Source organism: Melioribacter sulfuriphilus, from assembly GCF_051488685.1.
GTDB lineage: Bacteria > Bacteroidota > Ignavibacteria > Ignavibacteriales > Melioribacteraceae > Melioribacter.
On sequence record NZ_JBPSEH010000003.1, the window covers coordinates 1 to 57,671 of the forward strand.

The window sequence follows — 57,671 nt, forward strand, 5'->3', positions numbered from 1 at the left end:
TCCTCTTTTTTGTTTATTCTCTTACAACGCTTTTCATTAAAAAGTTTTTAAATTCTGGATAATTTTTCAGAGGTTTCCATTAATTATGCTATCCTTCACTACACACGTTGTTATATAACTCTTGTCTTCAGGAGCATAATACTGCCAAACATTTCCAACCTGCAACGGATTGTAATTACGTTTTTGGCTATAATACTTTTCTTTGAATTCTGCCGGTACATCATTTAAATATTCAATATTGATCTGAGCAATGCAGATTTTACTTAGAAAAAGTAATAGCATAATACTTATCGTTTTCATAATAACTCCACTAAAAATTCCTGACGGACATGTAACTTCATTTTGCTCTCACTTTAAGTCAAGTGGAATATACATTTAAGTTACGGTATACGGTTTACCAGCCGCAATTAAACATTCATAAACCATCCTCCTTATTTGATTAATAACATGGATTTTATTATTAAACTAAAGTAAAAGGTTAATGAGCAAAAACAGACCTCACACCTGTAATAATTTATTCGTTCAAACTTATTAATTAATGGATGTCTTCTGATTTTCAAGCCCTCGAGAAAAGTCATTTTGGCCCTCTAATATTAAAATATTAAAATAACCTTTCCTTTGATATAAAAATATTAAATGGGGGGGGGTATGTCAAGAAAAAAATTTTCTACTTTAAATTTTTTTTACGATAACTGACGAGTCCCTCTTTAACGGCGCAATTCATCATTTTTTACTTAAAGATTCTTCCGTCGTCCAGATTAAATCAGGATTCCCCCGGAACTATGCTATGCCGGATTATATAACACGCCCGCTCAATAACGCCGAATCCCGCAGAATGCCGGTTATGATTTATAACATGCGCCTTTTTAATAACTTTTATTCATAATAACTCATCAACTCGTGTCCCAAAAATTTTAACACGGCTGTTATTACTCCTAAGTCGTCGAGATAGCCGATCAACGGTGCCAGGTCGGGAACCGTATCGATGGGCGAGATGAAATAGATCAACGCTCCCACCACGATCGACTTCCTGTGCCACGAAACGTTCGGATCGGTTATGTATTTGTACAGCGCTTTAATGTCTTTTGCAAAACTAATTTTCCTGCCGACGCGCTCCAGTTTTTCCCACAATTTTTCTTCAACAACTTTTTCGCCTTCCGTTACTTTTTCCGGCGTATCGAATTCCTTTGTTATATCGTCAATTTCATAACTCATTTTATTCCCTCCTTATTTTTTATATTCGTCGAGCCATTCAAAGATTGTTTTCCACCATAATAATGCATTTTGCGGTTTTGTGACAAAATGATATTCATCCGGGAAATAGAGAAATTTGCTCGGTACGCCTTTCCTTTGCAGAGTTGTAAATAGTTCGAACGCCTGTCCTTCCGGCACGCGGAAATCGTTTGCTCCGTGGATTACGAGCGTGGGAGTTTTAAAATTATCGGCATATCTGTGCGGCGACCAGAGTTCGTATAACGGTCTGTTCGTCCACGGCGTTCCTTTGAATTCCCATTCGGGGAACCACAGCTCTTCGGTCGTCCCGTACATGCTTTCCAGGTTGAAAACTCCGGCGTGACAAACAAGCGCGTTGAATCTGTCCGTATGCCCGAGAATCCAGTTAATCATATAACCGCCGTACGAAGCTCCCGCCGCGAATGTATTTTTATAGTCGATGAATTTATAATTATCGAGCGCATAATCATAAGCGTTCATCAAATCGATATAAACTTTGCCGCCCCAGTCGCCTGAAATTTCATCGACGAATTTTTGTCCGTATCCCGTGCTGCCTCTCGGATTCGGCGCTACAACCACATAACCTCCGGCGGCGAACATCTGTAGATTCCAGCGATAATGAAAATCGTCCGACCAATGCCCCTGCGGTCCGCCGTGTATTAAAAACAACATAGGATATTTTTTATTCGGGTCGAAGAAAGGCGGCTTTATTAAAATCGATTGTACTTTAGCGCCTTCGGCTCCCTCGCTCCGGAAAGTCTCCGGCTCGTTGAACTCGATGCCGGCGAGCAATTCGCCGTTGATATCGGTTATTTTTCTTATGCCGCCGCCGTTGGTTTTAAGCGCGAATATTTCGTAGGGCATTGTGGTTTTCTGGCGTTTGAAGAAAATTTCTTCTCCGTCTTTCGAAATTATCATCGAATTGTTAACGCCGTCTTTTACGAACATCAAAAGATTTCCGTTCGAAACGTTAACACGATAAATAGAATTGTAAATTTCGTTGGCGGCGTCGAAATAGATATATTTTCCGTCGGGCGACCAGACAATCTGCCCCGCTGAAAGATCGATCTTTTCGGTAATATTGGTCAACGAACCCGAGGCTCTGTTATAAATCATTATGTTTTGTTTGTCGGCTTCGAAACCGGCGCGTTTCATCGATCTGAAAGCGATAAATTTTCCGTCCGGCGAATAGACCGGTTGATTATCGTTTCCCTGACTGACGGATATTTTTTTATACGGCGCCGGAGTTCCTTTTTTCACGTCTTCGACATTGATTACAAAAACGTCGTTGTTCGTGCTGATTGCCGGCATTTTATCCGTATTCATTACAAATGCGACTTCTTTGCCGTCTGGCGAAAACGTATAATCCTGAACGCTTCCAAGATCGACGGGGGGCACGTCGGATTTGCTGCCCTGTATCAAGTCATAATATTCGTTTTTGTCGAGGTCATATAAAAAGAGATGACTCCTTTTTTCATCACGCCATCGATTCCACGAACGGAACATTAATTCGGTTATTATTCGTGCTTTTACTTTGCTTGCCTCCTTTTCCTTATCTCTTTGTTCGTTACAGTTCTGGTCAGGGCAATCAGGATTAACTTCCGAAACAAATAAAATTTTCCTGCCGTCTTTTGACCAGATCATACCGGAAGCACCAGTATAAATATCCGTCAGTTGCCTTTCGTTTGCTCCGTTTAAATCGCATATCCATATCTGTCCTTTATATTCGTAAGCAATGGAATTTCCGTCGGGCGAAAATTTCGGGTTGCTCTCGTTATCTGATGTGACCTTAAGAGGACGCAAGTTGGTGCCGTCAGAATTTATCAAGTATATATCAGTATTTCCTTTGTTTTGATCAATATCATAAGTAGTTACATCGAACGCAATAGTTGAGCCATCGGGCGAAAGGTCAAAACTGCCAATTCGTTTCATCGACCATAAATCTTCAACTGTCATAGCCCGTTTCTGCGCAGAAACGGATACAGCCACAATAGTCAAGATTAATATTACTTTTGTTACAATTTTCATGACCACCCCACTTTTGCTTTTTCACTTCATTAAATTATAAAAAGCCGCAAGGAAATGGAACAATAAATTTCTCAAACTATTCTTTTATTTCATCTTTATCCTGTGTATAAATTTTGGCATAGAAGCTTGAAACTATTTAAGATATATTTAATTCAGTAATTAAAAACATTTTTCGGAAATAGCTGATTGAAATTAATTGTATGTAACAATTCAGGCTGTCGTAGAATCTTTTCTACTGAATCGATTGAAGAAGCCAACACGCTCGGATTTATGTGTCCCGATTGCAACAGTAAAACCACCACTCACCATATAATCCAGTGCAGACATTGTTATTCGATCGTTAATCTTATCCCGGTTTACGATGGCGAAGTACCAACAATTTTTTACATAAACAGGTGCTGTTCCTGTGGCGGCACAAAAGAAGAACGAAATATTTATCCTTCAATTTCGAAGGACATCTTTATATAGGTACAGACCGTTTAGTTAATAATAGCCCTTAACATAAATAGGATTATTACCCTTCATTCCTGTCTCTAATTTCACCTCAAAATATCAGTCTAAATTGCAGATTAAATTCATGTATATCGATTTTAGATTCATGGAAAAAATCGACCGATAATTGATCCATATCAGGTACAATTTAACATCAGTAATAATTTCATATTTAAATTTGGTTTACTCATTTTGCTCGTTTACAAAATCAGGTGCAGATCAGACTTTATTTTTACATGCTTAGCTTATGTAAACATATTTATTTTGCTTTAAGTAAAACTTTCCTCTGGACCATCAGACATAAGCTTCTTAACTTTTAATTGTTACTTAGCTTTTCCCGTTTCCAGTTCATTAATCAGTCTTTTAGTTTTAAATACATATTTGAGAGATTCCATTAAACCGAGGGCATCAGTTGCCACAGCTCTGTTGTTTGTTTCGAGGAAAATGAAATCACCAGCAAGACTTTCGAGATTACCGTCGTGTACAAGACCTACTACTTCTTTGTTAATGTTGATAACCGAACTACCTGAGTTTCCACCTACGATATCATTTGTAGATGCAAATCCCACAGGGACAGCCAGGTTCAGACTGTCTGGAATTGTGCGCCACCTTTCGTGCAGGCCCCAGGGATAATCTTTTCTGCCGAACGAATTCCATCTGTCGTAAATGCCATAGAATGTGGTTTTAGGAGGAGCAATCGTTCCGTTGTATTCATATCCTTTTATTCTTCCGTCTGTAATTCTAATAGTTAGAGTTGCATCCGGCGGAATACGGTCGCCATAAATTTCGTATGCTACCCTGCCTAATTGACCAAGTAATATTTCCAGAGAATTGTCGATTTCATTTACTTTCTTTCTTAATGAGTTAAGTTTTTCACGTGTATCAATCAAGAATGAGATAAATGGATCGTTCGAGGAAAGAATTGCATCTGGTGTTAATGAAACAAGTTTCTCGAATGTAGATTTATTTTTGAAATAAGTTGACGACATAACGATTTCAAGAGCTTCGTCGCCTGATTTACCTTGATAAATTTTTTGTGTTAATTGATGGTCGTCTCCGAGAATGCCGACTACGTAATTGATATGCGCCCTCACTAACTTCTTCTGGAAAATCGTATCGATATTCTGGGGAAAAATATTTTCAATGGTTTGTTTCAATTTATCTTTTCTATATTCAGGCAATCTTTCTTTTTCCGGTAACCTCATTTGTTCTGTATAAAAAATAACTTTCTCTGCAATGTCAAAATAAACTGGCTTCAAGAAAGAATAAATGGTAAAAGCTGCAAGTTCATCGGCATATTTCGCTTGCTCGTTTGTAAGTTTTTCGATTGCTTCCCAGAGATGACCGAAATTTTTATTGAGTGCTGGATTATTCAAAACGGTATTTCTGAATTTCTTTTCGAAGTCTTCTTTCTTTTTCATAATTAAAGGATCTTTGAGAGCCATGAGTCTGCCAGCGTATGATTTACGAGCGTTACCCCAGCTCATAACCGCATTCAACAGATACGAGCGTTCTTCTTTTCTCGTTTCAAATAGTTCGTAATAAACTTTGTAAACTTCATTAAACATCAGCAGATAGTACGGATAAACTTTATCCCTCAGAAATCTGAGTCGCGACACAGGTAATAAACGCCTTGTACTGCCTGGTCTTCCTATTATAAAAACGGGTTCGTTTTCTTCGGCACCTTTTTTACTAAACCTAAAAAAGTTGTCCGTTTTGACAGGTTTGTTATTTTCATATGCTCTCAAAAACATAAAATCGAGTTCGTAACGCGGATATGTGAAATTATCCCAGTCCCAGCCAGTCGAAGCGATCTGGAAATCGGGAGACATTACAAGACGAATGTCTTTATATCTTTTGTAAGCATAGAGAGAATATTTCCCGCCGTGATAAAGTTCTACAACTTTACAGATAAGACCAGTTTTATCTGAGTATTGTTTTTCGAGTTCGGCAATTTTATTTTTTTTAAGTTCGATTTTGAGGCTGTCGTTTTTGCCTTCTTTCATTGCATCAATAATTTCCTCCGTAACATTATAAATCGCAATCAACTGGTCTACGAACAATCCTTCCATTTTCAATTCGTCCTGGAGATTTTCGGCGTAATATCCATCGCGTAAATAATCCTTCCCTTCGGGTGAAAGCCCCGTCAAATATTCCCGCGCACAGTGATGATTTGTCATTATAAGTCCTTCAGATGATACAAAGGCACCCGAGCAGCCGTTGCCAAATTGTAGCGCTGACTTCATTACATCTTCTATCCATTCTTTGGTGGGTTTAAATCCGTATTCCGATTCAAAATAATCTAACGGTATAGCGTCGAATGTCCACATCTTGCCCATTTCCTCAAGCGAGGATTCAATTTTATTCAAATCAACGGGTTCATATATTGACTGCGGTTTTAGTGTAGTTGCTAAAACAAAAAATAAAATAATACTAATTTTTGTTTTCATGACATACCTTGAAAGAGTTTTAAAATAAAACTGCCCGAAGTTTTTACCCCGGGCAGTGGACGGATAAATATATTTAATTAGTCTATTATTTTACCGGCTTTCAATTCATCTGCAATTCTTTTGGCTTTATAAACTTTTTCAATTGAATGAACAATGGCTCTTACGTCAACTGCAACACATCTGTTATTGTGCGGCATATAAATGAAGTTTCCTACAATACTATCCATATTACCATCGAAAGCTAGACCGACAACTTCTTTGTTTTTGTTGATAATGGCGCTGCCTGAATTTCCGCCTACAATATCATTTGTGGAAATGAAATTAAATGGAGTCGATAAATTGAAGTCATCGGGTAGATGCGTCCAAATTTCATGCAAGTTCCACGGATATTCTTTGTTGAAAGAATACCATCTGTCGTACAATCCATAGAATGTTGTAAAGACGGGTGCCTTTGTGCCATTGTAATCGAAACTTGCAAGTTTGCCGTCGCTAATTCTGAGTGTAAAGTTTGCATCCGGCGGAATCGAAGTGCTATAAATTTTGAAGATAACCTGCCCGAGCATGTCATCGTATATTTCGGTTGTGTGCGAAATTTCCTCTGCTTTTTCTCTCAATTCTTTCAATTGTTCCTGACTTTCCTTAATAAACGCGATGAGCGGATCACTCGAATTAAGTATTGCATCGGCGCCTTCTTCAGCAAGTTTTAAAACTTTATCCCTTTCATCAATAATCGAATTCTTCAATAAATATTCTGCGGCATCTTTGCCTTTGTTGTTTCCGAAAAGACTGCGGACATAATTATCCTCATCCCCCAAATGCATTCTCATAAAATCAGCCCATACTGAAAGTTTTGTATCCTCGATCAATTTATCCAATTCTTCAGGATATATACTTTGTATAGTCGAATCGAGCTTGTCACTTTTATAATCAGGCAGTCTTTCTTCTTCTGGTTTCTGAAGTTCTTTGGCGAAATCAATCAGCTTTTGTGCTATTGAAAAATACTGTGGAGTAAAACGACGGTTAATTGTGAAAGCCATAATTTTGGGTCCATACTGACGCATTTCTGTTTGTGTTTTTTCGATGTTCTCCCAGATAGTTCCATATTTTTCTTTCAGTTCGGGATTATTCCATACAGCTTCTTGAAGCTTTCTCTGGAAATCCTTTTTGCGCGCCATTAAATACGGGTCACATAGCCCTTTATAGATTGTAGTGATAACTTTCTGAGAGTTGCCAATGTTAACTCGTATGTCTTCAAATTCGTCAGCTCTTTCTGGAGCAATTGTTTTCAATTTTTCGAGTTCGTTGTAGTATGTATCATAAATGAACGCATAACCTTTATAGACAACATCGCGAATGTATTCGAGTTGAGCCACAGTTTTGAGTCGCTGTGTCGAGCCAGGATTACCAACCGTAAAAATCGGTTCGTTCGGTTCTATACCGTTAAGTGTGAATTTGAAAAAATGCTCTGGTTGAACTGGTTTGCCGTTTTCGTATGCCCGATAGAGTGTAAAATCGAGATTATAACGAGGATATGTAAAATTGTCGAAGTCGCCTCCGAAATATGCAATTTGCATTTCGGGAGCAAATACAAGACGGACATCGTCATAACGTTTATAACCATAAAGGGAATATTTTGCGCCGTTAAATAACGATACTACCTGAGCTCTCAAACCAGTTTCTTTTTCGAGGTTTTCTGTCAATTCTTTGATTTTATCCTCTTTGCTCTTTGCTTTTTCGTCGGGAGTAGTACCTGTTTCTGCTGCTGTTTGAACTTCTTCCGTTACATCTTTAATAAATACCAACTGGTCCGCATAATAATTTGGAATTTTAATTTCGTCTTCGAGCTTCTCGGCAAAAAAGCCGTCGGCTATTAAATCATTTTCTTTTGTAGATAATTCTTCGAGCACACTGCGCGCACAATGATGATTTGTCATTATTAAACCGTCAGCCGATACAAATGATGCCGTACAACCCGGCAATCTCAACGCAGAAAGTCTAACGTCTTCAAACCATTCTTCATCTGTTTCGAGTCCGTATGCTTCTTTGAAATATTCAACAGGAGGATAGTCGAACGACCACATCTTTCCTGTGTCGAATTTCTGAGATTTTACGGTATCCGGGTCAATCTGCGCCTGCAGATTAAATATAAATGCTAAGAAGAAAATAAGTATAAACATACTATAAAAATGTTTTTTCATCATAACACCCAATTTTATGTTTAACGTTATCAAAAAATAAAACACTTTAGAGTTATAACCAAAGATGAAATTACGAAGTTATAATCCTCTTTACCTTTCTCGCATATTCAACCTGGAGTTGAGGATAAAGACTCGTTATCCTCTGGTATTTCTTCAGAAGCTTATGAAAATAGAGATGATTGTTTCACTTCGTAATCGTGATTATAGAAACTTTAGTATTTTTTTTGATAATCAGGGCTGGTTTGTAAGACAGGAAATCACAAATGATAAATTCGTGTAAATGAAAGAATACAACAGATTGTTAACATAAATACGCTCTCGGAGGTTTGACATTACCTGAATAATTAATTCTAATAATTGATATAGAATTAAACAAAATGTGAAAGCAAGTTAAATCTACATCAAAGATTTTTCGACAAAAAGTTTTCAATAATTTTTTCAAGTTGACCAAATTCAATAAGAAAGGAATCGTGACCATGTATTGAATCGATTTCTGCATATTCAGAATGTGGAATTAACTCAGCAATTTTCTTTTGCTCTTCTGGCGGATAAAGAACGTCCGTGTTGATTCCCACACAAAGTACTGGAATATCGACAGATGAAAGCGCTTTTTTAATTCCGCCTCTATCTTCACCGACGTCGTGAGCATCCATTGCCCAGGTAATGTACAAATATGTATTTGCATCGAAACGCCTGACGAGCTTATCGCCCTGGTGATCGAGGTAGCTCAGTATTTGAAATTTTTCATCTGTGGACTCAACTTTTTCGCGTCCGAATTTATTTTCAAACGAAACCATTGAACGGTAACTTATCATTGCAATCTTACGCGCGTTTGAAAGTCCAGCATAAGGTTGTTCATCATAATTACCATTATTCCACGAGGGATCAATTGTAATTGAATTGCGCGCAACTTCGTTAAATGCAATTGCCCATGCAGAATGCCCTGCTGAAGTGGCTATCGGAATTATGCTTTTTACAAAACCAGGATACATTAGTGGCAATTCCAGAGTTTGCATACCGCCGAGTGAACCGCCTGTAGCTACTTTTATTTTTTTTATTCCAAGATGATCGGCAAGTTTTTTTTGAACCTTTACCATATCCCTTACTGTCACTCTCGGAAAATTCAGTCCATATTTTTTCTTTGTTTCAGGATTAATATCCGCTGGTCCAGTTGTGCCGTAACAGCTGCCCAGAAAATTACTGCATACAACAAAATAACGATTTGTATCGAACAACTTGCCAGGTCCAATTAATGGGTCCCACCAGCCGGCTTTACCGAGAAACATTTTATTATATTTATAAAGGAATTGATGAGACTTAGAATTTTCGACTTCCTCTTCAGTAATAATTCCTGCTGCGTGAGAATTTCCCGTCAGTGCATGATAAATCCAGATTACATTATCGCCCGACTTATTGAGCTTGCCATAAGTTTGATAAGCGATGTTGATATTCTTTAGCTGTTTGCCGGACTGAAGAATAAGCTGCTCGTTTTCGTAAAGTTTTATGTATTTAGTAAATGCAATCATATAGACAGATTCCGTTTTAAATTCGAGGCTGCCGTCGCTTGGACGGCAACCTTCCAGTCTAATTTATCTTACGGCTTTTGATAGCGCCTGATCGAAGTCTTCTATGATGTCGTCAATGTGTTCGAGTCCAACTGATACGCGAATCATGTCGTTAGTTACGCCTGCGGTTTTTTGTTCTTCTTCTGAAAGCTGCTGATGAGTAGTAGACGCCGGATGGATGACCAGTGTTTTTGCGTCGCCCACATTTGCAAGCAGACTCGAAAGTTCAACGCTATCAATGAATTTTTTTCCTGCCTCTAATCCACCCTTAATTCCAAAGACGACCATTGAACCAAACAAATTATGGTTGAGATATTTTTTTGCATTTTCGTGATATGGACTATCTTCGAATCCAGGATACCAGACCCACGATACTCTTGAATCGTTCCTGAGCCAATGTGCAAGTTTAAATGCGTTCTGAGAATGACGTTCGATTCTGAGCGACAGAGTTTCCAGACCCTGCAGCAACAAAAATGAATTGAACGGACTGAGGCATGGACCGAAATCTCTCAATCCTTCCACACGTGCTCTAATAATAAATGCAATATTTCCGAATGGTGAGTCTTTTCCAAATACTTCCCAGAATTTTAATCCGTGATAACCGGGACTCGGTTCTGTAAAGACGGAGAATTTTCCGTTGCCCCAATTAAATTTACCTGAGTCGACAATTACACCGCCAATCGAAGTGCCGTGTCCACCGATCCACTTTGTAGCCGAAGCAACGACTATATCTGCACCGTGATTAATTGGGGTGGAAAGATATCCAGCGGCTCCGAATGTATTGTCAACTATCAATGGAATATTATATGAATGAGCCAGGTCAGCAAGTGCTTTGATATCGGGTACATTTAACCGGGGATTACCGATGGTTTCAATATAGAGCGCTTTCGTTTTATCGTCGATTGCCTTTTCGAATTCAGCCGGTTCGTCGGAATTCACGAATTTAAAATTTATGCCGAGACGGGGTAACGTAACTTTGAACAGATTGTAAGTACCACCGTATAAAAAGCTTGTCGTAACAATATTGTCGCCTGCTTGCGCTATATTCGTAATCGCAAGTGTTTCCGCAGCCTGGCCGGAAGAGGTTGCAAGCGCTGCCACTCCCCCTTCGAGGGCGGCTATCCTTTGTTCGAATACATCCGTAGTGGGATTCATAATTCGAGTATAAATATTGCCAAACTCTTTCAACGCAAAGAGATTAGCTGCATGTTCAGCACTATTGAACAGGTAGGAAGTGGTTTGATATATAGGAACTGCACGCGCATTTGTAGCTTTATCGGGCGACTGACCGGCATGCAGCTGTAAAGTTTCATAACGATATTTCTTGCTCATATTTTCTCCTGCTGATTTTAGATAAAAAAAAACCTCTTCGGGAAGATTCCGGAAGAGGTTCGATTAAAAACTCTTTCTTATCTTCCCCGCAACTTTAAAGTTGGGGCAGGAATTAGCACCTTTCCCTCGTAAAGACGGGATGGTTGCCAAGGCGTCATCGGGCCTGTTCCCTCGACCTTTCTTGATAAGACAATAAATGTTAAGAACAATTAATTGGGTGCAAAGATATATTATTATTCAATAGCAGTCAAGAAAAAAATTATTTAATACTGTATCTTGAAATTTTCAAAACATCCGAAAGAATTCCCGCTGCCGCTGCCTCTGGTCCTCCGCCATGACCTTTAATTATTAACGGACGCTCGTAATGAAACCTCGTTCTGAAAGCTACAATCTTTTCTTTTGAACTCAATCCATAAAAAGGATGATTCTTATCGATTAGCTCAAGTCCTACCCTGGCTTTGCTTGTGTCGTACCTGGCAAGATAGATTATTTCCTTACCCGACTTTAATGCTTCTTCCCTCAATTTTTCAAAATGAGCATTGTACTTTTTAATGTTATCGAATGTCAAAGAAAATTTTTCTCTCGACGAAATATTTAAGAGCGGTTCAACTTCTATATCCTTCAGTTCATACTCTTTACCCATTTCTCTTATTAATATCAATAACTTTCGTGCAACGTCTTCACCTGAAAAGTCTACTTGAGGATTCGGTTCTGTAAATCCGTGTTTGATAGCATTCATAATTATTTCGCTCATCTTTTTCCCTGAATTCATAAATTCTTTCAAAATGAAATTCATAGTACTTGAAAACAATCCTTCAATAGAAAGAATCTCATCCCCACTCTCTATTAAATTTCTTATTACTTCGATAGTAGGCAAACCGACGCCTACAGTTGTCGAATATCTGAATTCTGAATTGAATTTGTGTGCGGTGTTAATCAAATTTTTATATTCCTCATAAGGAGCTGAGTTCGCCGTTTTATTAGGTGTTACAATCGAAATTGAAGACGATAATATTTCTTTATAGAATGGAACAAATTGATTGCCAGAAGTTGTGTCTACAAAAATTGAATTAGAAAGATTGAGTTCTTTCATCCTGTCGATAAATTTTCTGATGCTCGATTTTTGTCCCGATTTTTTTAATATCGTTTTCCAGTTCGATAGATCAATTCCTTCCTCCTCAAAAAGCATTTTTTTACTGTCGGCTATTCCAGCAAAAAGTAAATTGACCGACATATTCTTCTTAATATTCTCATGTTGCTCTGCAACCAGATCAATAAATTTTGAACCTACCTTTCCCGGTCCAACAAGAAAGAGGTTAATATTCTTCTGCTCCGAAAGGAACAGAGAATCGTGAAGAACATTTAGCGCTTTATTTAGTTGTTCTTTCCGTATAACCATCGTGAGATTTAACTGCGAAGAACCCTGCGCAATCGCAATCGTATTGATTCCATTTTTACCGAGTGCAAAGAGAACTTTACCCGAAACACCGGGGGTATTCAGCAGGTCTTCTCCGACTACTGCAATCATCGAAAGATTTTCAATAACTTCCACCTTCTTCAATTGCTTTTCATAAATCTCGAGTCTAAGTTCGTTTTCGATTGCTTTTTTTGCCTGTTTACTGACTGACGGCATAACTGCAATACAAATTGTGTGGCCGGATGAGCCTTGAGTGATCATCAAGACATTAATCCTGGATGCGGCCAGAGCTCCGAAGATACGCGAAGATATCCCCTCGATTCCGATCATGCCACTGCCTTCGACCTGTAAGAGATGAATATCGTCAATTGAAGAAATTCCTTTCATATTGAATTGAATATGCGGTTCACGCGGCAATATCAGTGTGCCCCTGAAAGCTGGATTGAATGTATTCTTAATGCGTATTTTAATTTGTTTTTGTAATGCAGGCAACATCGTCGGCGAATAGATAACTTTTGCCCCGAAGTGCGACATTTCCATAGCTTCTTCGTACGTAACTGCTCTCAGAGGAAATGCATTCCGAACTCTTCGTGGATCCGCTGTCATTATTCCATTTACATCTGTCCAGATTTCTATTTCATCCGCATCAACCGCTGCTCCTATAATCGAAGCCGTATAATCCGAACCGCCTCTTCCGAGTGTGGTTGTAATTCCTTCTAAGGTAGAAGCAATGAATCCCGTTACAATCGGCACTCCTTTTAACTTCCTGAAGTATTCATTAATCAGACCGTTTGTTATTTCAAAATTTACTTTTGCATTGCCGAACTGCTCGTCGGTTTTGATTAATTCTCTGGCATCTACATATCGTGCATCAATTTTTCTTGCTTTTAAAGTTTCTGTAATGATAAAACAGGAAAGTCTTTCTCCGTAACTCATAATTTCGTCGAGAGTTTTGGGAGTCAATTCGCCAATGGTATAAAGGCTTTTGAAAATTTCGTTGAGCTCAATAAATCTTTGTTTAAGATAATCGTTCGTTATCGTTCTTTTGTCGGCCGGAATTAATCTGCTTACAGTAGTAAGATGTTTGCCTTTAATATTAATGAAGATTTGTCTGTACGACTCGTCCTTTTTGCTTGCCTTTATTGCCGTATCGATAAGTGCGTCCGTAATGCCTGACATTGCCGAGCATACCACAATTATTTTTTCTTTTCCCTTAATATAAGATTCGATTATATCAGCGACGCTTTTAATATTTCTGTGATTGCCTACGGATGTACCTCCGAACTTCAGAACTTTCATTTTCATTACCTTTTTTGATTAACTTCTGCAACTATAATACAGGTAAGTTTTATTTACAAGTTCATAACAGAAATTTTTGCGATGTGGAACTTTTATTTATTTAATAGCATTTTTAATTCCATGAAGAAAAAGAAGATAGACTCGCCCTGCAATAATATTTGCAGAATGGACGACGAGAATAAATATTGTGTAGGTTGCTACAGAACACTTGACGAAATTGCGCAGTGGCAATCGATGACAGAGAGTCAAAAGAAAAGAGTATATGAATTAATTGAATTAAGGAAAGAATTATTCAAACCGGGGCCTCATTCCCCTTAGGTCTGTGTTTCCGCATGTAAGCAAAATCGACTATCATCTTAAGAGTGAGGCTGTATGAATAACCGGCAGCTTTTGCAGAGCGCATAAAACCGGCGTCTTCCTGCAGGTCAGGATTAGGATTAACTTCCAGTACATACAATTTTTTGTCACTGGACAATCGCATATCAACCCTTGCATAGTCCCTGCATCCAACAGCCTTAACGGCTTTCAGTGCGATTTCTTCGGCTTCCTTTTGAATTTTCTTGCTCAAAGGGGCAGGACATTTAGGTATCGTTTTATGATAGGCAACGTGATAAGGATCCCATTTTGCCTGGAAACTTACAATGGGATGGAAATTTTCGGGCAATCGTGAAAAATCGATTTCGCTTATTGGCAGCACTTCAAGTTCAGTGTCTCCAAATACTGCTACATTCAATTCTCGCCCAACAATAAACTCCTCTACAAGTGCTGGCTGAGCAAAATATTCTAATACATATTTAACTCTTTTTTTCAAAGCTTCGAGATTATAAACGACAGATTCTTCTTCAATGCCAGCGCTTGCATCTTCTAATGCAGGTTTGACAATAAGAGGATATTTCAAATTAAGTCTGAACGGTTTATTTAGTGATTTAATGAAGCTGTACCTGGGCGTTCTAATCCCCATTGAGCTTAAGATTTTTTTTGTAAGAATTTTACTCTGACATATTCCAAGTGCAAGTGGCGGCGCACCAGTATACGGTATGCCGAGCAACTCGAGCATTCCAGCAAAATTCATTTCCTGTTTTGCAACATCTTTATATAATTCCATTAGATTGAAAACCACGTCCGGCTTGTTTTTATCAATATCGTCGAAAAAAAGTTGAATGTTGTCCATTATGTTGAGAGTGTATGCATCGTACCCTTCCTTCCTTAAAGCTTTTGCAATAGTTTCGTATTCATTTATTGGATTTGATTTTTCAAGGTCGAAATATGGTTTGAAATTAAGGTCGTTTTCGGAGATTTTTGGTGTCTGTTCGTATACTTTGGGATTTGACTCGTTATAAACAATTAGAACTTTCATAAAACAGATTTTTTTATTCATAAAGTATAAAAAAATTATAATGCATACTAAACTTTTTATTATTTTTGAATCCAACTATAGTGGTCTCTAATGAGCTTTTATCCCCAACCTAATAAATATCAATGCGGTCCTTTTGCCCTGAAATATGCATTAGTGATGCTCGGTATTTTCAAGGACGAGGACCAAATCGGAATAATTGCAGGAAGCACGTGGTGGGCTGGTACTGACGAATTTGGACTTGCAAGAGCGGCTCGCCGATTTAATTGTCGGATGAAACATTTTCAATCGAGCAATCCCGACGACGCACGTAAAATGCTGATAAAAAATCTTCAAAAAGGATACCCTTGCATTTTAAGCGTTAACAATTGGGAACACTGGAATACAGTCGTCAGTTATTCAAAAGGTAAATTTGTTGTAATCGATAGCGAGCTCGATAAAGTAGTAAACGTAGTCAGCGCACCGCAACTTATGCGCAACTGGAAATATTCCGATAAAAAAGCAGGCATAGTAAGTTACGATGGATACGCAATAGCGCCGAAATTCAAAGTTCATACACGCGCCAAATTTACACCACGAAAAGCAATTCAATTGATGTATGAAAAAAACGAAGACCTCGCACGCAAATGGGATCAATACACCAACGATTTGATAAACATTTGTAGGCCCCGAACAAAACTAAGTTACAACATTATTACATTTAACGAATTCCTAAGAAGGAATCAGAATCATCTCGTAAAACGTGTGGCAATGTGGCACGGCGAACCGACGTATTCTGAACTCAAAAAGATTTTAACTAACATGAAATTCGTTGCCGAAGTTTACGACCTTGTAATTCCAATGGACGAGGAAAAACGAGCCGTCACCGACATTACTTCGATTCTAATGATGTATGCATGCGGCAAATACGGAATGACCCCAATTTACTAAAAGTATTTTTTGGGATATTCAAACAAAAATGTATTTCCTTTACCCCTTTCTACATTCTTCCATGAATTAATATCAAATTCAATTCCCACGATAGAGCAGGTTGGCATATTATCGAGATATTCCGACCCCACCAAATTAGCAAAATTTGTTAATCCGGGATTATGCCCAAAAAGGAAGACAGAGTCGTAGTCATCGTCAATATTTTCAACCACCAAACTCAGTTCACGCATTCCCGCCTCATAAATTTGATCTTCAATAATAATATCATTTTTATCTTTTCCGTATGTTTTAGCAAATATGATTGCGGTATCAAAAGATCTTTTTGCTGGACTGGACAACATTAAGTCCGGTACGACGCCTTTCTCTTTAATTAACCGAGCCATAAATGGAGCGTCTCTTTCGCCTCTTTTATTAAGTGGTCTGTCAATGTCAGAAATGTCGGGATTGCTCCAGCTCGATTTAGCATGTCTCACCAGAAAAAGTCTTTTCATTTTGTGCTCGTATCGTTATCCAGTAATTTTAGTTGCATTTTCATTCGTTCAATATTTTTTTCTTTTTGAGCGCCGTATTTTCGATTCGAATATTCTGTAAAGAAACGGTGTTGCGAAAAGAAATCGATACTTTTTTCGAGCCACTCTTTTTCGGAAAGTTCTTTGCCAAAATAAATTTCGTATTCCTGACGAAAGAGGTTATTTCGAATCTCAAAATTGTCGCTTCCTATATGAGCCAGATCGGCGTCACATATTACCTTTTCGAGTTGAGTGGTTGGATTTTGGGGAACGCGCGTTGCCATTATACATTTAACCACTTCGTTTATCTTTTCGGGGGGATAATTTTCGACATTTAAAAATCCACGTGCATAATTTGCGCTGACCTCCTCGTGTCCTACCGATTTAATACAATAACCCGTGTCGTGAAACCAAGCAGCCAGTATAACAATTTCGAGTTCTTCATCGCTCAAACCTTCGCCAGCACCAATCTCCTTTACTTTCTCGACCACTTCGATCGTATGGTCGATGTTGTGATAAAGGTTATCCGTATTTCGAAACGCCTCGAAAAGTCCTTCAACATAAATATGTGCTTTATTTAAGATCTGATTATCCATACCGTTCTAATGAATAGCGTAAAGATAACAAAAAAAAGAAATCAGTGATGCATTTCAACGTGAACTACATTTTTTATTTTCGGACTCAAAAATGGAATGCCGAGGTTCATACCTCTCAGAATAAAAAGAAGAGCGAGCAGAAAAGCCATTGCTGGAATTAATTTTTTTCTCAATTTAATATGGATGAAATTTCCAAGGGTTGCGGTAATAAACATTACAGGAAAAGTTCCCAGTCCGAAAAGAGCCATATAGATTGCGCCTTCAAGAGGCGTCGACATTGTAAGTGCACCGGCTATTCCTACGTAAACAAATCCGCATGGCAATAAACCGTTTAATATCCCTATAAGATAAAGCGAAATAATTGTTTTACGCGATATTAATTTCCCGAAATAAATTTTAAGTCGATCATAAAACATTATAGATAATCTGGTGTGTGCAACTTTGTTTTTCATTGAAGAAGGCAGAAACAAGTAAATCAAAATAACCCCGCCAGAGATTAATGAAATATATTGTTGAAGCCCTATTAACTGCAATTGTTTACCGAACAAGCCGAATAGCAAACCCATCAAAGTGTAAGTCGTTATTCTACCCGCATTGTAAAGAAGACGACCAGAAAAGATCTTTATCCACGTTTCGCCAACAATCGGAATTGCCATTACAATTGGTCCGCACATTCCGACGCAGTGAAGACTCCCGAAAAGTCCGATCAATAAACCAGTCCAGATTTCCATTAGCTTATCATTAAATTTCTTTCAAGATAATATTCTTTAATCCCGTCCGACCAATCGATTATAATTTTCCAGTAACCCGGTTTAAGATTATCCAAAGGGATTTTTAAAGTATACGTAGAATCAAGTTGAATATCGGCGGTAAAATCGCTCGTTTCATCAGAAGGTCTATAGAATTTTATTTTACCTTTTATTTTTTCAGGCAGCGTCAATTCTGGAAATACGATATCAACTGAACCATCGTTCAATAAAACGGCGATGTTTTTTTCGAGAGAAGCGCTGTTCTTCTTTTTATCGATTTGATTTTGATACTTGATTTCTTCGGCATAATAATTTTCGGAAACAAGACTCACGTCCTGGTTCATGAAAATATAAACCATCGTCAGTGTTCCAATAACGAATAGAGTATAAGTTATGACAATTATAGTACCCCACGATAATTTCATTTTTTCTCCGGCCGTGCTAAAAAGGAAGTAGTGATCTTCTTAATAATTTTATCATTAGAATAAACATTCACAGTTAAAGGAGTTTTAATTGCTTTGATTTCCGACTTAGGTAAAATTACAAAAAACTTTGTTTCGGCAATGCTTTGTGGTTTTACTATTAAGTTATCACCGATAATTTTAATTTCCGCTTCTTTATTTTCTACTTCGATTTTGGGAGTAATTTCTTTCGAGGTTTTGTTCACAATTTTAATGTCGTACAGGTTGCTGATTTTATTTCCCGGCTGTTCCTGGGAAAGTAATCCGGGCGTTCTGAGAATATTAACGTCGAGTTCAGCTCTGTTAATCAAAAGGAAAAAAATCAGGAACAGCAAGAACAAGAGTACGACTGTATAACCAATTGCTTTAGGTGTTAAGATCGGTCTTCGTCCGGTTTCAATTTCATTTTTAGAAGCATAAAGAATAAGTCCTTTTGGTTTGCCAATCCGTTTCATAACATAATCGCAGGCATCGATGCAGGCTGTACAGTTGACACACTCGAGTTGGGTTCCATCTCTTATGTCGATACCGGTGGGACATACTTCCACGCACTGTTTACAATCGATACAATCTCCTGCTATTCTCTCTTCACCGCGTCGCAGTTTTCCCCGCGGTTCTCCTCTTTTGAAGTCATAATGAATTACAATCGAATTTTCATCCAGCATTACCCCCTGAAGTCTGCCATATGGACAAACAAACACGCATGCTTGCTCTCTGAAATATGAGAAGATGAAATAAAAAACCCCCGAGAAAATTAAAACTGCTATAAAAGTTCCTGTATGAAGTGTGGGTGAATGTGTAATATATTTTAGTAAATTATCTGAACCGATTATATAAGCCAGGAAGATATTCGATATTCCGAAAGAGATTGCAAAAAAGATAATATGCTTTGCAGCTTTTATTCTGAACTTGTGCAAATTCATCTTCATTTGATCAAGCCTGCGCTGTTCTTTGGCGTCGCCTTCCAGCCAGTACTCAATTTTTCTAAACACCATTTCCATAAAAACAGTTTGAGGACAAACCCATCCGCAAAACAGTCGACCGTAAACCACAGTAAAAAGAAAAATTGAGACAATAAATGCTATCATAGCAAGAGCAAAAAAGTAGATATCCTGAGGACCGAAATAAATGCCGAATACTACAAATTTACGTTCAAGCACATTAAACAAAATGAACGGGTGCCCTGCAATCTTAATGAACGGAGCCGACACAAGAAACAAAAGGAGAAAGATGCTTACTATCGTTCTTGCTCGATAAAATTTACCTGAAGGTTTTTTAGGATAGATCCAGCGTCTTTTACCTTCTTTTGTTACGGTAGCTATCGAATCCCTGAAAGTTTCTCGGTTAACATTTTCAAAAGTTTTATTCATATACCTTTGCTTCCTTCAACACTATTTTCCTTCCACAATTCTCCTTCCGGTGCTTTGGAATTAGGAGGATTTGTTCCGTGCAATGTAATAATATAACTTGCTACAGCCTGCATCTTCTTTGGTTCGAGCTGGGATTCCCAGCTTATCATTCCTTTTTGCGGAACTCCGTATTTAATGGTCCTGAAAATATTTTTAATTCCACCGCCGTGAATCCAGTAATCGTCGGTTAAATTCGGTCCTATAAGTCCTTCGCCGTTTTGACCGTGACAGCTTGCACAATTTTTAAGGAATATATCTTTCCCTTCGGAAAGTGCTGCCTGATCGTCTACGAAAGAAACGGTTTCCTCGTTAATAAATGCACCCGATTTGATTAAAATTTCCCGCTGTAATTTTGCCTGTTCAATTTCGTATTTGTATTCATCCAATTGCACCTGACCATTGCCAATTACGTGATAACTTATTAAATAACCCGCAGCCCAGATTATTGTTCCATAGAAAAGAATTTGAAACCACGGCGGAACACGATTGTCCAGTTCCCTTATGCCGTCGTAGTTGTGTCCCAGCAGAATTTCCTGTTCCCTGTCAATTGGAGTAGATTTACTTAGAAAAGCAAACACATAACGGATTGGTTCGAGGAAAATTTTCCCTTCAGAATCGTTCTTTTCCGAATAAACAAATGCAAGCCAGAGGACAAAAGCAATCACAAGTAGAGTAATTATTATCATTGTTTTCATTACGCTATCAAGAATTTCCTCGTTGCCTGCCGCCATTACAGAACTCAAAGGCGAAAGCAATATAAACGTTAATATCGATTTTATCTTACTCATTGTTAATCTCTGAATTGTTTTTCATTTGTGAATTATTTAACGGAAGATTTTTCATTTTTTCGATGAAGTTCTTGTCCAGCTTCCATGTTCTTATTATCGTAATTATAAAGACGCTAAAAAAGATGATCAAACTGATAATTGGATAGACAGATACTCCATCAATCGAGCTCAAATAATTAGAAATCATTATTCACCTTTCCTTTCTACTTTTATATCTGTGCCAAGTCTTTGCAAGTACGCAATCAAAGCGATTATATCGTTGTCAGGGTCAATTGGAATTCCGTTATTCAAAAGATCATCGGCAATTGCATTGGCCTGTTTCATTAAATCTTCGTTGGCAAATTTTTCGTAACCTTCCGGGTAAGGCACACCTATAGAGCGCATAGCGCGTATTTTGGCCGCTGTTTTCGCAGTATCAATTCGTTGAGTAATCAACCATTTATAGGAAGGCATTATTGATCCTGGCGACATTTGAGCTGGATCTTCCAGATGGAGATAATGCCACAGATTGGAATATTTGCCTCCCACTCTGTGTAAATCCGGTCCAGTTCTTTTCGAACCCCATAAGAACGGATGGTCGTAAACAAATTCACCGGCTTTTGAATACTCGCCGTATCTTTCGGTTTCAGATCTGAAAGGACGCACCATTTGTGAATGGCACGCATTGCAGCCTTCGCGGATGTAAATATCTCGCCCATGCAGCTCCAGTGGCGAATACGGTTTAACACTCGAAATGGTCGGTATATTCGATTTTACGATAAATGTCGGAATAGTTTCGACAAGTCCCCCTATCAAAATTACAACTGTCGATAGAAAAGCAAATTTGACCGGACGTTTTTCGAGATAGCGGTGTATCATTCCTCTTTTAAGTTTATCTGTTGACTTAACGAGAGGATAAGCTTCGGCAGCTTCGTCCTTAATGAATTTACCCTGCTTTGCAGTCATGGCAAGATTATAAACCATCATAACCACACCGCTCAGATAAAGCAGACCGCCAATTGATCTGATTACGTGCATTGGAATAATCTGGAGCGTTGTTTCGAGAAAGTTTGGGTACTGAAGCAAACCGAGTTCTGTAAATTGTTTCCACATTAACGATTGAGTTATACCCGACCAATACATTGGCACGACGTAGAAAACAATTCCAAGCGTAGCAATCCAGAAATGCGAATTGGCAAGTTTTCTTGAGTAAAGCTTTGTATTCCACATTCTGGGTATTAGCCAGTAAAGGATTCCAAAGGTTAAAAGGCCATTCCAGCCAAGTGCTCCGACGTGTACGTGTGCTATTGTCCAATCAGTGTAGTGTGAAATAGCGTTGACATTTTTAAGTGAAAGCATTGGTCCTTCGAATGTAGCCATACCGTATGCAGTAACAGCAACGACCATAAATTTAAGAACGGGATCTTCTCGAACTTTGTCCCATGCACCTCGAAGTGTGAGAAGTCCGTTTAACATGCCACCCCACGAAGGGGCAATCAACATAACTGAAAAAACAGTGCCAAGCGATTGAGCCCAGTCGGGCAATGCTGTATATAAAAGGTGATGAGGCCCAGCCCAGATGTAAATAAATATTAACGCCCAGAAATGGAGAATTGAAAGACGATACGAATAGACGGGACGTTCAGCAGCTTTCGGTAGAAAATAATACATCAGACCCAGATACGGAGTGGTCAGAAAAAATGCAACTGCATTGTGTCCGTACCACCATTGAACCAGAGCATCCTGAACTCCAGCATAAACGGGATAACTTTTAAAAAACGTTACCGGAATTTCTATCGAGTTAACGATATGCAAAACAGTTACAGTTACAAATGTGGCTATATAAAACCAGATTGCCACATACATGTGTTCTTCTCGTCTTTTAATTATTGTACCAAACAGATTTATACCGAATGCCACCCACACTACAGCTATCATAATATCGATGGGCCATTCGAGTTCAGCATACTCCTTGCTGGTTGTCAGACCCAGCGGAAGAGTTATTGCCGCTGCAAGAATAATCAGCTGCCAGCCCCAGAAATGGAACTTGCTCAAAAAGTCACTGTACATTCGAGCTTTACAAAGTCGTTGTAACGAATAATAAACACCTGCAAAGATCATATTGCCAACAAAAGCAAATATTACCGCATTTGTATGAAGAGGGCGTATTCTACCGAATGTAGTATACTGAATGCCGAGATTTGCTGTCGGAAAGTAAAGTTGAATAGCAATAATCAATCCTACAAGCATTCCCACAAAGCCCCATAGAATTGTGGCAATTGAAAATTGCCTGACTATATGATTATCGTAACTGAATTTTTCTACCTGCATCTATTGCTCCTGTTTATTTGATTCAGCACTGTTGATTTTTTTGTCGTCGAATAAAATTCTAATCGACGGTGTATAAGTATCGTCGTACTGCCCCGACCTTACCGCCCAGAGGTAAGCTATCAAGAATCCACCTGCAACCAGCAAACTGGCAAATACGAGTATAACAATTACTGACATTACAGTAAGCCTTTTATTTTTGCAAAAATTGTTGTTGAAGCAGTAGTAAACAAAACTATTGTAATAGAACTCAACGGCATCAGTATTGCCGCAATTACTGGTTGAAGTTTACCCGTAGTTGCAAAATATAAACCTACAGCATTATAGACAAAAGAGACCAAAAAGCTCGCATAAACAATGAATCTGCTTGTAATCGAATATTCGAGAAATTTATGGAGTAAACTGAAAGAATCTGCATCGAGAATGGCGTCGCATGCTGGCGTAAAATTATTGATGCTGTCTGAAATCGAAATGCCTGCGTCGCTTTTTTGAAGCGCTCCGGCGTCGTTTAAGCCATCACCAATCATCATTACAATATCGCCTTTAGCTTTAAGCTTCTGGATAAATTCGAGTTTGTCAAATGGACTCTGTCTGAAAAGTATACTTCCACTAATAAAATATTTTTCCAGCTTCGGTTTTTCCCTTTCCGTATCACCAGTCAAAAGAAAAAGTTTATATCTCGAATTGAGATGCGATATTACTTCATCGAGTTTATTTCTGTATTTCGTTTTTATTTTGAAATAGCCGAGTGCTTCTCCATTGGCAGTAACTGTTACGTTGATTGAAGAATCGTTCGTCAATGAGGCGTCGAATCCGGTATATTCAGGCGTACCTACTTTATATAATTTACCATTTAATTTTGCTTCCAGACCTTTTCCGGGATATTCTTTGAATTCTGAAAAATCGATCGTACTAAATCCCTTCAAGTATTCCACAATTGTTCTGCTCAAAGGGTGAGAAGAATTTATCACAAGAGATTTTATCGCTGGCATTAATTCTTTTGGGTCAACTTGCTTAACCAGGATAAATTCAACATGCGGAAATTTATTGTCCGTAATTGTGCCAGTTTTGTCGAACACCACAGTAGTAATTTTTGACAATGTCTCCACTACCGAAATGCTTTTCAAATAGAATTTGTTCCTACCGAAAATTCTGAGAGCATTTCCAAAAGTAAACGGAATTGAAAGAGCCAGAGCGCAAGGGCATGCAACAATCAACACCGCAGTGAAAGCATTAAAAGCGATCAGGTAGTTTTCAGTTGACCAATAGAAAAAAGTGATTATAGCAATTGAAATTACTATCGCAGTAAAATATTTACTTACAAAATCGACAAGGGATTCGGTGCGACTCTCATTGTTCTTACGGAAGGTTGCATCGTTCCACAATCGAGTTAAATAGCTTTGAGAAACTTCTTTAATCGATTCTGCTTCGATTGTACCACCTTGCTGCCTTCCTCCAGCATAAATAATATCACCGTTTTTAAGTTTAACGGGCTCCGATTCGCCGGTTACAAAGCTGTAATCGATATAAGCTTCTCCTTTAATCAGAATGGAATCGGCAGGCACAATCTCGCCGTTGCGAATAATCATTCTATCGCCCACTTTTAGTTTTTCGAGTGGTACTGCAGTTTCGTTATGATTTTTTCTTATAGTAACAGAAATCGGGAAATACGATTTATAATTTCTCTCAAAGCTGAGCGAGTGATAAATTTTATTCTGAAATACTTTTCCGATCAGAAGAAAGAAGACCAGACCGGCCAGTGAATCGAGATAACCTGCTCCTGTTGACGTTATTATCTCATAAAGACTTCTTAAAAAAAGAACAATAATTCCGAGTGCAATCGGTACGTCGATGTTGACAATTTTATTTTTGAGTCCTTTGAAAGCCGAAGTAAAATAGTCTGAAGAGCTGTAGAACACAACAGGCGAGGCAAGCAACAGGTTAAGATAAGAAAATATGGTTTTAAGTTCGGTGTCGGAGTTTGTGCCGAGCGAAAGATACTCCGGAAAACTAAGCATCATTATATTTCCAAAACTGAAACCTGCTATCCCTACTTTGAAATAGAGTTTTTTGTTTATTTCCTTTAGTTTGTCTTCTTCTTTGCCTTCATGAGTAAGTAGCGGCTCGTAGTTAATGGAATCGAGAAGTTCGACAATTTTCCTGAGCGACGTTTTACCTTCTGAATATTTGACGAACAATTTTTTCTTTGGAAAATTCACACGAGAAGTAATTACACCTTCGTCGAGCTTATTCAAGTTCTCCAGTACCCAGATACACGAACTGCAGTGGATTTGTGGTATGTGAAAGGTAACTGTGGTAATCCTGCCGTCGCTGAAATCAATTAACTTATCTTTCAGATCGGGATCGTCTAAAAATTCAAAATTTCTATACGACTTGTTTTGTTTTTTGATTCCGGCTCCCGGCTCGATATTATAATAATTACACAGATTAGCCGAATTAAGAATTTCATAGACGGTTTTACACCCGTTGCAACAGAAATATTTATCTCCAATAGCAATCGAATCATCGCTGCAATCATCGCCGCAATGATAACAAATTAGCTTTTCCGACAACTGTTCTCTTTCGGTTTCCCTTTCATTCATTTTACTAATAGCCAGGAATTTACGACCTAAAAATAATAAAATCAGGATATACTATCTTTATTATTTATTTCTGCTTGCAAAAATTATATTTATTAATTTTGTAAAAATTTTAATGCAATTTAACGAGGTATATATGTCACTAAAGAACAAAATAGTTTTCATCACAGGCGCAACATCTGGAATCGGGAAATCGTGCGCTTATGCATTTGCACGCGAAGGTTCCAATTTGATCATATCGGCGCGCAGAGTGGAATTAATCGATGAAATAGCTGAGGACATAAAACAAAAATTCGGCGTTAAAGTCTATACCGGTAAACTCGATGTACGTAATCGCAATGAAGTAAAAAAATTTGTTGAAGAGCTACCCGTAGAATGGCAAAAAATTGATATTCTAATTAACAATGCCGGACTTGCTAAAGGATTGAATAAATTTTATGAGGACAATCCCGACAACTGGGATATTATGATCGACACAAACGTTAAAGGACTGCTCTACGTTACTCATGAAGTATTGAAAGGAATGGTCGAAAGGCAGAGTGGACATATAATAAACATTGGTTCAATTGCCGGACACGAAGCATATCCAAAAGGAGCAGTCTATTGCGCCACAAAACACGCTGTCGACGCAATTACAAAGTCATTGAGAATGGACACAATAGACAAAAATATCCGTGTAAGCACAATCGACCCTGGACTGGTAGAAACGAATTTCAGCCGCGTCCGCTTCGACGGCGACGAAGAAAAAGCGAAGAATGTTTACAAAGGCATAGTGCCATTGACGGGCGATGATGTGGCCAACGCTGTAATATTCTGTGCTTCGCGCCCACCGCATGTTAACATTGCACAGATCACACTCCTGGCTGCACGACAGGCAAGCGCTACAATTGTACATAGAGAATGATCTTTGATTATTGATAGAGGTTTACTTTGATTATATCAAACGACTAAAAAGAAGATGTAAAAAAAGCCGGAGACGAAATATATCCCCGGCTTTTCATTTATTATTTTTTTCCATAAAACTATTTATTCTTCTCAGCAATTAGATTTAATGCACTGCCAGCTTTAAACCATTCAATCTGTCCTTCACTAAATGAATGATTTAGCATGATCTCTTCCTGTGTACCATCTTTGTGTTTAACTATCATTTTAACTGGTTTTTCGGGTGCAAGTTCTTTTAGTCCTACAATACTGATTTTATCATCTTCCTGGATTTTATCGTAGTCGGAGGGTTCGGCAAAAGTAAGGGGTAGCATTCCCTGTTTTTTCAAATTAGTTTCGTGGATACGTGCAAAACTTTTAGCAATAATAGCTTTGCCTCCGAGGTAGCGCGGTTCCATTGCTGCATGTTCACGTGAAGAACCTTCGCCGTAATTCTCGTCGCCCACGACTACCCAGCCAAGTCCCCTGGCTTTGTATTCACGTGCTACTTCGTGAACTGGTTTATATTCACCTGTAAAAAGATTTTTAGCTTCACCAGTTTTACCAGTAAAGGCGTTGACTGCGCCGAGGAACAAATTCTTCGAAATATTGTCGAGATGCCCACGGTATTTCAACCATTGACCGGCAGGCGAAATGTGGTCGGTTGTACATTTACCTTTTGCTTTCAGCAGCAAGGGCATATCGATGAAATCGTTACCATCCCAGGCTTCGAACCTTTCGAGAAGCTGCAATCGTTCGCTCTTCGGGTCGATTTTTACTTCGGTTTTGTAGCCGTCGGGTGTTGGCGCAAGATAACCTTTATTATCTTTAACAAATCCTTTCAAAGGCAATTCATCACCGTAAGGAGGATCGAGTTTTACTTCCTCTCCTTTTTCGTTTTTAAGTGTGTCGGTTTCAGGATTGAATGATAAACTTCCAGCAATTGCCAGAGCTGTCACAATTTCTGGACTTGCAACAAACGAAAATGTCTCGGGATTATTGTCGTTTCTTTTAGCAAAATTACGATTGAACGAATTAACAATTGTATTTCTCTCGCCAGTTTTAATATCCATTCTCTTCCACATTCCGATACATGGACCACATGCATTGGCAAGTACTTTACCACCCAGTTCTGTCAATATCTGAAGTTGTCCGTCGCGTTCTATAGTAGCGCGTACCTGTTCAGAGCCGGGTGTTATTGTAAATTGCGACTTTGCTTTCAATCCTTTTGCCAGTGCTTGTTTGGCGATGTTTGCCGCCCTGTCGATATCTTCATAACTGGAGTTTGTACAGCTTCCAATTAGAGCCACACTAATTTTATCCGGGTAATTGTTTTCCTTGACAGCTTCTTTCATTCTGGATAAAGGATGGGCAAGGTCGGGACTGAAAGGTCCATTAATATGTGGTTCCAGTTCACTTAAATTAATTTCGATAAGTTGGTCGAAGTATTTTTCTGGATTGGCATAAACCTCGTCGTCAGCTTTTAACTGGTCAGCGAGTTTTTCGGCAAGTTCTGCAACGTCTTCTCTATCGGTTTTACGCAGGTAATTTGCCATTTTTAAGTCGAAAGGAAAGATTGATGTTGTGGCACCTACTTCAGCACCCATATTACAAATCGTAGCTTTTCCTGTGCACGAAATTGAATTGGCGCCTTCACCGAAATATTCAATAATTGCTCCTGTACCTCCTTTTACAGTAAGCATTCCAGCCAATTTAAGAATCACGTCTTTCGGGGCTGTCCAGCCCGAAAGTTTACCAGTTAATTTAACACCAATTAATTTAGGCCATTTCAATTCCCACGGCATTCCAGCCATAACGTCTACTACATCGGCACCGCCGACGCCAATTGCAATCATACCGAGTCCACCAGCATTCGGGGTATGCGAATCCGAACCGATCATCATGCCACCAGGGAAAGCATAATTTTCGAGTATGACTTGATGTATAATTCCAGCGCCTGGCTTCCAGAATCCAACACCGTATTTCTGACAGATACTTTCGAGAAAGTCGTAAACTTCTCTGTTTTCTTCGATTGCTTTTTCCAGGTCTTCTTTAGAACCGTTCTGTGCAACAATTAAATGATCGGCATGCGCTGTAGCAGGAACGGCCGAAGTTTTTCTACCTGCGTGCATGAACTGAAGCAATGCCATTTGTGCTGTTGCATCCTGCATTGCAACTCTATCGGGATAAAAATCGACGAAGTCCTTGCCCCGTATAAATTCACGTGTCGGTTCTTCCGCCAGATGAGAATAGAGTACCTTCTCAGCATAAGTTAAAGGTCTACCGACAACCCTTCGCGCTTTTTCAACTTTATTTACAAAATTATCATATACGCTTTTTATCATATCAAAATTTGCAGTCATTTTAAATTTCCCCTTGTTTATTATTCTTTACAAAAATAAAAAAAATTTTCTTCTAATAATGCCGCCGTACACATTTTGCAGTTTTTGTCGTGATTTTTAAGAGCTCAATCGTTTTTAAATGGAGCAAGCCTGGAATGGGAATCTACGATTAGATTCCCCTTTCGCAGACGATAACTTTTAATTTTTCTGGAATCGTTAAAATCCCTTGTAGAGAGGCTTATTTTATCATGGTTGAAATATATTCAGCAATGGCATTTGCAATTTCTTCGTGCCCTTTCTCATTCGGATGGAGACCATCCAAAAAATTTTCGGGGCTTACTTTTCCATAAAGTTGAATGAACTCCGTACCCCGACGTTCCGCCAGTTTCTTATATTCTTCATTTAATTTTATTAATGAAGTTTGAGTGGCATCGTTATATAACTTTTTTCTGTTAGTCTCGTTCATCGTCTCAAGATTGATATTACACGGTGATGCGATAATAACTCTTGCAGCAGGAATCTCCGATTTGATTTTAGTAACCATGCTGTCGAGGTTTTGCACACAAAGAGCTACGAGGCTGTCGTTGCCGTTTTTCAAGTCATTTACTCCCAATAAAATAATAAAATAATTGGCATCTCGGTTGTTGTCGATTACCGGCTGCAGCTCATTTAGATCAGAGGTTTTTCTGCCATTTCTACCAGCATTAACAAAAGTTATTTTATCGAACCGCGCTGACAATTTTTCCACCCATTCTTTGCCTTCCACACCCGCACCGCGTGTAATCGAATCGCCAAAGCAGACTATCTTAATTTTATTCTGCGGCATATTAAAGCCCATTAAAAACAATAACATCAGGATAATTAAAATATTTTTTGTCATGGTTATTCCTCAATTTATTCCTTTACAAGTTTCTTTTTCCATTCTGGATATTTATCGAGTACACGTTGTGGCAGGTAAGTATACCATGAATAGCCGGCTCTTCTTTCGTGAGCCACTTCGGCGAGCGAGTAGACTTTTTTGCCGTCGCGATTAGAAAATAAAGGTTTATGAGTTACAAGCTCGCTATACCTGGGCCAGATCGGCGGAGCCGTAGAATCCTCAACTACAATGCGGTCGATACTTAGTGTGCTCCATTTGTATTTTTTCGGTTCAATCTTTTTTTCTTCGATTCGTATTCCTTTGATTTTTGATTCTTCGAACCAACTTACCGCGCTTTCAATTGCATTGATAAGCTCGGGCGAAGGATCGTCGATATCCATCAAGAACAATACAAGGTCAGCACTTTCCTGATTGGCAATTGAAGGCAATTCGTAAGTGCGCGCCTTTTGAGGTTTGAGCGTAACATTATCGTGCTGCTGCCCCCAGGCATATAATTTACCGTTTTCTTTTATCTGACAATCGAGAATACACCTTAAACCTTTTTCAAATGCAACCTTTGACCTTTCGTATAAATCTTTTTCCACAAAAGAATAATGAGGCACTTTCTTCACAATATTGTAGAGTACTCTCATTATGCCTGCCATTGCGCCGTCGTTAAAAGTAATATACTTTCTGTATCCGCTCGTATCCGGATAGAACTGAGGCCATCCGCCGTTTGAGTACTGAGCACTTAAAATAAATTCGATGCCTTTTAGACAAGCAACTTTATAACGTTCATCTTTAAGAATTTCGTAAGCGCGCGCAAGATATTCCACCTGAGTGTGTGTTGTCCAGTTATCAAAAGTTGTATTGGTCATATCTTTTGATTTCAAGAGCGCTTCTTTTTGTTCTTCAGTCAGGATGGCAAGCATATCATAATTTTTAGCCCAGCCTCCATTTTCTTTTTGATAAAGCAGAATGTTGTCGGCAATCTCTTTGATTTGCCATGGTTTGTATCTCGGTTGATTTTCGATTGGTTCAATTATATTGTCTTCTGCGCTTATATCGTACCAGTGATGTGCACTGTTGTCAAATCCCGATACGTCGATTATTTCCTTTTTATCTTGTGCTTGTCCTTGTAATACAAAGAAAGCAAAAGCAATAACAATATTGACAAATTTCATTTTAGATCTCCACCTACACTTAGTATTCTTTTATTGACCAGCCATTTTTCGAGCAGTTGCGGCCATTCCGAAGCCGCATAACCGTTTTCTTTTTCCATACCGAAGCCGTGTCCACCTTCAAAAAAGATATGCACTTCAGGAAATACATTATTCTTAACACAAGCATCTACAAAATTCAAGGATTCCTGAATAGGCACTCTCGTATCATCGGCAGCGTGCGCAATAAATAAGGGTGGAAGTTCACCAGTTACTTTTTCGTAAAGATTCTGGAACCATGGATAAATCAGTACGGCAAATTCGGGTTTATAATTATAGTTATCGATTGAATCGATAAAGATACGTTTGGGTGAAAGCATTAGATTTGCGGCAAGGTGACCACCCGCAGAAAATCCAATTATCCCTATTTTCTCACCTTTAGTTTTGCTCCTAATAAAACAATTTGCTCTTTGAGCATCGTCGAGGGCGTCTTCAGGATTAAGTCGATATTTTAAAACGTAAGCGTCGATGCCCCGTTTGTTTAGCCATTTTGCAATTGCAACGCCTTCTTTTACAAATGCCAGATGATGATATCCTCCTCCTGGCAAAACGAGCATAGTAATCCCTTTTGACTGAGGTGATTTGTAGAAAACCAGACCAGGTTGTGCAACAGACCAGAATCTTTCGTCGCTGTATTTTTCTTCTTTTAATGTATCTGAAGATCCGGGCGCAATGCCATTCCAGATATTAATAAAATTGTACTGCCCGAAGAGAGGTGCGGCAAAAATCAGAAAGGCAATAAAAAATAATTTTGTTTTCATTTCGTGTTATATTTTTTTATTACAAGATATTTTAATTCCGTATCGCCAACATTTCTTATGCCGTGCATGCTGTTAGGTGGACAATAAAAACTCGAATATGGTTTACCGATTCTCGTTTCGCCGTCGAGATAAAATTCGGCAATTCCTTCCAGCACAAAAAAGAATTCGTCTTCAGCATGTTTATGGGGTGCGTGTGTGGCTTTATGAGGTGCAACAACACTCAATTTGAGCGTGCGTCCGTCGAGAAAATTTTTATCGACAAACCAGAACTGGTATCCCACTTTTGTACCGACAGTATCTTCCCAGTTAAATTCTCTGACGCATTGATCTATTGTAAATTGTTTTGGTTTGTCCTGCGCTGTTAAAAAGAGTGGAATTAGCAAAAAAAGAATTAAAGATTTCATTAAGTCCTCCTTTTGAACGTTAACTTCAGCGTTTACTTACAAATTTAGCAACTTTTTTTCGTAATTTACAGATGAAAAAAAATATTTGTGTGAAGAGATGAGTAGTGCTACATTAATTTTATCGTGTGCAGACCGGAAAGGTCTTGTGGCTAAAATATCACAGTTCTTATTCCAGAGGGACGCAAACATTATCGATCTGGACGAGCATGTCGACAAAAACGAGAAAATGTTCTTCATTCGGATCGAATGGGAATTAAACGGACAGGCAAATGTCACCGATGAATTTATTAATGAATTCAAAAAATTGACCGAAGAAATTAACGCAAACTGGGATATTAAATTGAGCGAGGAAAAAAAACGCCTTGCCATATTCGTATCAAGATATGACCATTGCCTGCTTGAAATACTCTGGCGTTACAGGAACAATGAACTTCATGCCGAAATACCACTTATCATTTCGAATCATCCCGATCTTGAAGTAATTGCCCGTCAGTATAATATTCCCTTTTACTGTTTTCCAATAACGAAAGAAAACAAACGCGATCAGGAGGAAAAGGAGCTCGAATTATTAAAAGAACATAATATCGAGTCGATAATCTTGGCGCGTTACATGCAGATTCTTACTCCTGAATTTATTGCCCACTATCCAAATAATATTATCAACATACATCATTCATTCCTGCCGGCATTTAGTGGAGCTGACCCTTATAAAAAAGCTTACGAAAGAGGAGTCAAATTAATTGGCGCTACAAGTCATTACGTAACGGAAGAACTGGACGAAGGTCCCATTATCGAGCAGGATGTTATAAGAATTTCTCATAAGGATTCTTTGAAAGATTTAATCAGAAAAGGACGCGACCTCGAACGTTTGGTGCTTGCACGCGCCGTAGATCTACACGTCAACAACCGCGTTCTTCAATACGGCAAGAAAACCATCATTTTCAGATAGTTGCTATGAAAAATTTACTCCTTATTGTCGCAATTACCGCAGGTATCCTTTTCCCTTACGGACATAGATTTACCTTTTTAATTCGTTATTTATTAATGGCGTTGCTCTTCTTTTCGTTCCTCGATATTAAAATTGATAAGAATATTATCAACATTAAGCATTTCATCATATTAATTTCTTTGATATCAGCTTCTCTTATATCATATTTTTTGATTTATCCATTCGATAAATTACTTGCGCAAACGGCATTCATAACAGCCATAGCCCCAACTGCCATTGCAGCTCCGGTTATTATAAGTCTGAAAAATGGGAAAGTAGAATTCACTCTTTTTTCGTTGGTGCTTACCAACGTAGTAATTACAATCATACTCCCTTTTATTCTACCTTTGATTATCGACAGCGGAAACAATATTACATTTAACGACATTTTATTACCTGTACTGGTTACGTTCACAATTCCTTTGATTCTGACAAGATTAATAAAAGCAATAAGCGTTCCTTTATGGGAAAAGTTAATTGATCTGAAGGACATCTCGTTTTACATACTGGTAGTAAATGTTTATTTAGCAACATCAGGAGCCTCAAATTATATACGCAATAATTTTACATCGGAATTGACGCTGGTTTATCAGATTGGCTTTATAACAGCTTTAATCTGTGCATTCCTCTTTATACTTGGCTGGTTTATAGGAGGAAAGGAATATGCTTCTGAGGCAAGTCAGTCGTTAGGACAAAAAAATAATTCGTACACAATATGGCTCGCAATAACTTTTATGAATCCGATATCCGTTCTTGGTCCGGTTTTCTACGTACTATTTCAAAATACTTATATTTCACTGAATCTTTGCTTTCACTCTAAGAAACATAATTCCTCAAGTTAAATAGTGTCATTACAATTACAGGAATATGTAAAACAGCCAGGAGACCGAATCGTATTAACACATCCTTGCGAGCTTGTTTAACCATCGTCCCAAAATAAATTCCTTTCATAATCGAATTACTCATCATCGCAATTAAAATCGATGCTGCAATTATTTGAGCTCCGAATATATCGCCGCTTACCAGCGATAAAATAAATGGGTCTATATCCGTAATCCCGACGATTGCAGAAAGTGAAATAATTCCCGAACTGCCAAAGTAATTTTTAACCAAGCCTGTAATTACTGAAAGTCCCAGAAACAACACGGCAAATAAAATGGCCGGTCGTATTTCGAAAGGATTCTGAAGGTTTTGTATCTCTTGATCGATTATCGACCTCTTGGTTGCGGTTTTATTTCCATTGACAAACGAAATAATAAATCCAGCCAGACTTAGAAAAGTTAGTTGAAGCCAGATATATTCAACTACTGCCGAATTAATTATATAAATAAGTACAAGTACACGTATATACATTACGCTCGAAGCAACGAGAGCGCCCTGTAGAGCCGGATGCCATAGATTTTCGTTCTTTTGAGCCATCCTGCCGTAAGCAATTGAGACGGCGGTGCTCGATACAATTCCACCCACCAGACCTGAAACTCGAAAACCGGCATGAGCACCCAAACGCTTTGAAATAATATATCCTACAAATCCTACTGTAGAAACGATAATTACAATTTGCCATGTTTTATATGGATTAATATTAAATTGAGTGTAATTCTTGTCGGGCAAAACAGGTAGAATGATTAGAGTTACCAGCAGGAATTTAAGAACCGCAAGAAACTCAACTCGGTCGAGACGGTCGACGTAGAATTCCAGCCTCGCTTTCTCAGAAAGTAAAATTGTGCTAATGATTCCAAGAGCCATCGAAGCCCAGATATCAACGAGCAATGCCAGTGCACCTATAATAAATGTTACAAGCGCACTTACTTCACTTGTTACGCCGTATTTATCGTATTGCGATTTTGAAAAATACGATATTACCGTCAATGCAGAAATTGCAACAAGTCCGAGTGGCAGAATTGCCTCCACTCCAATTTTATAGAGCCAGGCACATCCAAATCCCATTAAACTTATTATTGGATAAGTTCTGATTCCGCCTAAGATAACTTTTTTCTGTTTTCCTTTAGTGGATTCTCTTTCGAGCCCCACCAAAAAACCGAGAGCAAGTGCAACTAAAAAACGAAGTTGTTCCGTCCATTCGATCGATTGCATTGCATCACCGTTTTTATTAAAGTTCCAAAATAATGGAAAGATTGACCTATCGCAACAAATTAATTACCAGCCGTTATAATGAATACGTTCCGGCTTGAAACGCTCGGGTTGATTTTTTTTCTCGTCGGGGTAACCAATTGCCACCATAGCCACCGGCAGGATATTGTCAGGTAATCCGAAGAGCTCTTTGAAAATATTGATTCGCTCTGCTCTCGGATAAACTGCAATCCAGACCGAACCTAAATCGAGTTCGTGAGCAGCCAGTAAAATATTTTCGGTTGCAGCGGCACAATTCAATGCAATGTACCCTTCGAGGCTTTCGAGTCGTCTGTCGCCGCAAATAAGTATTCCGAGAGGTGCCTCCCTGCACATTTTTGCATACGGGTGCAGCTCTGCTATTTTGTTCAATGTTTCTCTATCATCAATAACAATAAAATGCCACGGCTGACTGTTGTGTGCAGATGGGGCATACATTGCCGCTTTCAAAATCTTGTCGACTTTTTCCTTTTCGACCGGTTGATTTTTATACCGTCTTATACTTCGCCTTGTTAAAAGGGCTTCTAACGTGTTCATAATTCCTCCGCAATTGTTACAGACAAAAATAAAATTTTACTTTTTTATTTTTGGAATTAATAAAAGGAGGAGTAAATGTTCCGTCAACAGGAAATAACATTAAAACCAAGAAGACGCGGATTCCACCTTATAACCGATGAAATTTTGAGTTATCTACCAGAGCTAAAAAATGTTACTGTGGGTATTGTGCATATATTTATCAAACATACTTCTGCATCGCTCACTTTAAATGAAAATGCCGACCCTACTGTTCGAAGCGACATGGAAAAATATTTCAGCCGTCTTGTTCCTGAAGATGCTTCGCTTTTCGAGCACACGCTGGAAGGTACGGACGATATGACTTCACACATTAAAACTTCTATACTCGGAAGCTCGCTCACAGTTCCGATTAAAAACGGTAGATTGAATCTTGGCACCTGGCAGGGCATCTATTTATGCGAGCATCGCAATCAAGGCGGTCCGAGAAATATTGTCGTTACTATTATTGGTGAGTAAGGGATTAGGGATTAGGGATTAGGGGTTAGGGGTTAGGGATTGGGGATTAGGAAATAGTAAGGATGTGGTTCGTGGTTGGGGGTTCTTTGTTCAGGAGTTCTTAGTTCAGGAGTTCTTTGTTAAAGAGTTCTTAGTTCTGGAGTTTGTGGTTTGGGAGTTAATGGTTGATAGGTGATAAATTAATTATGAACTAACTGAAAAATTAACACAATAACTCATCTTTATTAAAAACGTTTGATACTAATTTAGCCATGTTTCAAAACAACTATGCTTATAACTGAAAAGCAAGCTAAAGCTCATGGATTACTTATCCTTTGCCCTAGCTTGCCTGCATTTAGAGCTTTCTAATTTGGTGATCATAAAAATTAATAAATCTTGACTAATCAAAACTTATTACAGCTCTGGAACTTTGCCCAAAACATCTTCCACCGTCATTTCGATAACTTCACCCAGATTCAGTTTTTTTATTCCTTCAGCAATTCGCGACTTATCTCCAACAACGACTACTATCATTTTGTCTGGTCTAATATATTTTTCTGCGGCACTTTTTACCTCTTTGTCTTTAACAGAAAGAATCCTATCGATATACTGATTAAAATAATCTTTCGGCAAATTGTAATAGACTAATTCTTCCAGCTCACCTGCAATCCCTGCAACTGTTTGAAAATTATTAGGGTAACCGAGAGCAGTATAATTTTTTGCCCTGTCAACTTCTTCCTGAGAAATCGGCTGACGAATTCCATTTAATTCCTTAAAAAATTCCCGCAACGCTTTGTCTGTCACATCAGTTTGTACCGACGAATAAGCGATAAAATATCCAGCAACCGGACGCAATACAAATCTGGAACCTGCACCGTAAGTATAACCGTGTTCTTCTCTCAAATTATTATTTAGTCGGGATGTAAAAGAGCCACCGAGGATTGTGTTCATTACATTGATCGAATAATAATCCTGCGTAGTACGCGAAGGGGCAACATCACCGATATAAATTACCGACTGAGCAGCACCAGGTTTATCAATTAAAAATATTTTCCCTGGATTCCCGTTTAACGGCATTTCAATTTTTTGTTTGAAATCTCCCTTTTTATTCCAGCTGGAGAAATATTCATTCAATAATTTTTCGAGTCCGCTCCTATCAATATCCCCCACCGTTACAATAAACGAATTGTCCGGTGTAAAATACTTTTTGTAATAATCGATGATATCATCCCGTGTAATATTTTTAATCGATTTTTCAGTCCCGACCTCATTTCTTCCATAAGGATGATTACCAAACAACAATTTATTGAATGCTACTCTGGCAATTTCATTCGGTTGATCGTGCCATTGCATTAAAGTAGTAAGTCGTTCTTTTTTTAATCTACTCAATTCAGCTTCAGGAAAATCCGGTTTGAGTAATATTTTACTGAATATTTCGAGAGCATCATTAATTTTTGATACAGGGACATTCAAGTTTAGGTTCGAAGTAAAAAGAGAAGAACTTATATTAAGATTAGCCCCAAGGAAATCGATTTCATCTGCTATCTGGAGTGCGTTCATTCCATCGGCACCTTCGTCGAGCATGTCGAATACAATATCGGATAGTCCTTCTTTGCCGTCAGGATCGTTCAAAGAACCAGTCCTCAAAATCAAATTTAACTGGATAAGAGGAACCTGATGTTTTTCCATCAGGTAGACTTTCAAACCGTTTTGAAGTGTGAATTCCTGCACAGCGGGCAATTGCAATCCTTTGGGTGGTGGTAACTGCGGAGGTTTTGATCTGTCAGCTTTTTGCGCATTGAGATTTAATGCTATCAATATCATTACGAAAATCGATGTTAAATTTTTCATTTTATCTTTCCTCCGTCTGTTCGACTGCTGCCAGTTCAGTTTTCCCCTTTGGAACGATGCTCAATACAACTTTCCCTTGTTTCTTTAGAAAAACACGTGCTGCATTTTTCAAATCGTCAGTACTCAGTGCCTTGTAACGATTAAAATCCTCGTTAGCATAATCCGGATTGTTTGCGTAATAAAAGTACTCGTTCAATTGATTGGCTTTTCCGCGAAAGCCGCCTGGTTTTTCAAGATTCCTGAGAAAGGAAGCTTCGTACTGATTAATTGCACGTTGTAATTCCCTTTCAGTCGGATTTTCAGATTTTAGCCTATCAATTTCCTCGTTAATTACCGACATGATTTCGTTCAAATTATGACCAGAACGAGCCGTTGCAATAATAAAGAATTGTGAAGATAATTTTGACGAACTTTGAAATGCAGAAACATCCTGGGCAATCTGGAGTTCATAGACAAGTCTTTTATATAATCTTGAGTTTTTACCGCCAGCAAGAATATTTGCAAGCAAATCCATTTCGGCATCGCCCGGTGCAAAACGTGGCGGTGTTATCCAGACCATATAGAGTCGGGGCAGTTGAACCCTATCCTCTTGAGTAATAAATTTATTTTCGTTCAATACGGCTGCGGCAGGATTTAACGGCGGTACTGGTTTGCCTGCCGGAATTTCTCCGAACCACTTCTCAACCAGAGTCAATGTTTCTTCTGGATTAATGTCGCCGGCAATTACGAGCGAAGCATTGTTTGGCACATAATAAGTTTTGAAAAACTCGACTACATCTTCGTAAGTTGCTGCGTCGAGATCTGCCATAGAACCAATAACAGGCCATGAATAAGGATGACCTTGCGGATAGAGATTCTTATAGATTGTTTCCCAGGCAAGTCCATAAGGTCTGTTTTCGTAACTTTGTCTTCTCTCGTTTTTAACAACTTCTCTCTGTCCATTAACTTTTTCGGGTGTCATTGCGTCGAGTAAATACCCCATACGGTCGGATTCGAGAAAGAGCGCAAGTTCAAGTGCGTTCGACGGAACATCTTCGTAATAATTAGTTCTGTCTTCTGTAGTTGAACCATTATTTTGTCCGCCAGCAGCTTCGAGCAATTTATCGAATTCTCCTTCTTTTACATTTTTAGATCCTTCGAACATAATATGTTCAAAAAGATGGGCAAAGCCAGTTCTCCCCAATTTTTCGTAGCCAGAACCAACATGATACCAGACATTAACAGAAACTGTGGGAGTTGTATGGTCTTCGTGCAGTATAACATTCAGTCCGTTAGGTAATTGATGATGAATGTAAGGAATTTTTATCTGAGCTGATACTGCCGAGTAAGTAATTAGAAATGCAATTAACAAAATCAACTTTTTCATATTTGACCTTAATGTTTTATAAAATCTTCTCTGTAAGGATTGAACACATCGATAAGCGCGCTATCTTCGAGTGCATGAACCGAATGATTTAGGTTTGGTTTAACAAAGAATACATCGCCGGCTTTAAGTACTTTTTTTTCGCCTTCAATTTCGACTTCGAATGAACCTTTGACGATGTATGAGATTTGTTTGTGTGGGTGTTTGTGAGTATAACCTATAGCGTCTTTATCGAATTCGACCAGAACCAGCATCAGGTCCCTGTCGTATCCAAGAATTTTTCTTTTAACGCCTTCGCCTACATTTTCCCACTGGTAATTATCTTTTTCGATAAATCCGCTAATCCCGAAATCTTTTTCCATGATTCACTCCTTAGAGATTTTCTTCTTCTTGTTGCAATTTAGTTGGGATGTTTAATTCGTCCATTTTTCTATATAAAGACGAGAGTCCAATTTCGAGAGCTTTAGCAACTTCATCCTTATTATAGTCGTATTTTTTCATTACTTTAAGAATGTGTTCGCGTTCGAAACTACGCATTGCCTCTTTGAGCGAGTCAGGGTAGTCGTGTGACATAGGAACACCTTTCAAATATTCGGGCAAATTTTCGACGGTAATTAATTCCTTGCTGCTGAAAATAATTGCTCTTTCAATAACGTTTTCAAGCTCTCTTACTCCGCCTGGCCATTCGTGATTCAATAATATTCGCATCGTATCGTTATCTGTCCCAATTATCTTTTTGCCCATTTCCTTGCTGTACTTTTCAATAAAATGATTGACGAGCAATGGAATATCTTCTTTCCTTTCGCTTAAAGACGGAAGGTTAATTTCAACAACGTTCAAGCGATAATAAAGGTCTTCCCTGAACTCGCCTGTTTTTGTTTTTTCGTAAAGATTCTGGTTTGTAGCTGCAATAATTCTAACGTCGGTACTGACGGGCTTAACTCCGCCGACGGGAATAAACGCTCTGTCTTCGATTGCCCTGAGGAGCTTAACCTGCATATTCAATGGGAGGTCACCAATTTCGTCGAGGAAAAGAGTTCCACCGTCTGCCACTTTAAAAAGTCCAATTTTGTCTTCGGTAGCACCTGTAAATGATCCTTTTTTATGCCCGAACAATTCGCTTTCAATCAAATTTTCTGAAATTGCTCCGCAGTTAATCGGCAGGAAAACCTTGTCCCTTCTGTTGCTGTTATAATGAATTGCCTTAGCAACAAGTTCTTTACCCGTACCACTTTTACCGATAATAAGGACGTTGCTGTTTGTAGGAGCAACTTGAGTAATAATCGAAAAGACTTTGCGCATCGGCTCGCTTTTACCAATCAGATTAGTAAAATCGGCTTCAGTCGATATTCTCTGCCTGAGAGATTTATTTTCAAATGCAAGGTTTTTATAGTCGAGGAGTCGTTTTATTCTAATAATCAAATCGTCAAATTCCACGGGTTTAATCAGATAGTCGTAAGCTCCCTGACGCAATGCGTCGATTGCAGTATTGACCGACGCATAGGCAGTCATTATCACAAAAAAGGTTTCGGGAGAAATCTTCGATGCCTGTTCGAGCAACTGGATACCGTCAATTTTGGGCATCTTTATATCTGTAATGACAATATCGTATTTATCCGATTTAATTTTTTCGAGAGCTTCTTCGCCGTCACCAACTACGTCGGTCGTATAACCTTCGTCCTCAAGAACCATCTTCAACGAATCTCTAATTGGTTTTTCATCGTCAGCAATTAAAATTCTTACAGCCATAAATTTACCTCATATTACTTTTAGTATTTTCTTTAATTGGAATTTTAACCGTGAATGTACTTCCTTCGTTCAATTTACTTTTGACGGTTATTTCTCCGTTATATTGTTTAATTATGCCATAACTGACCGATAGTCCGAGTCCGGTACCTTTACCGACTTCTTTAGTTGTAAAGAAGGGGTCGAAAATTTGCTTGAGTGTATTTTCGTCCATGCCACAGCCATCGTCCGAAAAATGGACATAAATAAAATCATCATCGTAATCAGATTTAACCGTAATACGACCATTGCCTTCGATGGCGTCGAGTGCATTAATTAAAATGTTTACAAAAACCTGGAGTATCTGGTCTGTTGCTACATTAATTCTCGGCAGCGATTCTTTTAAGTCGGTTTCGAATTTCACTTTCTTAACGCGTTTATCGTATTTAACAATTCCGAGTGCGGTTTTAATAATATCAGAAATGTCGCTCATCGACTTTTCGTAACTCGGTGGTCTCGAAAAGTCAACCAGTTCTCTAACTATTTTGGAAATTCTATCGATATTTTCTTTAATATTTGACAATTGTTCCGTGAAAAAAGGATCTTTACTCTTTCGTTGAAGAATTTGAACCAGTGATGAGATCGAAGCCAGTGGGTTTCCAATTTCGTGTGCAACACCTGCAGCAAGCTGACCAATTACTGCTAATTTTTCTGATTGATCAATTTGAGCCTGCAATTTTTTGAACTCGGTAAAATCCTTTATAATTATCGACCTGCCGGCATAACCACCGTTACTCCCCGGCAATTTCGATACGCTCAGTTTTACACTCAATATTCTGCCGTCCTTTGTTCTGCGCTCGGTTTCAAGAATTTTTGTTGCCCCTTCTTTAACCTCTTTTTGAATCTTCTTTAATTCATCTTGATACTTCTTTCCTTCCGGTAATAAAAACGAGGACGGTTTCCCGATAATTTCTTCTTCAGTATATCCAAAGATTCTCTCTGCTCCTTTATTCCAGGCAATAAACTTTTCGTTTTCGTCAACCATCATTATGGCGGAATCGGAAGTGTGGAGAATGTTTTTAAGATATTGCTGACTCAATTCAAGTTTTGAAGCCAGACGGTCGCGGTCATATTTTAATTCATTCATTTTAGCTTCCTGATGAAGCATGCTATAGCGAGCAAAGAGCTGCTCGATAATTTCGTCGACAAATCCAAGTAGTATTATCGGGTCGTTAGGACCTGCCTGTTCAGTTTCGATAATATTCAGTATTGCATACCTCCCCTGACTGAAAAGTTGACTTACATCAATTAGACTCATATTCAAATTCGAACACAGAGTATAAATTTCAATCAGGTAGAGATCTGCAATTTTATAATCGCCTTCTTCCAGAACATCAATAAATGTAAGCAAAGAGCTTTCTGTAAATGTTTCAATTTGCGAATCCGAAAGTTTATCTTTAAATAGTTGTTTTAATTTGGCAGACCAATTGGAAGCAATTTCCTTGAAATGCTTTTTAAGAAATTCAATTAGTAGCTTTTTCATTGTATGTTTCTTGCCGTTTCAACGTATTAAATCGATTTACAAAGATATATAAAGGCTCGGTTAATATAAAGGCGATTATAAAGGAACCACCTGAGAAAAAACCGGGTATAAAAAACCAACATCTAAGAGGCAAAGTATGAAACGATTATTTTTCTTATTATCAATTTTTTTCATCAGTGTTAATCTTTTTCCCGCCGAGTCTATAAAAACAAACCTTAAAGAAGTAAAAGTTTACATCAGCGGAGCCGAATTGAAACATACTGCAGTGCTTCCACTTAAAAAAGGCGAAAACGTAATTTTTTTGGAAGGCCTGGCCGGCGATTTTGACCCAAGCAGCATCAACATCAAAATTGAAAGCGACGTCACAATTCTTTCGTTAACCAAAGAAATTAACTATCTGAAAAAAAACTTCACAAACGACAGAATCAAAAATCTGGAAGATTCCTTGAAAATTTTAGAAGATAAATTAAAGACTAATAACGACAGGTCAGAAATCCTGAAAGCACAATGGGAATTGATACTTGCCAACAAAGAAATTAAAGAAGGCAACGTTTCCCTTTTGATCGACAATATAAAAAAATTAGGAAGTTACTACGGTGAACGACTCTCGGAAATTAAATCCGAGTTACGAAAAATAGACGATCAAAATGAGACATTAAAAAGCTACATCGACAGATTAAAAAAACAAATTGAATATCTCAAAGATACACGGCCGCAACACGAATTAAAAATTGTACTGCTCTCGCCTTCTGCACGGAATACTGCAATTGATATCTCATATATGATTAACGATGCGGGTTGGAGACCAAACTACGACATAAGAATAAACAACCTGCAGGAATCTCCAACTACCTCTTACAAAACCGATATACGGCAGCAGAGTGGCATTGATTGGAATAATGTCAAAATAATTTTGTCCACACGAAATCCGCAACGAAGCAATATAAAACCAGAGCTGAGTCCCTGGCTGATAGACTTTAAAGAAAAGCCAATTTATTACGAAGCGGTTCCAAAATTAAAAAGAGAAAATGCTGCAATGGTAACCGAAGACCTCCTTAACGAAAGAGTTATCAATCAGTCATTCAGTCAGGAACAAAACATACTTACGACCGACTTCATACCTGCATTAAATTACACGATCCCGTCTGATGGTATACCACATTCAGTTATGATAAATAATTTTGTGATTGATGCTTATTATAAATATTATGCAGTACCGAAGTACGACGACAATGCATTTTTAGTTATTGATTTAATCAACTGGAAAAAATTCGACCTGCTCAGCGGCGAAGTTAATATTTATCTGGAGAACAGTTACATCGGGAAAAGCTATCTCAATACAGATATCGCAACAGACACACTTCAAATTTCGGCGGGAAGGGACCAATCGATAATTACCGGCAGAAAATTAATAAGAGATTTTAAGGAAGATAAATTCCTGAGCAAAGATATTGTACGTCAATTCAAATACGAATTGTCATTGAGCAACAAGAAACAGGTTCCGGTTGAAGTTATATTGCAGGATAACATTCCAGTCTCAAAAAACGAAGATATAAAAGTGGAACTAATTGAGAGCGGCGGGGCAAGTTTTAATGCATCTACTGGTATGCTCGAATGGAAAGTGAAACTGGACCCTGAAGAGACAAAAACAATTAGTTACACTTTTACTGTTCAGTATCCTGGCGATAGAATTATTCCCGGTTTATAGTAGAAAGAAAACAGCCTGCCGAAATTTTATCGAAAAATTTTATTGAGCAGGCTGTTTTTCTTTTTGTTAAATGGCCTAAAGGCATAAAGGAATTGCAAGAAATAGTTACTGGGAAAAAATGTTTTTAAGCCGTATTGTTCGGCTTTTTCTCCTGGCAGAAATGCAGAATCAAAAAGCCAATCCCATATCGCAAGTTTAGTTGCAAAATTCCGATTTCTACCTTTACCTGTTGTGTGATGCCATCGATGCATCTCAGGTCCGTTAATTATATATTGTAACCAGCCGGTATGGACATTCAAATTGGAATGGATATACATTCCCCAGAGGGCGCTAATAACCCCTTTGTAAGCAATTACTTCTGGCGGCGATCCGAGTAATACGATCGGCATAAACTCCACAGTTTGATTTATCAGAATTTCGAACGCATGGCTACGCGAACCGGAAAGCCAATCTACTTTTTCAGGCGAATGATGAGCTTCGTGCAGGCGCCATAAAAATTTATTTCGATGCTGCCATCTGTGCATCCAGTAGATATAAAAATCGTGTGTGACTGTAAAAAAGATCAATTGAATCCATATAGGTACATCGGCAAACAAGCCGAGGCGCGATAAGCCGGTCGCACTGTCGATTCCTTTAATGATTACAGTAAAAATAAAAATACCAAGCAGATAGCTCTGAGCTATCGTATATAATGCAAGATCATCAAAAAATCCTTTGCGTAAGATTTCCTGCCCCTTGTTGTAGGGAAATATCCGTTCGAGTATAACAAACAAAATGGCTGCAGAGACAATAATCAGATACGATATTAATTCGTAAGATTCAAAATCCATAGCTCATAAAAGATTTTATTCAATAATTGCAACCCATCCGCCGCCGGTAGCCATATTAATTTCAATTTTATCACCTTTTCTGACAGTAGATTTTACAACTTTATAATCATTCCCATTTCGATCTGCATTTATACCGTCCTGATAGATTGTAATCTTGTACTCTCTATTGTCCTCCAGAAACGAAAAATCGAGTTTTAAAGTTCTCGCGCTCCAGTCGGTCATGGCACCTACGAACCATTTATTTCCCGACTTTCGGGCAATTGCAACATAGTCGCCCACTTTTGCATCGAGCACTTTTGTTTTGTCCCAGACGGTTGGCACAATTGATAGAAATTCCAACGACTCTTTTTCGCGAAGATAATTCGTCGGACTGTCTGCCAGCATTTGCAAAGGACTTTCAAAAATCACATACATTGCAAGCTGGTGGCATCTTGTGCCCTGGCTCATCGGTTGAGTGAATATATCTCTAAAATTTTCTTTAACTGCATTATTCATTGCACCGGGAGTATAGTCCATCGGTCCGGCGAGCATGCGGATAAATGGAATTGTAACATTGTGCTCGGGTGTAACGTTGTTGCTCCATTTATTGTGTTCGAGGCCGAGAATACCTTCGCTTGTAATTACGTTCGGATATGTTCTGTATAGTCCAGTTGGTTTATAAGCGCCATGAAAATCGACGAGGAATTTTCTTCTGGCAGCTTCTTTAGCAACTTTGTAATAGTAATTGACCATCCAGGCATCGTCCCTTTGCATGAAATCGACCTTTATTCCTTTAATGCCGAGCTCTTCAAATAGATTCATCGCCTCTTCGAATTGGTCGTCGAGTGTTTTCCAGATTACCCATAAAATTATTCCTACATTTTTTTCCCTGGCATATTCAACAATTTCTCTGATGTTAATTCCCGGACTTTCTTCGAGAAGGTTACCCAATTTATACCAGCCTTCGTCGAGAATTACATATTCAATTCCGTGCTGAGAAGCAAAATCGATATAATACTTATATGTGGCTGTATTAATGCCTGCTCTGAAATCAACCTTATAAACATTGTTTGCATTCCACCAATCCCACGCAACCTTGCCGGGTTTAATCCATGTAAAATCGATATCTGGATCGTGAGGCTGAGCGAGTTTATAAACCATTGTATTTTCAATTAGCATACCGTCGTTATCTGAAATTACAAACACACGCCACGGAAAATTTCTTGTTCCATTTGTACGGACAATATAATCTTTCCGTTTTGTCACATAAACGTCCCTGTCGCTTTTGATTTCGGTTTCAGCGGGATAAAATGGAAAGAGTCCCTTCAGTACCGTCGAATTTGTGCCTCTGAGATAGAGTCCTGCATAGTCACACAGATCCGCTTCAGTGATTGCAACTTTAAGCGAATTATTTAAATCAACTAAAGCTGGCAGAGAGCAAAAACTTTTTTCGTCAATTTTACTAATTGGAAGATATTTATAAAGACGTTCAGAATGGGACATGAAGCTATCTTCCTGGGGGAAGAAGATATTGAAATCGTTTGCAAAATTTGCTTCAAAAATTTCGTCTTTTACCGTTATCGAATCATCGAATCGAGTCGATATTCTGTAACCGAAGCCTTCATCGTAAACTCTTACATAAAGAGAAAAATTATTTTCAAAATCTAAACGTAACTCGTTGTACTCATCTTTGATTACAGCATATTTTTGTCTTAGTACTGGTCTCTGTTCGCGATTGACATAATCGATTGACTTATTTTTTATGGAAGGGTCTATTCCCAATATTCCTCTGTCAAGTATCAACGAAATTGCAGATGGTTTGATAATTGTAACTTTGTCATAAGAGACAGAATATGTAAGATGATTGTCGGTGTTGATTGTAACTATCAATTTTTTTGAGGGTGATTCAACGTCGTACTGACCTGCATTCAGAAAAAGAGGGAGAAAAAATAAGACAATTAAAGAAATTATTCTTTTCATTATCCGCTCCTGCGTAATTTTACTTTACTTTTTAATTCGCTTTCATAAACTTTCTTCACACCGTCACCAAGAGCTTTTTCGATATCGCGTATATCTTTCACCAGTCTAAACATTCCGCCAATTTCAACGGAAGCAGCCTGGTCTGTTCCCCACATGGCTCTGTCGAGAGTTATATGCCGTTCGATAAAAGTAGCGCCCAGTGCTACGGCTGCAAGCGATGGAGCCAGTCCAGTTTCGTGACCTGAATATCCGATTGGAATTTCAGGATATCTTTTTTTATATGTTTCGATTACGCGTAGATTTAATTCCTCAAGGTTGCATGGATAAGTCGAAGTCGATTGAGCAATCAAAAGATTTTTCTTTCCAAGAAAATCTACTGCTCGGTCTATTTCTTCAAGTGTGGACATTCCGGTCGACAGCATAATTGGTTTGCCAGTCGATTTAATTCTGGACAGCAATCGATCGTCGGTAAGAGAAGCCGATGCAACTTTATACATAACCGGGTCAAATTTTTCGAGGAAATCGACAGCTTCTTCGTCCCACGCAGAAGCAAACCAGTCGATACCCTTCGATTTGCAATAACGATCTATTTCTTTGTATTCGTCGTAGCCGAATTCAACCTTACGGCGGTATTCGATATAAGTAATTCTTCCCCATGGAGTATCGCGTTCGATATGCCACTGGTCTTTTGGAACGCACAATTCGGGCGTGCGTTTTTGAAACTTCACGGCGTCGCATCCGGCAAAGACCGCACCGTCAATCAGCTTTTTTGCCAGTTCGAGCGAGCCATTGTGATTAATCCCAATTTCCGCAATTATATAGACACGTTCACCATCGCCGATAAATTTTTTGCCCACTTTTACACTCATTTCTTTCTCTTTTTAATTTCTTTCAGTTTGGCTTCGATTATTAACTCGGCAAGGTCACGGAATGCACCATTTCCGCCGCTGTGTTTTAGAATAATGTCTGCCGCCTTTTTGGCAAATGGAGTTGCATCCGAAGGACATGCCGAAAGTCCCACAAGTTTCATAATGCCAATATCATTTGTATCGTCACCAATGAAAGCCACTTCCTCATTTGAAAGATTTTTTCTTTTCAGTATTTCTTCCAGAAGTTTTTCTTTCTCCATAACGCCCATATGCAGTTCTTTAATCTTTAGTTTATCTGCACGCGATTTAACGATGTTTGTATCCTCTCGGGTAACGATTCCCGTTTCTACATCAACGAGACTTCTTAAGCGCTCAACACCCATACCGTCCCGTATTGAAAAACGTTTCATTAATTCTCCTTCAGCAGAATAATAAACTCCAGTATCAGTCAATACTCCATCGACGTCTGTAAGAAGCAATTTTATTTTAGAAGCTTTTTTATAAAGATCTTTTTTTGTAATCTTTTTTTTCGACATATCAAATTCCTTTTAATTGTTTTTACCAGCACGTCCATCCACCGTCGACCACCAGATTGGCGCCTGTCATATATTCCGAAGCATCGCTTGCCAGGAATATCAACGCTCCCCAGTAATCGTTACGTTTGGCCATTCTTCCGAGCGGCGTTCTTGAGGAGTATTTTTCAATGAAGAATTGATCCTGATTATTTTCTACTCCTCCCGGACTTAGTGTATTAACGCGTACACCTCTGTGACCCCAATATGCAGCGAGATACTTCGTAAACATAATCACCCCTCCTTTTGTAACCGAATAAGCGGGAGGTTTATAAAACGACTGGATGCCTTCCTTATTGCGATAAAGCGATTGATCGGGAGCAACAATTCCATATGTCGAGGCAATATTGATAATGCTTCCCCTGCCTCTTTCTGCCATTGGAGTTCCAAGTATCTGAGACGTAAGAAAAATTCCCGTTAGATTTACATCGAGAGATTTTTGCCACAACTCAAGCGGATAATTTTCAAATTTTGATTCTTCTGCGGCGGCTTTCGGATTTTCGAACATGTCATTGATAGCTGCATTGTTTACCAGTACATCGATTTGTCCAAATTTTTCAAGTATTAAATCTCTTGCCTTCCTGATTGATTCCGGTTTAGTTACATCCATCTGAACTCCGACCGAATTACCAGATAGTTCTTTTGCAAACTCTGAAGCTGCAATTCCATCGACATCAGTAACAATTACAGTAGCGCCAGCCGACGATAAAGCTTTGCAATGCTCTCTGCCAAGTAATCCGAGTGCTCCAGTTACAACTGCAATTTTATTTTCGAGCGTAAACAATTTCATGATTCACTCACCTTTTTGTAACCGGCTTCATATTAAAATTATCCGTTTTTCTGAAAACTGGTTCGACGGGTTTGCCTCTGAGAAGTGATTTCAAATTGTTGCTTTCGATAGCTTTCTTCAGGAGCGTCAGGGATTCTTCTAAGGCCTGCAGAGTATAATCAATATCTTCATCGGTATGTGAAAAACAGATATTGTGAAACCCCTGCCAGAGGACGCCTCTTTTAATCATCTCTTGCTGCATAAAAGATTTTTGCAGAAGTGGGTCACCTCCTTTTGGGTCGAACGTTGCCATAGACCGCCAGTTATAACCGATTGCTCGTGTTGAGTCGAGACCGAGTTTTGTTGCAATTTCGTTGTACCCGTCTTTAATTTTTTTGCCCTGTTTATCGAGAAACTGTATCACATTTTTTTCTTTAATTTCTTCAATTGTAGCTTTAGCCGCTGCCAGCGAGAGCGCTTCACCTCCGAAAGTCGTATAGAAAAATACATCTTCCTCAGCCAGATTCATTATTTCTTTTTTGCCAGTTAGAATTGCAATTGGCATTCCATTGGCAACAGCTTTTGAATAAGTTGCCAGGTCAGGAGTAATACCGAAATACTCCTGTGCGCCCCCGAGAGCCATACGAAAGCCCGTCCACATTTCATCGAAGATAAGAACAATCCCTTTCTCGTTACATATTTCTGCTACTTTATGCAAAAAATTATCTTTCGGTTCCTGGAAAACTACAGGTTCAAGAATAACGGCGGCTGTATCGTCGTCGATTGAATCCTTCAGCGAATCGATATTGTTGTAATCAAAAGTAAAAGTTAATTTCTGAACTTCTTCAGGGATGCCGTAATTACGAGCTGTAACCGAAACGTACCAGTCGTGCCAGCCGTGATATCCACAGCAAAGAATTTTTTTCTTACCCGTGTATGCTCTTGCGAGCCGAACTGCAGCACTCGTAACGTCGGCACCTGTTTTACTGTATCTAACCGCTTCGGCATTTGGAATTATATCTCGAATTATTTCAGCAACTTCGACTTCGAGCGGATGCATCATCGAAAATGTAATTCCCTCTTCGAGTTGGTTTTTAATTGCTTCGTTCACTCTGGGATATGAATAGCCAAGCGACAGGGGACCAACCCCCATTAAAAAATCGATATACTCGTTGCCGTCGGCATCCCATACGTGCGAACCTTTTCCTTTAACAAGATACTTGGGTGCTACGCCATTAATCCATTGAGTGGGACCCTTGGCTAAAGTTTGAGTGACCGAAGGAATTAAACCGAGCGCTCTATTGTAGAGTTCATTCGATCTTTCAATGACTGGATAGTCGTTGTTAAGACTTATTTTGTTTGCCATATTTCATTTATCCGTTTTTTTATTAATGGCTATTTTATATTCATCAATGTTTTTCAACTCGTCGAGATAATTTTCGTACCAGTATTTACCGAGATACTTTTCGTTTATCATTTTAATTTCTGGTTTGCGCTCGAGCAACTCCAGAATGTCATAAATACCGAAATCGGGTTTGACAGGATAAAGTTCTTCGAAAACTCTTTTAATAAAAAGATAGTCCTCTTCGTAATCAATCGTCCATCTCATAGTAGTCGAATAATTCAATCCAGTTTCCCATTCGACGTTTCCGAGTTTGAACAGATGGGGATTTTCCCAGAAATAGGGTGTAGTGTGTTCTCGCTCGTAATTTTTATGTGCTTCCCGCCAGGCTTTTTCGAGCGCCTCGATGGACATTATTTCGACGTCGTTTCCATCGGGGTATGTAGCTGGATGAAGATTGCTCGCGTAGTCATAATCGCCTTCGGAAAAGAATTTCAATACTTTGTCGATAATTGCTGGATCGATTAACGGACAGTCGGATGGAATTTTAACAACCGCGTCGGCTCCGTATTTTACGCCTGCTTTGTAGTGTCTATCGAGAAGATCGGTCAAGTGTCCACGAAAGCATTCGACCTTCATATCACGACATAAATTTTCAATCGGGTCGTCTTCTTTTTGAACAGAAGTTGCTACAACTATTTCATCGCTCATGATTGATTTTTGTATTCGTTCGACCATCCTCGTAATCAGCGGTTTTTCGAGCACCGGCAGCATAACTTTACCAGGAAGACGCGTTGATGTCATTCGAGCCTGTATGACCGTAACTATTCTCATGCCGTAATTAAGTCGAAATTCTGATGAATCTCATTTAATGAGTTACGAGGCGATTCGAGATAGTGGATGCCCAATTTTGCAATCCTTTCGGCCGAAGTGCCGTTATTCTGAATTGGCATCAATCTTTTCAATTCTTCTATGTCAAACGACGAATAAACTTCTTTTCCAAGCGCCAGACCGATATATACAACCGACGAGTATTTAGTTATCAACACGTCGCAATTTGCAATCATATGATTAGTATTTCCATTGTGATAGACGAGCGCACCCGGGGCATATTTATTAATTTCTCGTGTCGACCTTTGGACGTTTTCATTCGGATGAAGCTTGAAAATCAACTGCCGTCCATTTGCAATTTCAACACATCTTCTGATAAATTTCTTTCTGTTTTCGTATTTAAATGTTTCCCTCGAATCTGAAGTAGCAACGAGTACATAATTTTTATGAGGGAAATCGTTCTTCAAAAATTCTTTTGCATTATCGAAATTCGGAATACCCGTTACAAAAATTTTATTCGGGTCGGCACCTTTACGCACGAATAATTCCTTGTAACCTTCTGAGGCAACGCAGAAAATATCGTACAGATTAGACATCCCCATTGTAGAAGTGCTTGCAATCCATCTCGGAAAATTAAAATATTTTACCAGATAGAATGCAAAATTCTCCGGGTCGGTCATTCCTTCCTGCACAAGAATCAATTTTTTATTTCTGATATTTTTGGGCACAAGCAGATCGGCACATGTATAAACAAGATCGTAGTCATGCAATCTCCCTTTATAATCGATTTTAAGATTATTGCTTTCAAGGTACTCAAGCGTCATCTTCTTGAAATTCCCTCCGAGAATCGTAAAATCGAGTATCCCTTTGGAAGCAAACCATCCAATATATCCGTCGTCGTAAAAAGGTGTGAAATAACAGTCGTAATCTTCGAAATACTTTGATATTTTGTGCATCATTGTGGTTTGATTGAGAGAACCGCCTATAAAGAGTATTTTCTTCTTCATTTTGAGTTATTGTTATTTGAGAAAGTACAAAATTGGTAAAAAAAAATTTCTTTTATGTTAAGAATAAGTTAGCTCTCTGTTACCAAATTGTTAAGTAGCGTTATTTCCTCTTTCGAATTTAGTTAAATTCCACTTAGGCTTCAAAAAGAATAATTAATTTTTACTTAACATTGCGATAAAACTCTCTTGATATTAGAACGTTAATTTAGTCGCAAAATAAATTTATACTTAATTATGAAAATAGCCCATATTTCCGACCTCCATCTTAACAGGAAATTCAGAAGAAAAAATTTCGAAAAGACAGAAAGATTAATTGAATATGCTCTGAATAAGAACGCCGATCACATTGTAATTACAGGCGATATTTCGGACAATTCGAACGAAAGAGATTTTGCTGATTTGAGAGATTTGTTAATAAAGTATGATCTATTCCGTTCTGACAAAGCTTCGCTTGTAATCGGGAATCACGATATATATGGCGGTGTGGAACTTGCTTCGGATATTATTGAATTTCCTTCTCGTTGTCAAAAAACAAATTACGAATTGAAAGTTGATATCTTTTGTGAATACTTTAGCAATTTGTTCAAATCGACAATCACAGTCAGAGAAGACAAATATTTCCCTTACTTAAAGATTATCGACAACATTGCATTTATCGGTATCAACTCCGTCGATTACTATTCTAAATTAAAAAATCCATTTTCGTCGAATGGTAAAGTAAGAAAAACGGAGCGGGAAGAAGTAGATATGTTGCTTTCCGTAAAAGAAATTGAAAGCAAAGAAAAAATAATATTGATACACCACCATTTTTACAAAAATAACGAAACGGCCAAAAGCTCGGGAAATTCGATCTGGGGCCGCATTGAAAGTCATACAATGAAACTCAGGGGTAAAAAGAAATTATTATCGCTTTTCAAAAGGCATGGCGTTCGGATAATCATGCACGGGCACAGTCACGATATGAAAACCTATGAACGCAAAGGGATGCTTATTCTGAATGCTGGCGCCTCAATGGAAGGAAATAATCCTTCTTTGTTTCTTGTGGATATCGAACCAGGCAATCTCAATATCAGCTCCGAAATTTTACCGCCTGTGAACGTCAGGATGTCGGATTACTATCAAGAGCCAATCGCAATTTAAACTGAGAAGTAATTCTTACAAAAGAGAAGATTATTTTTCTCAACATAAAATAATAGCCGATATCAACTCTAATTAACTCCTTTATACCTGTTTTATTAATTCAAATCCTTAAATCAATTTTACAAATATTTTGCTCTCCACTGGCATAATTTATGTTTTCTCTTTATTTAATTTACGAGGAAGCCATGCATATTACATTTAAAGGCGGGGTTCATCCGACTGAGATGAAAGAACTTAGTTCGGAAAAAGGATTCGAATTTTTACCCCTCCCCGATCAAATTTATTTACCACTTTCCCAGCACGCAGGTAAACCGGCGCGTTTGATAAAAAAGAAAGCCGACACTGTCAAAAAAGGCGAGATTGTTGCCGAACCCGACGGCTTTATATCAGCTCCAGTACACTCGCCTATCAATGGTGTAATTAACAGAGTGATTTCGATAATCACATTAAATGGAATGCGGTCGAATGCAGTTATCATCAATCGCATCGATAACGATGAAGAAGTTTTTATGGAACCTCTGAATCCTGAAACAGTGCAACGCGAAAAGATTATTGAAAGAGTTAAACTTGCAGGAATTGTAGGACAGGGAGGCGCAGCATTCCCTACTTATGTAAAACTATCTCCTCCACCGGATAAAAAGATAGATTACGTTATTATCAACGCCTGCGAATGCGAGCCTTATCTTACAAGAGACTTTCGCTTAATCCTTGAAAAGACAGAAGAATTAGTTGCCGGACTAAAATTAATTCTTAAAGCTACCGGTGTTTCAAATGGAATTATTGGTATAGAGGACAATAAACCCGAAGCAATAAAAAAATTGGAGTCTTTCTTAAAGAAAGAAGAGACAATCTCTCTGAAAGTATTAAAAACAAAATATCCGCAGGGCGCAGAAAAAATGCTCATAAAGGCAGTTACGGGAAGAGAGGTGCCCGCAGGCAAGCTGCCTTTTGATGTTGGTTGTATTATTCAAAACGTCGGCACAGCAATTTCAGTTTATAATGCAGTAACAAAGGGCGAGCCTCAGATTAACGCCTTTTTAACAGTATCCGGACTCGGCATTAACGAACCAAAAAATCTTATTGTGCCAATTGGAACGCCAATAAAAAATATTATCGAATATTGCGGTGGCATAAAAGAAAATGCTAAAAAAATTATTGCGGGCGGCCCGATGATGGGATTTGCACAATTCGATTTTAATACTCCTGTTTCAAAAGCCACTTCTGGAATACTGATTCTAACAGAAAAAGAAGCATCAAGAACACAAGAAAGTAATTGTCTTAATTGTGGCAAATGTTTATCTGTTTGTCCGCTCAATCTTGCACCGACACGTTTATATAAATTTACCAGATTCAATAAACTCGAAGAAGCAATCGATATGGGAATACAATCCTGCATGGAGTGCGGAACATGTACATACAATTGCCCGGCTGGAATTCCGCTCGTGCAATGGATTCGTTTTGGCAAACAAAAATCGTTGGCTTTAATCAAACAAAGGACAAATTAAACAAGATAAATCAATGTCAAATTCGGCTAATCAATCGGTTAATCTAACTTCCGGGTTAGAACTAAGCAGTTCGCCACACATTCATTCTAAATATACCACACAGCAGGTAATGTGGCTGGTAAATTTATCGTTGGTACCAGTTATAATATCGGCAGTAATTTTTTTCGGGTTTTATCAATTAATTATAATTGGAGTAAGTTGTGCCTCTGCAATTATATCCGAATCAATAGTAAAGAAAATCAGGGGTGCTGAAATTACGATTTATGACGGCAGCGCATTTTTAACAGGATTACTGCTTGGTTTAATTATACCTCCTGATTTTTCACTGACAGCCACAGCGGTCGGCTCGGCATTTGCAATAATCATTGGGAAAGAATTATTTGGAGGACTCGGATACAATATTTTTAATCCAGCATTGATAGGAAGAGCTTTTCTTCAGGCGGCATATCCAGTTGATATGACAACATGGAGCAAACCAAATTTTGCAGTTGACACCGTCACTTCAGCTACGCCATTAGCTGCGTTAAAATTCGATAAAGTTGTAACTGAGATTAAACCTTTGATTATAGGCAACGTCGGCGGTTCAATAGGAGAAACTTCGGCTCTGGCAATAATTATCGGAGGGATTTTTTTAATTGGGATTAAAATTGTAAACTGGCGAATTCCTTTATCAATGATTCTCGGTTTGCTCTTTTTCAGTTCTATCTTCTGGTTTATTGACCCAATTAAATATCCGAATCCTCTGTTTCATCTCTTTAGCGGTGGATTTTTATTGGGCGCATTCTTCATGGCAACGGATTGGGTAACTTCTCCTTATACTTCAACTGGCATGTGGATTTACGGTCTGTTAATTTCTCTGCTAATTGTAGTAATACGACTTTTTGGAGGTCTACCAGAAGGAGTTATGTACAGCATTTTAATAATGAACGCCTTTGTGCCGCTTATAAATAAATTCACACACCCGAAAATTTTCGGCGAGGTAAAATGAACAACAGCATTAAAATGATTATTGTACTTACTTCAATAGCTCTGATATCGGGTGCCGTACTGGCAGGTGTTTCAAATTGGGCGGCTCCACATATCGAAGCAAATAGACTTGCTGAAACAGAAGCCGCAATTTATCTCGTGCAAAGCAGCGCTAAAAGCTACAAAAAAATCGAAACTAAATTCGCCGAAATATATCAGGTCTTCGACGCAAATGGTAATCCGCTGGGATATTCGATAGTGGCTGAAGGCAACGGTTTCCAGGGAAAGATTAGAATGATGCTTGGCGTTGATTCCACATTGACAAAAATTACAGCTATTGAAATTTTAGAGCAGGTCGAAACGCCCGGTCTCGGGTCACGGATTGCAGATGACGACTTCAAAAATCAATTCAAAAATTTAATAGCTCAACCTTCAGTAAATTGGGTTAAGGGAAGGAATCCTGAAAAACCAAATGAAATACAGGCAATTACTGGAGCTACAATTTCATCCAAATCCGTCTGCGCCATAATTAACGATGTATTACAAAAAGCAAGAATCGAAAAGCAAGCGAACAAACTATGAAAAAACAAATTTCATACTGGAAAGAATTTACTAAAGGATTATGGGAAATTAATCCGACTTTCAAGCAGGTGCTTGGGATGTGTCCCACGCTTGCAGTCACCGTTTCGGCAATCAACGGCGTGGCAATGGCGCTGGCAACTACTTTTGTACTTATCTTCTCGAGCACGCTGATTTCATCAATTAGAAAATGGATTCCAAACCAGGTTCGCATAGCAGCCTACATTGTTATCATAGCAACATTTGTAACAATAGCCGATCTGGTTATGAAGGCTAAGTTTCCAGCGTTGAGCAAAGCCCTTGGTCCTTTTGTACCTCTAATAGTAGTTAATTGCTTGATTTTAGGCCGGGCCGAAGCTTTTGCATCCAAGAACAATCCCTTGCGGTCGTTGCTCGATGCGCTCGGTAATGGAACCGGCTTTTTGATTGCTCTTACTTTAATGGGCAGCATTCGAGAATTATTCGGCAACAGAACCATTTTCGGATACCAGATTTTACCGGACTTATTTCAGCCGTTATTAATTATGATACTTCCTGCAGGAGCTTTTATTACGCTCGGATTAATGATGGGACTTGCAAACAGCTATACAAACAAAAAGAAAAAATCCGAAATTGATTCCATCATTTCGCAATACAAAATCAGTAGGGCTGTAGTCGAGGAGGATAAAGCTTAATGGAATTACTAATAATTTTCATATCGGCTGCCATAGTAAATAATTTTGTGCTTTCACTTTTCCTGGGTATTTGCCCTTTTATCGG

53 protein-coding genes and 1 riboswitch (1 of these 54 running past the window's edge) are annotated in these 57,671 nt (G+C 38.6%); of the genes, 14 read left to right on the forward strand and 39 right to left on the reverse strand.

Annotated features, from left to right (window positions below):
- Nucleotides 1-66: 66 nt before the first annotated feature.
- The 3 genes from ACSSV9_RS05055 to ACSSV9_RS05065 all read right to left on the reverse strand — a co-directional run bounded on the left by ACSSV9_RS05055 (nucleotide 67) and on the right by ACSSV9_RS05065 (nucleotide 3,261).
- On the reverse strand, nucleotides 67-300 hold the full coding sequence (locus ACSSV9_RS05055; RefSeq protein WP_437346151.1) for a hypothetical protein: 234 nt from the start codon (nucleotides 298-300) through the stop codon (nucleotides 67-69).
- Nucleotides 301-876: 576 nt separating this feature from the next.
- Nucleotides 877-1,215: a YkvA family protein gene (locus tag ACSSV9_RS05060; RefSeq protein WP_437346152.1), complete on the reverse strand. Its 339-nt coding sequence runs from the start codon at nucleotides 1,213-1,215 to the stop codon at nucleotides 877-879.
- Nucleotides 1,216-1,227: 12 nt separating this feature from the next.
- On the reverse strand, nucleotides 1,228-3,261 hold the full coding sequence (locus tag ACSSV9_RS05065) for an alpha/beta hydrolase family protein (RefSeq protein WP_437346153.1): 2,034 nt from the start codon (nucleotides 3,259-3,261) through the stop codon (nucleotides 1,228-1,230).
- A gap of 186 nt (nucleotides 3,262-3,447) precedes the next feature.
- On the opposite strand from ACSSV9_RS05065, the gene ACSSV9_RS05070 reads away from it, so the two are divergent.
- Nucleotides 3,448-3,729, forward strand: coding sequence for a hypothetical protein (locus tag ACSSV9_RS05070; protein ID WP_437346154.1), 282 nt, complete (start codon nucleotides 3,448-3,450; stop codon nucleotides 3,727-3,729).
- Nucleotides 3,730-4,076: 347 nt separating this feature from the next.
- Here ACSSV9_RS05070 and ACSSV9_RS05075 read toward each other — a convergent pair whose 3' ends face one another.
- The 5 genes from ACSSV9_RS05075 to thrA form a co-directional block, all read right to left on the reverse strand.
- Nucleotides 4,077-6,203 (reverse strand): S46 family peptidase, encoded by a 2,127-nt coding sequence (locus ACSSV9_RS05075; RefSeq protein WP_437346155.1) that lies wholly within the window; start codon nucleotides 6,201-6,203, stop codon nucleotides 4,077-4,079.
- 77 nt (nucleotides 6,204-6,280) lie between these two features.
- Nucleotides 6,281-8,401, reverse strand: a complete 2,121-nt coding sequence (locus ACSSV9_RS05080; protein ID WP_437346156.1) for a S46 family peptidase — start codon at nucleotides 8,399-8,401, stop codon at nucleotides 6,281-6,283.
- 401 nt (nucleotides 8,402-8,802) lie between these two features.
- Entirely contained in the window at nucleotides 8,803-9,927 is a 1,125-nt protein-coding gene (metX, locus tag ACSSV9_RS05085) for a homoserine O-acetyltransferase MetX (protein ID WP_437346157.1), read from the reverse strand.
- A gap of 63 nt (nucleotides 9,928-9,990) precedes the next feature.
- Nucleotides 9,991-11,298 carry an O-acetylhomoserine aminocarboxypropyltransferase/cysteine synthase family protein gene (locus ACSSV9_RS05090; RefSeq protein WP_437346158.1) on the reverse strand — a complete coding sequence of 436 codons (1,308 nt, stop codon included), beginning with the start codon at nucleotides 11,296-11,298 and terminating at the stop codon, nucleotides 9,991-9,993.
- A gap of 74 nt (nucleotides 11,299-11,372) precedes the next feature.
- Nucleotides 11,373-11,489: riboswitch (SAM riboswitch) on the reverse strand.
- Nucleotides 11,490-11,557: 68 nt separating this feature from the next.
- On the reverse strand, nucleotides 11,558-14,014 hold the full coding sequence (thrA, locus tag ACSSV9_RS05095; RefSeq protein ID WP_437346159.1) for a bifunctional aspartate kinase/homoserine dehydrogenase I: 2,457 nt from the start codon (nucleotides 14,012-14,014) through the stop codon (nucleotides 11,558-11,560).
- A gap of 120 nt (nucleotides 14,015-14,134) precedes the next feature.
- Here thrA and ACSSV9_RS05100 point away from each other — a divergent pair, with 120 nt between their 5' ends.
- Nucleotides 14,135-14,332 (forward strand): DUF1289 domain-containing protein, encoded by a 198-nt coding sequence (locus tag ACSSV9_RS05100; protein WP_437346160.1) that lies wholly within the window; start codon nucleotides 14,135-14,137, stop codon nucleotides 14,330-14,332.
- Here ACSSV9_RS05100 and ACSSV9_RS05105 read toward each other — a convergent pair.
- Complete coding sequence (locus tag ACSSV9_RS05105; RefSeq protein WP_437346161.1) at nucleotides 14,307-15,371, reverse strand: D-alanine--D-alanine ligase family protein; 1,065 nt, start codon at nucleotides 15,369-15,371, stop codon at nucleotides 14,307-14,309. The two genes, ACSSV9_RS05100 and ACSSV9_RS05105, sit on opposite strands and share 26 nt — an antisense overlap.
- Before the next feature lie 90 nt (nucleotides 15,372-15,461).
- Between ACSSV9_RS05105 and ACSSV9_RS05110 the strand changes: the two genes are divergently transcribed.
- Nucleotides 15,462-16,298: a cysteine peptidase family C39 domain-containing protein gene (locus ACSSV9_RS05110; RefSeq protein WP_437346162.1), complete on the forward strand. Its 837-nt coding sequence runs from the start codon at nucleotides 15,462-15,464 to the stop codon at nucleotides 16,296-16,298.
- Here ACSSV9_RS05110 and ACSSV9_RS05115 read toward each other — a convergent pair.
- The 10 genes from ACSSV9_RS05115 to ACSSV9_RS05160 are packed head-to-tail and all read right to left on the reverse strand — an operon-like array spanning nucleotide 16,295 to nucleotide 25,720.
- Nucleotides 16,295-16,789 carry a SixA phosphatase family protein gene (locus ACSSV9_RS05115; RefSeq protein ID WP_437346163.1) on the reverse strand — a complete coding sequence of 165 codons (495 nt, stop codon included), beginning with the start codon at nucleotides 16,787-16,789 and terminating at the stop codon, nucleotides 16,295-16,297. The genes ACSSV9_RS05110 and ACSSV9_RS05115 overlap by 4 nt on opposite strands.
- Nucleotides 16,786-17,403: an HD domain-containing protein gene (locus tag ACSSV9_RS05120; RefSeq protein WP_437346164.1), complete on the reverse strand. Its 618-nt coding sequence runs from the start codon at nucleotides 17,401-17,403 to the stop codon at nucleotides 16,786-16,788. Before ACSSV9_RS05120 ends, ACSSV9_RS05115 begins: the two co-directional genes overlap by 4 nt.
- A 41-nt stretch (nucleotides 17,404-17,444) precedes the next feature.
- Nucleotides 17,445-18,134, reverse strand: a complete 690-nt coding sequence (locus tag ACSSV9_RS05125) for a sulfite exporter TauE/SafE family protein (RefSeq protein WP_437346165.1) — start codon at nucleotides 18,132-18,134, stop codon at nucleotides 17,445-17,447.
- Entirely contained in the window at nucleotides 18,134-18,577 is a 444-nt protein-coding gene (locus ACSSV9_RS05130; RefSeq protein WP_437346166.1) for a FixH family protein, read from the reverse strand. Before ACSSV9_RS05130 ends, ACSSV9_RS05125 begins: the two co-directional genes overlap by 1 nt.
- On the reverse strand, nucleotides 18,574-19,983 hold the full coding sequence (gene ccoG, locus ACSSV9_RS05135) for a cytochrome c oxidase accessory protein CcoG (protein ID WP_437346167.1): 1,410 nt from the start codon (nucleotides 19,981-19,983) through the stop codon (nucleotides 18,574-18,576). The genes ACSSV9_RS05130 and ccoG overlap by 4 nt, the downstream gene beginning before the upstream one ends.
- Entirely contained in the window at nucleotides 19,980-20,810 is an 831-nt protein-coding gene (locus ACSSV9_RS05140) for a cbb3-type cytochrome c oxidase N-terminal domain-containing protein (protein ID WP_437346168.1), read from the reverse strand. Before ACSSV9_RS05140 ends, ccoG begins: the two co-directional genes overlap by 4 nt.
- Nucleotides 20,803-20,997 (reverse strand): cbb3-type cytochrome c oxidase subunit 3, encoded by a 195-nt coding sequence (locus ACSSV9_RS05145; RefSeq protein ID WP_437346169.1) that lies wholly within the window; start codon nucleotides 20,995-20,997, stop codon nucleotides 20,803-20,805. The genes ACSSV9_RS05140 and ACSSV9_RS05145 overlap by 8 nt, the downstream gene beginning before the upstream one ends.
- Entirely contained in the window at nucleotides 20,997-23,120 is a 2,124-nt protein-coding gene (ccoN, locus tag ACSSV9_RS05150; protein ID WP_437346170.1) for a cytochrome-c oxidase, cbb3-type subunit I, read from the reverse strand. Before ccoN ends, ACSSV9_RS05145 begins: the two co-directional genes overlap by 1 nt.
- Complete coding sequence (gene ccoS, locus ACSSV9_RS05155; RefSeq protein WP_437346171.1) at nucleotides 23,121-23,297, reverse strand: cbb3-type cytochrome oxidase assembly protein CcoS; 177 nt, start codon at nucleotides 23,295-23,297, stop codon at nucleotides 23,121-23,123. It abuts the gene before it with no gap.
- Entirely contained in the window at nucleotides 23,297-25,720 is a 2,424-nt protein-coding gene (locus ACSSV9_RS05160; protein WP_437346172.1) for a heavy metal translocating P-type ATPase, read from the reverse strand. Before ACSSV9_RS05160 ends, ccoS begins: the two co-directional genes overlap by 1 nt.
- Before the next feature lie 133 nt (nucleotides 25,721-25,853).
- Here ACSSV9_RS05160 and ACSSV9_RS05165 point away from each other — a divergent pair, with 133 nt between their 5' ends.
- Entirely contained in the window at nucleotides 25,854-26,621 is a 768-nt protein-coding gene (locus tag ACSSV9_RS05165; RefSeq protein ID WP_437346173.1) for an SDR family NAD(P)-dependent oxidoreductase, read from the forward strand.
- Between the two features lie 118 nt (nucleotides 26,622-26,739).
- Here the strand turns inward: ACSSV9_RS05165 and ACSSV9_RS05170 are convergent, their stop codons facing one another.
- From ACSSV9_RS05170 to ACSSV9_RS05190, 5 genes are all read right to left on the reverse strand, one after another.
- The gene (locus tag ACSSV9_RS05170; protein WP_437346174.1) at nucleotides 26,740-29,001 is read right to left on the reverse strand and encodes an aconitate hydratase; all 2,262 of its coding nucleotides are present in this window, start codon (nucleotides 28,999-29,001) and stop codon (nucleotides 26,740-26,742) included.
- 217 nt (nucleotides 29,002-29,218) lie between these two features.
- Entirely contained in the window at nucleotides 29,219-29,860 is a 642-nt protein-coding gene (locus ACSSV9_RS05175; protein ID WP_437346175.1) for an SGNH/GDSL hydrolase family protein, read from the reverse strand.
- A gap of 14 nt (nucleotides 29,861-29,874) precedes the next feature.
- Complete coding sequence (pelA, locus tag ACSSV9_RS05180; RefSeq protein ID WP_437346176.1) at nucleotides 29,875-31,023, reverse strand: pectate lyase; 1,149 nt, start codon at nucleotides 31,021-31,023, stop codon at nucleotides 29,875-29,877.
- Complete coding sequence (locus ACSSV9_RS05185; RefSeq protein WP_437346177.1) at nucleotides 31,020-31,820, reverse strand: alpha/beta hydrolase; 801 nt, start codon at nucleotides 31,818-31,820, stop codon at nucleotides 31,020-31,022. Before ACSSV9_RS05185 ends, pelA begins: the two co-directional genes overlap by 4 nt.
- Entirely contained in the window at nucleotides 31,817-32,224 is a 408-nt protein-coding gene (locus ACSSV9_RS05190) for a cupin domain-containing protein (protein WP_437346178.1), read from the reverse strand. The genes ACSSV9_RS05185 and ACSSV9_RS05190 overlap by 4 nt, the downstream gene beginning before the upstream one ends.
- 97 nt (nucleotides 32,225-32,321) lie before the next feature.
- On the opposite strand from ACSSV9_RS05190, the gene purU reads away from it, so the two are divergent.
- The gene (gene purU / locus ACSSV9_RS05195) at nucleotides 32,322-33,173 is read left to right on the forward strand and encodes a formyltetrahydrofolate deformylase (RefSeq protein WP_437346179.1); all 852 of its coding nucleotides are present in this window, start codon (nucleotides 32,322-32,324) and stop codon (nucleotides 33,171-33,173) included.
- 5 nt (nucleotides 33,174-33,178) lie between these two features.
- Nucleotides 33,179-34,054: a hypothetical protein gene (locus tag ACSSV9_RS05200; protein ID WP_437346180.1), complete on the forward strand. Its 876-nt coding sequence runs from the start codon at nucleotides 33,179-33,181 to the stop codon at nucleotides 34,052-34,054.
- Here ACSSV9_RS05200 and ACSSV9_RS05205 read toward each other — a convergent pair.
- Nucleotides 34,029-35,306, reverse strand: coding sequence for an MgtC/SapB family protein (locus tag ACSSV9_RS05205; protein WP_437346181.1), 1,278 nt, complete (start codon nucleotides 35,304-35,306; stop codon nucleotides 34,029-34,031). The two genes, ACSSV9_RS05200 and ACSSV9_RS05205, sit on opposite strands and share 26 nt — an antisense overlap.
- A 63-nt stretch (nucleotides 35,307-35,369) precedes the next feature.
- On the reverse strand, nucleotides 35,370-35,879 hold the full coding sequence (locus ACSSV9_RS05210; RefSeq protein WP_437346182.1) for a nitroreductase family protein: 510 nt from the start codon (nucleotides 35,877-35,879) through the stop codon (nucleotides 35,370-35,372).
- A gap of 75 nt (nucleotides 35,880-35,954) precedes the next feature.
- On the opposite strand from ACSSV9_RS05210, the gene ACSSV9_RS05215 reads away from it, so the two are divergent.
- Nucleotides 35,955-36,374, forward strand: a complete 420-nt coding sequence (locus tag ACSSV9_RS05215) for a secondary thiamine-phosphate synthase enzyme YjbQ (protein ID WP_437346183.1) — start codon at nucleotides 35,955-35,957, stop codon at nucleotides 36,372-36,374.
- Between the two features lie 393 nt (nucleotides 36,375-36,767).
- On the opposite strand, the gene ACSSV9_RS05220 is transcribed toward ACSSV9_RS05215, so the two are convergent.
- From ACSSV9_RS05220 to ACSSV9_RS05240, 5 genes are read right to left on the reverse strand one after another with little or no spacing between them, the layout of a single operon-like run.
- The gene (locus ACSSV9_RS05220) at nucleotides 36,768-38,204 is read right to left on the reverse strand and encodes a M16 family metallopeptidase (protein ID WP_437346184.1); all 1,437 of its coding nucleotides are present in this window, start codon (nucleotides 38,202-38,204) and stop codon (nucleotides 36,768-36,770) included.
- Nucleotide 38,205: 1 nt separating this feature from the next.
- Nucleotides 38,206-39,570, reverse strand: coding sequence for a M16 family metallopeptidase (locus ACSSV9_RS05225; RefSeq protein WP_437346185.1), 1,365 nt, complete (start codon nucleotides 39,568-39,570; stop codon nucleotides 38,206-38,208).
- A gap of 8 nt (nucleotides 39,571-39,578) precedes the next feature.
- Nucleotides 39,579-39,911 (reverse strand): cupin domain-containing protein, encoded by a 333-nt coding sequence (locus ACSSV9_RS05230; protein WP_437346417.1) that lies wholly within the window; start codon nucleotides 39,909-39,911, stop codon nucleotides 39,579-39,581.
- A 28-nt stretch (nucleotides 39,912-39,939) separates the two neighbouring features.
- The gene (locus ACSSV9_RS05235; protein WP_437346186.1) at nucleotides 39,940-41,316 is read right to left on the reverse strand and encodes a sigma-54-dependent transcriptional regulator; all 1,377 of its coding nucleotides are present in this window, start codon (nucleotides 41,314-41,316) and stop codon (nucleotides 39,940-39,942) included.
- A gap of 4 nt (nucleotides 41,317-41,320) precedes the next feature.
- On the reverse strand, nucleotides 41,321-42,835 hold the full coding sequence (locus tag ACSSV9_RS05240; RefSeq protein ID WP_437346187.1) for a two-component system sensor histidine kinase NtrB: 1,515 nt from the start codon (nucleotides 42,833-42,835) through the stop codon (nucleotides 41,321-41,323).
- A 136-nt stretch (nucleotides 42,836-42,971) separates the two neighbouring features.
- On the opposite strand from ACSSV9_RS05240, the gene ACSSV9_RS05245 reads away from it, so the two are divergent.
- Nucleotides 42,972-44,543, forward strand: coding sequence for a DUF4139 domain-containing protein (locus ACSSV9_RS05245; RefSeq protein WP_437346188.1), 1,572 nt, complete (start codon nucleotides 42,972-42,974; stop codon nucleotides 44,541-44,543).
- 26 nt (nucleotides 44,544-44,569) lie between these two features.
- Here the strand turns inward: ACSSV9_RS05245 and ACSSV9_RS05250 are convergent, their stop codons facing one another.
- The 8 genes from ACSSV9_RS05250 to ACSSV9_RS05285 are packed head-to-tail and all read right to left on the reverse strand — an operon-like array spanning nucleotide 44,570 to nucleotide 52,722.
- The gene (locus ACSSV9_RS05250; RefSeq protein WP_437346189.1) at nucleotides 44,570-45,373 is read right to left on the reverse strand and encodes a sterol desaturase family protein; all 804 of its coding nucleotides are present in this window, start codon (nucleotides 45,371-45,373) and stop codon (nucleotides 44,570-44,572) included.
- 15 nt (nucleotides 45,374-45,388) lie between these two features.
- Nucleotides 45,389-47,332, reverse strand: coding sequence for a glycoside hydrolase family 97 protein (locus tag ACSSV9_RS05255; protein WP_437346190.1), 1,944 nt, complete (start codon nucleotides 47,330-47,332; stop codon nucleotides 45,389-45,391).
- Nucleotides 47,332-48,201, reverse strand: coding sequence for an N-acetylneuraminate synthase family protein (locus tag ACSSV9_RS05260; RefSeq protein ID WP_437346191.1), 870 nt, complete (start codon nucleotides 48,199-48,201; stop codon nucleotides 47,332-47,334). The genes ACSSV9_RS05255 and ACSSV9_RS05260 overlap by 1 nt, the downstream gene beginning before the upstream one ends.
- Nucleotides 48,198-48,737 carry a KdsC family phosphatase gene (locus tag ACSSV9_RS05265; protein ID WP_437346192.1) on the reverse strand — a complete coding sequence of 180 codons (540 nt, stop codon included), beginning with the start codon at nucleotides 48,735-48,737 and terminating at the stop codon, nucleotides 48,198-48,200. The genes ACSSV9_RS05260 and ACSSV9_RS05265 overlap by 4 nt, the downstream gene beginning before the upstream one ends.
- A 22-nt stretch (nucleotides 48,738-48,759) precedes the next feature.
- Entirely contained in the window at nucleotides 48,760-49,563 is an 804-nt protein-coding gene (locus ACSSV9_RS05270) for an SDR family oxidoreductase (RefSeq protein ID WP_437346193.1), read from the reverse strand.
- Nucleotides 49,564-49,570: 7 nt separating this feature from the next.
- Nucleotides 49,571-50,908: an aminotransferase class III-fold pyridoxal phosphate-dependent enzyme gene (locus ACSSV9_RS05275; protein WP_437346194.1), complete on the reverse strand. Its 1,338-nt coding sequence runs from the start codon at nucleotides 50,906-50,908 to the stop codon at nucleotides 49,571-49,573.
- A 3-nt stretch (nucleotides 50,909-50,911) separates the two neighbouring features.
- On the reverse strand, nucleotides 50,912-51,718 hold the full coding sequence (locus ACSSV9_RS05280) for a cytidylyltransferase domain-containing protein (protein WP_437346195.1): 807 nt from the start codon (nucleotides 51,716-51,718) through the stop codon (nucleotides 50,912-50,914).
- On the reverse strand, nucleotides 51,715-52,722 hold the full coding sequence (locus ACSSV9_RS05285) for a CDP-glycerol glycerophosphotransferase family protein (RefSeq protein ID WP_437346196.1): 1,008 nt from the start codon (nucleotides 52,720-52,722) through the stop codon (nucleotides 51,715-51,717). The genes ACSSV9_RS05280 and ACSSV9_RS05285 overlap by 4 nt, the downstream gene beginning before the upstream one ends.
- Nucleotides 52,723-52,956: 234 nt before the next feature.
- Between ACSSV9_RS05285 and ACSSV9_RS05290 the strand changes: the two genes are divergently transcribed.
- The 6 genes from ACSSV9_RS05290 to rsxA form a co-directional block, all read left to right on the forward strand.
- Nucleotides 52,957-53,862 (forward strand): metallophosphoesterase family protein, encoded by a 906-nt coding sequence (locus ACSSV9_RS05290; RefSeq protein WP_437346197.1) that lies wholly within the window; start codon nucleotides 52,957-52,959, stop codon nucleotides 53,860-53,862.
- A gap of 185 nt (nucleotides 53,863-54,047) precedes the next feature.
- Complete coding sequence (rsxC, locus tag ACSSV9_RS05295; RefSeq protein WP_437346198.1) at nucleotides 54,048-55,367, forward strand: electron transport complex subunit RsxC; 1,320 nt, start codon at nucleotides 54,048-54,050, stop codon at nucleotides 55,365-55,367.
- Between the two features lie 13 nt (nucleotides 55,368-55,380).
- Nucleotides 55,381-56,355: an RnfABCDGE type electron transport complex subunit D gene (locus ACSSV9_RS05300; RefSeq protein ID WP_437346199.1), complete on the forward strand. Its 975-nt coding sequence runs from the start codon at nucleotides 55,381-55,383 to the stop codon at nucleotides 56,353-56,355.
- Nucleotides 56,352-56,915: an RnfABCDGE type electron transport complex subunit G gene (locus tag ACSSV9_RS05305; RefSeq protein WP_437346200.1), complete on the forward strand. Its 564-nt coding sequence runs from the start codon at nucleotides 56,352-56,354 to the stop codon at nucleotides 56,913-56,915. The genes ACSSV9_RS05300 and ACSSV9_RS05305 overlap by 4 nt, the downstream gene beginning before the upstream one ends.
- Entirely contained in the window at nucleotides 56,912-57,586 is a 675-nt protein-coding gene (gene rsxE / locus ACSSV9_RS05310; protein ID WP_437346201.1) for an electron transport complex subunit RsxE, read from the forward strand. The genes ACSSV9_RS05305 and rsxE overlap by 4 nt, the downstream gene beginning before the upstream one ends.
- On the forward strand, nucleotides 57,586-57,671 hold the beginning of the coding sequence (rsxA, locus tag ACSSV9_RS05315) for an electron transport complex subunit RsxA (RefSeq protein ID WP_437346202.1). It continues 487 nt past the right edge of the window; the window shows 86 of its 573 coding nt (coding positions 1-86); the start codon lies at nucleotides 57,586-57,588; its stop codon lies off the right edge, out of view. The genes rsxE and rsxA overlap by 1 nt, the downstream gene beginning before the upstream one ends.

Coding starts and splice junctions, on each gene's coding strand:
- ACSSV9_RS05055 (WP_437346151.1), bottom strand. CDS start 300: ATGAAAACGATAAGTATTATGCTATTACTTTTTCTAAGTAAAATCTGC.
- ACSSV9_RS05060 (WP_437346152.1), bottom strand. CDS start 1,215: ATGAGTTATGAAATTGACGATATAACAAAGGAATTCGATACGCCGGAA.
- ACSSV9_RS05065 (WP_437346153.1), bottom strand. CDS start 3,261: ATGAAAATTGTAACAAAAGTAATATTAATCTTGACTATTGTGGCTGTA.
- ACSSV9_RS05075 (WP_437346155.1), bottom strand. CDS start 6,203: ATGAAAACAAAAATTAGTATTATTTTATTTTTTGTTTTAGCAACTACA.
- ACSSV9_RS05080 (WP_437346156.1), bottom strand. CDS start 8,401: ATGAAAAAACATTTTTATAGTATGTTTATACTTATTTTCTTCTTAGCA.
- metX (WP_437346157.1), bottom strand. CDS start 9,927: ATGATTGCATTTACTAAATACATAAAACTTTACGAAAACGAGCAGCTT.
- ACSSV9_RS05090 (WP_437346158.1), bottom strand. CDS start 11,298: ATGAGCAAGAAATATCGTTATGAAACTTTACAGCTGCATGCCGGTCAG.
- thrA (WP_437346159.1), bottom strand. CDS start 14,014: ATGAAAGTTCTGAAGTTCGGAGGTACATCCGTAGGCAATCACAGAAAT.
- ACSSV9_RS05100 (WP_437346160.1), top strand. CDS start 14,135: ATGAAGAAAAAGAAGATAGACTCGCCCTGCAATAATATTTGCAGAATG.
- ACSSV9_RS05105 (WP_437346161.1), bottom strand. CDS start 15,371: ATGAAAGTTCTAATTGTTTATAACGAGTCAAATCCCAAAGTATACGAA.
- ACSSV9_RS05110 (WP_437346162.1), top strand. CDS start 15,462: ATGAGCTTTTATCCCCAACCTAATAAATATCAATGCGGTCCTTTTGCC.
- ACSSV9_RS05115 (WP_437346163.1), bottom strand. CDS start 16,789: ATGAAAAGACTTTTTCTGGTGAGACATGCTAAATCGAGCTGGAGCAAT.
- ACSSV9_RS05120 (WP_437346164.1), bottom strand. CDS start 17,403: ATGGATAATCAGATCTTAAATAAAGCACATATTTATGTTGAAGGACTT.
- ACSSV9_RS05125 (WP_437346165.1), bottom strand. CDS start 18,134: ATGGAAATCTGGACTGGTTTATTGATCGGACTTTTCGGGAGTCTTCAC.
- ACSSV9_RS05130 (WP_437346166.1), bottom strand. CDS start 18,577: ATGAAATTATCGTGGGGTACTATAATTGTCATAACTTATACTCTATTC.
- ccoG (WP_437346167.1), bottom strand. CDS start 19,983: ATGAATAAAACTTTTGAAAATGTTAACCGAGAAACTTTCAGGGATTCG.
- ACSSV9_RS05140 (WP_437346168.1), bottom strand. CDS start 20,810: ATGAGTAAGATAAAATCGATATTAACGTTTATATTGCTTTCGCCTTTG.
- ACSSV9_RS05145 (WP_437346169.1), bottom strand. CDS start 20,997: ATGATTTCTAATTATTTGAGCTCGATTGATGGAGTATCTGTCTATCCA.
- ccoN (WP_437346170.1), bottom strand. CDS start 23,120: ATGCAGGTAGAAAAATTCAGTTACGATAATCATATAGTCAGGCAATTT.
- ccoS (WP_437346171.1), bottom strand. CDS start 23,297: ATGTCAGTAATTGTTATACTCGTATTTGCCAGTTTGCTGGTTGCAGGT.
- ACSSV9_RS05160 (WP_437346172.1), bottom strand. CDS start 25,720: ATGAATGAAAGGGAAACCGAAAGAGAACAGTTGTCGGAAAAGCTAATT.
- ACSSV9_RS05165 (WP_437346173.1), top strand. CDS start 25,854: ATGTCACTAAAGAACAAAATAGTTTTCATCACAGGCGCAACATCTGGA.
- ACSSV9_RS05170 (WP_437346174.1), bottom strand. CDS start 29,001: ATGACTGCAAATTTTGATATGATAAAAAGCGTATATGATAATTTTGTA.
- ACSSV9_RS05175 (WP_437346175.1), bottom strand. CDS start 29,860: ATGACAAAAAATATTTTAATTATCCTGATGTTATTGTTTTTAATGGGC.
- pelA (WP_437346176.1), bottom strand. CDS start 31,023: ATGAAATTTGTCAATATTGTTATTGCTTTTGCTTTCTTTGTATTACAA.
- ACSSV9_RS05185 (WP_437346177.1), bottom strand. CDS start 31,820: ATGAAAACAAAATTATTTTTTATTGCCTTTCTGATTTTTGCCGCACCT.
- ACSSV9_RS05190 (WP_437346178.1), bottom strand. CDS start 32,224: ATGAAATCTTTAATTCTTTTTTTGCTAATTCCACTCTTTTTAACAGCG.
- purU (WP_437346179.1), top strand. CDS start 32,322: ATGAGTAGTGCTACATTAATTTTATCGTGTGCAGACCGGAAAGGTCTT.
- ACSSV9_RS05200 (WP_437346180.1), top strand. CDS start 33,179: ATGAAAAATTTACTCCTTATTGTCGCAATTACCGCAGGTATCCTTTTC.
- ACSSV9_RS05205 (WP_437346181.1), bottom strand. CDS start 35,306: ATGCAATCGATCGAATGGACGGAACAACTTCGTTTTTTAGTTGCACTT.
- ACSSV9_RS05210 (WP_437346182.1), bottom strand. CDS start 35,879: ATGAACACGTTAGAAGCCCTTTTAACAAGGCGAAGTATAAGACGGTAT.
- ACSSV9_RS05215 (WP_437346183.1), top strand. CDS start 35,955: ATGTTCCGTCAACAGGAAATAACATTAAAACCAAGAAGACGCGGATTC.
- ACSSV9_RS05220 (WP_437346184.1), bottom strand. CDS start 38,204: ATGAAAAATTTAACATCGATTTTCGTAATGATATTGATAGCATTAAAT.
- ACSSV9_RS05225 (WP_437346185.1), bottom strand. CDS start 39,570: ATGAAAAAGTTGATTTTGTTAATTGCATTTCTAATTACTTACTCGGCA.
- ACSSV9_RS05235 (WP_437346186.1), bottom strand. CDS start 41,316: ATGGCTGTAAGAATTTTAATTGCTGACGATGAAAAACCAATTAGAGAT.
- ACSSV9_RS05240 (WP_437346187.1), bottom strand. CDS start 42,835: ATGAAAAAGCTACTAATTGAATTTCTTAAAAAGCATTTCAAGGAAATT.
- ACSSV9_RS05245 (WP_437346188.1), top strand. CDS start 42,972: ATGAAACGATTATTTTTCTTATTATCAATTTTTTTCATCAGTGTTAAT.
- ACSSV9_RS05250 (WP_437346189.1), bottom strand. CDS start 45,373: ATGGATTTTGAATCTTACGAATTAATATCGTATCTGATTATTGTCTCT.
- ACSSV9_RS05255 (WP_437346190.1), bottom strand. CDS start 47,332: ATGAAAAGAATAATTTCTTTAATTGTCTTATTTTTTCTCCCTCTTTTT.
- ACSSV9_RS05260 (WP_437346191.1), bottom strand. CDS start 48,201: ATGAGTGTAAAAGTGGGCAAAAAATTTATCGGCGATGGTGAACGTGTC.
- ACSSV9_RS05265 (WP_437346192.1), bottom strand. CDS start 48,737: ATGTCGAAAAAAAAGATTACAAAAAAAGATCTTTATAAAAAAGCTTCT.
- ACSSV9_RS05270 (WP_437346193.1), bottom strand. CDS start 49,563: ATGAAATTGTTTACGCTCGAAAATAAAATTGCAGTTGTAACTGGAGCA.
- ACSSV9_RS05275 (WP_437346194.1), bottom strand. CDS start 50,908: ATGGCAAACAAAATAAGTCTTAACAACGACTATCCAGTCATTGAAAGA.
- ACSSV9_RS05280 (WP_437346195.1), bottom strand. CDS start 51,718: ATGAGAATAGTTACGGTCATACAGGCTCGAATGACATCAACGCGTCTT.
- ACSSV9_RS05285 (WP_437346196.1), bottom strand. CDS start 52,722: ATGAAGAAGAAAATACTCTTTATAGGCGGTTCTCTCAATCAAACCACA.
- ACSSV9_RS05290 (WP_437346197.1), top strand. CDS start 52,957: ATGAAAATAGCCCATATTTCCGACCTCCATCTTAACAGGAAATTCAGA.
- rsxC (WP_437346198.1), top strand. CDS start 54,048: ATGCATATTACATTTAAAGGCGGGGTTCATCCGACTGAGATGAAAGAA.
- ACSSV9_RS05300 (WP_437346199.1), top strand. CDS start 55,381: ATGTCAAATTCGGCTAATCAATCGGTTAATCTAACTTCCGGGTTAGAA.
- ACSSV9_RS05305 (WP_437346200.1), top strand. CDS start 56,352: ATGAACAACAGCATTAAAATGATTATTGTACTTACTTCAATAGCTCTG.
- rsxE (WP_437346201.1), top strand. CDS start 56,912: ATGAAAAAACAAATTTCATACTGGAAAGAATTTACTAAAGGATTATGG.